This is a genomic window from Paracoccaceae bacterium, from assembly GCA_033344815.1.
Taxonomy (GTDB): Bacteria; Pseudomonadota; Alphaproteobacteria; order Rhodobacterales; family Rhodobacteraceae; genus Roseobacter.
Map to the genome: position 1 here is coordinate 1 of JAWPMR010000001.1, position 57,671 is coordinate 57,671.

The following is a 57,671-nucleotide window of genomic DNA, read 5'->3' on the forward strand; positions in this document are numbered from 1 at the left end:
ATTGGCTTTGCCCCGCACGAGGATGTGCACATGCGGATTGTCTGTGTTCCAATGATCGACGGCGACCCAGTCCAATCTGGTCCCGAGATCCCGTTCAGCACGGGTCATCAGGTCACGCGTGAAAGCGCGCAGGTCCTCAAGCTCGGTGGCATCTTCCGGCGAGGCGATGAACCGGAAGTGGTGCCGGTCATCTTCGCAGCGCGCCGCAAATCCGCCCCGGTCGAGGTCATCGCGTTCAGACCCGAACAAGTCTGCGTCGCGTCCGTCTTGACCGACGCCGTCGCGCTGCAGGTAGCCGAGATGCTTGGCCATGGGCGCGGAGCGAAAGCGCTTGCCTTGGTGGCGCACGACGCGGGCCTTCACGACGACGCGTCGGGAGGTGCGGGTCAGACCTTTGGCGGTTCGGGCAAACCGTCCGCGCCCGAAAGAGGTGTTGCCGGAACGCGTGCTGCCCGCGCCGATACGGTAGCCGGTATGTCCGGATTTCCGCACTGCTCGCATGACCTCGTTGACGAAACGGGTGGGTTGCTTCGAGGTCCTGCCGCCGTCGCGGATACGCCCGGGGCGGATGCGCAGGTCATTGTCGCGCCCGGTCATGGCCGCATTCGCTCGCAGAACATGCTGCCGCACAAAGAATATCGCAAAATCAGAATTTTAGATGAAGTCCTGCGGCATGCAGCTTGGATGTGCGGCGCAAATCCTCGCAGAGAAACAACAGCTTGAGGTCCGCTTGCGGCACCTCTTTTATCTCGCGCTCTTTCTGTTGAGACCCAGTGCGTCGACCAGCACCTGCACATTCCTGCGACCGGGCGTTCCAGACCTCGCCATGGTGCGATTGCGCGGATCATGGCGTTTGCCCCCGGCTGAGAGGCAGGAAGATGCCGTTTCGAGACGCGTCTGACGCAATCCGTTGGGTGTCATCACCTTGGGTTTGACCCTCCTCAGCCGTTGCCGCGAACAGCGGGGCGTCGCGCCAGTCTTGCGTCCTGTGCGGGCGGCTGACTGCCCGCGCAATGCTGGTCCCGTCGCCGATGAGGGGTGCGACGATGGCGAGGTAATTGCGAGTTTCACGCGGCAGGGCGCGCCCGGTATCAAGGTGCTCTTGGTAGCACGCAGGCCCGGCATTGTAGGCAGCGAGAAAGCCGGGGGACCCGAAGCGGTCGTACATTTGCCGCAGATAGGCGGTACCGGCGAGGATGTTGTCGCGTGGATCGAAAGGGTCATTGCCAAGCCGGTGGGCTGCGCGCAATTCGGCCCAGGTGTCGGGCATGATCTGCATAAGCCCCATGGCGCCTGCGTGGCTGACCGCGCGTTGATTGCCCGCACTCTCGACCTCCATGACGGCACGGATCCAGGGCTGCGGGATGCCGAACCTGCGCGCGGCTTCTGCGATATGCATGTCGATGGGTTGCTGTTCAGATGCAGGAACACTGCGGTCCTGAGCGATCACGGCGGACGGTGCCACGGGGATCGGAGTGCAGAGGAGCAGCACGAGCGCAGTAGTGATATTGGCACCGCGACGTCTGTGCTCGGGTTCAACTTTACGCATCTTCCGCCCCTCCATATGTCCAAAGAGGGATGGCGCGACCGAGAACTGTGGCGGCTGACAGGGGGCCGAAATAGCGTCCATCGAGGCTGTCGGCGACACCAGCAAGGAGCAGGAAGACCTCGTCCGAGGCGAGCGTTACACATCCCGTCCAACGGGGAAGCGGGCGGCCCTGTCGGTCAGCCGATGCTGCCTGGGCAACAACGGTGCCGGCGATGGCGATATCGAGACCATCGCGACAGACGGTCATGCCCGAGACGGCCGCGACGCGTTTCAACAGCAAGGTATCCGCACCAACATAGCCGCGTTCAACCACCCAGGATGACCGGTCTTCCGGCAGGCGCACGGCAACGATTTCGCCCAGCGATGGCCCTTGTGACGCTCGAACGACATAGAGGCCGATCGGCACGCTTGCCGAGGCATTCCAGATCAGGCGCGGTGCGCGGTCGATCTGTGCAGCTGCGAGCAGACCAAGGGACAAACCGGCCGCGAGGAGGGCAGGGGCCGCCGCGCTCATGTCGTCACCAAGCGTCGCTTGAGCCATGCCGCATGCCGGGCAGGGCTGTAGGGCCGGGGCTCCAATGCAGCGGTCAGGCGGTTGTGGACGTGCCGCCAATGGTCGGGGCAGACATCTTCCGGTGCGATGCCATAGCTTTCCACGATGTCGATGGACCGAAGCGTGGCCTCGACCTTGGGCCAGCCGGAGAGGCGTAGCAAAAGCTCGCCACCCGGCGTAACACAGGGCACTGTCGAGCAAGGCTCGCCTGCACCGACGGCGCGCAGAATGTCGATCCGGCTTTCAACGGTGCCATAGTCGTTCGACGACCAGCGCAGGAGCGCGAAGATTGCGCCGGGGGTGAAGGCTACGCGCTTTTCCGTGCGCGTCAGGATGGTTTCCTCGGCAATCCGACCGAAACGGATCCAGCGCTCGATGCGCCCTTCGATCCAGGTGAGGTGGACAAGTGTCTGCATTGGCTCAGCGCCCACGCCGCAGATAGGCCGGCGAAACGGCGGCATAGCGTTTGGCGGGTAGAACGCGGTCTTCGGTCTCATCCGAGGTCGAGGTCTTCTCGCCTCGTGTGACCCAGGCCTGCAGATCGTCGACCGCGTAGACGACGCGCCCGCCGATTTTCGAGTAGCGCGGGCCGGTTCCGTAGGTCCGGTGTTTTTCCAGCGTACGGCCGGACAGGCCGAGAAAGCGGGCGGCTTCCGGGGTTCTGAGGTAGCGGGGCGGGAGTCCTTCGTTTGGGTCGGGCATTTGAGCATCTCCGGTGGCTAGGCCGCGCGACGGCGCGTCGCGGGCTGTCGGAGGTCATCAAAACGCAGATGCGCCGTGGGGAGGGATGACGAAGATCGCGGCGCGAAAACGTCACCCCTCAAAGGCCAACTTGATCAGGCCTGATGAGGGTTCGAACTTCGGGGATTGCGCGGCGATCACTTGCGCGGCTTGGAGCGCCCCGTTGGACCGCGACCGAGAAGGAGAAAGCGATAGCCTTTGGTGGTTAGATGTGTCCCATGGGCCGACAGTCGGGTGATCTGGGCTTTCAGGGAGCTGGTTTTCCAATGTTCACGCGACACTGCCTCCACGCCGAACAAATGCCGCGCGATTGTCTGATAGCTCGCGCTGTTTCGGCGCGCATCGAGCGTGCGCAGTGCAAGCTGGATGCGTCGTCGCTGCTGCGGTGTCAGGGGCGGAGGGGATCGTTTCTGGCGCAGCAATTGCACACGGAGCGACTTGAGTGTGTCGACCCGTGCCGCCCAATGTTCGTCCAGCGGAACCAGAATCCCAACCGGGCGTTTGAGGCTATTGGGATCCAGCACGAGCAACGCACCCGTTGCGAGGCGCACATACATCAAGCCGTCCTGCGTTCCGATGACGGTCAGATCATCTGTATCGATACGTGTCGCCGTGGTGTCGCTGCCAGGGACCGGCACAGCATACCCGACCGCTGCCGGGGCGATTGATGGCTTCCAGAAGACGGGTGCTTTGGGTGCGTCGATGTCCGGATCAACCGGGAAATCGTAACCCCCATGCAGCCGGTGATTTCAATCCATCCCGCATTCGCGGGTAATTGGCGCGATAGTCGGAATTGCGGCGCAAGCATTCCCAGGCCAGCCCGGACAGGTCGAGACTGTCGAAATGCTTGTAAGCCGCTTCGTCTTGCCAATCTTTGGTCATGGCGAAGCTCCGCGTCAGCTGTTTCGATGGACAATGAGTATAGCTTGGTGACGCGTCAAAACGACGGCAGGAACGGTTGCCCTGCGCAACCTGCGCGGGTGTTCGCCGATGTCTTACGGATAAGGCGAAGTTCAGCCGTTACCGCCCTCAAGCAGCTTGCGATAGCCGTGCTCCGTCATCCAACGAGCGCGGGCGAGGTGGCTGTCGTACATCTTTTTGGCACGCTCTGGTTCTTTGGCGGCATCTATACCGAAAAGAATCTCACTGACTTCCTGCAGGCTGGCACCGCTTTCAGCGGCATCAAACAGGCGCAAGTACAGCGTCATATGCGCGTGGTCGTAATCGGTCAGCTCATCGCTTTGCGGTGCGAGATCAGCGATCGGCGTGGTGCCTGTGGCAGACATGATTCCCCCTCGCCGTTGGGCGTTAAGGCTCATAACAGCACATCAAATTGCGTGTGCAAGGTCGGATTGCAGTCAGTTGAACTGACGATGAGCATTATAATACGTCGCACCAAAATACGCGATAGGTTCTTTACTGGCGGATGGACATCCGCGTTGTTTTTGCAAGGAATCTCAAGCACTACCGCCAATTGCGCGGGCTGACACAGGCCGCGTTGGCGGCGGTAATGGATGTCGACCGCGCGCATGTCAGCTCGATGGAGCGAGGTCAGCAGAATGTCACCTTGCAGACCCTACAGCGGGTCGCCGCGCATCTGGATGTGGACCCAGCGAAGCTGATCGAAGAACACTCGGAACCCTAATTGAGTTACAGGATCACGGAATCCCTATCTGATTTGGGCGGCTGGATTGGACGATGGCGGTCGGTTGCTTGGTGGCACTGGTTTCGTTGGCTGCCCGAGGTGTGCACTTTCGCCCGCGTGCTTTTCTGCGCCTTATCCAGTCGGCCCCAGCATAGGTCACGGTGTGGATATGCACCTCGTGTGCATCATCGTCAATAGTGAAGGCGATCACGGCCTTGCGGCCTGCAGGAATGCCGCGCAGCCAGGGCGCAATCCCATCCCGACAGCTGCCCTTTTGGGGCAGTTCGGTAAGGCTAGCGAAAGCTGCTTCGATCTCGTCCAACCTGCGCGCTGCCTATTGAGGGCCGGCATAATCGTTCAGCCAGCGAATGATCGCGCCTAGATCCTCCGCAACCGCCGGATGGAACCGGATGCGATGGCTCACGCCTCGCGCGCGGTCTGAAGGCGGGCCCGGGCGGCGGCAAAGGCTTTCTCCGCCGAGACATAGTCGGCGCGCGGCCTGTCGAGCCGCGCCCGAATTTCTTCGGCCATCGCGCCGAGGGCCAGCTCGCGTTCCTCTTCATCGCGCATCATCTGCTCCAGAGCCGCTGCCACAGCCGCGCTTTGCGAGGCGAAGACGCCTTGGCCCACCTTGTCGGTCAGGAACCGATGGTGGCGGTCGGTGAAGCTGATGGTTGTCTTGACGGTCATGCTGGGCTCCGAGGTATGGCTTAGTCATATAGTCGAAGGCTTGAAGACCAACAAACTCTTCGAGGAGGGCGGAAAGCGTGAATTCGCCGCGTCGCGGCAGGAAACTTTGGAAGCTGCGAAAGCGGACCATTTGTCAATGGTGTTTTTGGTTCGTCCTGCTTTGGGACAGTTGTTCAGGGAAGCAGAAGTTCGCTGCGATTGCGAGGACATCAGTTTGTCGGACCCGATGCAGACCTTCAATGTAGTCCGTTTCGGTCTGTGTATTTTCTAGCTCTGATGGGTCGCTTAGCAACACATAAACTCCGATGTTCGGGTATTATCTTGTGTGACGAATTTCGTGCGATAAGAAATACGTATTTCCGAAATATGTGATGAAATTCAGATCATATTTGACTCTTTCTTGTGAATATTCTTTGGTGAAGAGCGTAAAATTCAACGAAGGATTGTTCAGCATTGTCCGAAGTAATTGATAAAAGGGAGAAATTTGTTCGACTCGCAGAGGGGCGGACGCAGTCCGCCTTGGATGCGATTCGCAAACTCGGCAATCTTTCGAACCGGCGAGCGTATGAGTACTCAGACAGCGATGTGAAGAAAATCGTGAAAGCTCTTCGAGACGCTACCAGCGACATTGAACGAAAATTTGGCTCAACGGCCAGCGATGGCGTCGACAAATTCAAGCTCTAGGGGCACATTGCATGAAGTCAGAACCACTCAATATCCGCGACAAGCGGTTCCTTATCAATCGACTGATTGAGCAAGCTCCTGTGAACACTTTAGTTCGCGAGTTTTTCAAGAACGCTGACGAAAGTGCAGCTGGCGCTGCTTACGGCAACCGTCGCATCGAGATCTACCCGACTATGATCGAGGGTGTTAGGAAGCTCACTTTCTGGAACACTGGAACGGGCATGGACGACCGCGAGCTAAAACAAGCGACCGAGTTGTCCTCTTCGATCAACAAAGAGATGGCACTCGATGGAAATTTTGGCATCGGAGCAAAGGTTTCAGGTCTGACAATGTCGAAAGAGGGCATTCGCTATCGTTCTTGCAAGGATGGCACTGTCAACGAAGTGGTGATCGGCTTCGATGCTGACGAACAGACCTATGTTCGGTTCTCAGTGGAAATGCCTGATGGCAGTTTCGATACGATATATGACGTCACTCAGGCTGCAATTAGTGACGGTCAGGACACATCGTTCGATTGGACGGAAGTTGTCCTCATGGGCGAGGGTGAAGACCACGACACTGTTGCCGAGCCACTAGGGAAAGGAAAGAGCCAAGATCGTAGTTTCATACCGTCGGCTATCTTCCGGCGCTTCGCACGCTTCTCTGATGGCGTCGATGTGCGCATCGACGTCGCTATGACCAAAGGTGGAGGCAAAGACGAAACCGGTCGCACGCGACGCTTGAAGACGCTCGAAGAAGTGGCGGAGGAGCTTCCAAACCACGAGTGGGTTGACGCGCCGGGTGGAGAAATAAGGGTACACTATATCCATGACCCGAAGCACGAACGCTACAGCCACTCTCTCAGCGCGCTGGCCAACCCGGCAACCAGCTCGACGACCTTTTGTGCGTTAGTTCACAAGGGAGAGCGTTATGACATTAAGTCCAGAAAAGCCTGGTCAGCCGCTGCTCCAAACTTCGGAATTCCATTTGGTTCGAAGGTTCTCACAGTTGAGATTGAGCTTTCAGATGAACTGGCGCTGCCAAATCAATATAGGGATGGGCTGACCTGGCCAGATGACCGTTCTCAAATGCTTGCAGAGGACTTTGACGATTACGTACGGGAACTGATGCCAAATTGGGTCAAGGATGTCATTCGCGCGGAGTCTCCGATGTCGGACGACAATTTGGATGATCTTCAGTCCGACCTCCAGAAATTGCTCGATGAGTTCCGTATACCGACAGTGACATTAAGCCCATCACGCCGTCAGTCCGCGATGCTGACTGAGGCGGCAGCGGAAGGCACCGATACATCTGATCCCACTAGTCTCGACACCAAGTTTCCCGAGCTAAGCGAAGCTGGTGACATCGACGGTGCTGAAGCCAGTCCAAACAAGAGCCAGCGTGCAAAACACAAGAAAGTCCGCAAGGCGCCGGATGGTTCGAAGCTCTCACGCTCAGCTCAATCATTGGAGCGCGTGCCAGAAATCAAGATCCTCACCGATCTAGAGGAGATAGCAGACAAGAACCTGAAGGGTCGCGCAGGCCGCTACTATAAGGATGCACAGACTCTGTTCGTGAACGGTCTTTACTCCGCTGCTGAGCGAATGGCCGTCGAACTTGATGCTGAACTGCGAACTGCGGGCGAGGCTGAAGTCGTGCGATCGGCGATTGTGAAAGCCTCGCGGAAGTTTATGGCTTTCCGTGTTGGCAAGGCGACTTGCTATGCAATCAGTAAGCGTCTTTCAGATGATTGGTCCAGCGACGATCTTGACCGTGCGACATCACCAGAATCTTTGTCGTTAGCCGCGGATGACTATAAGCAAAGCATTTCACAAGCTAAGCGGTACGCAAAGGAGCTGATAAAGACGGCGGACGTACCAGAAGAAAATGACAAAGCAATATCCCTCGTTTGACGCACGTAGCATCGAAGCAATAGCGCGCGCCTTGGGTGCTACGGAGTTTGGTTTAACCAACTCTGAGATAGATAACGTATGCTTGGCATGTCGATTCCCGATAGAAGAGGCTGGGACAAAGTGGAAGCGCGTCTACAATATTTTGGTGAATGATCAGAACAAGCGGGGCGATCGACGCGGGATCCTCGAGTTCATCCGTGTAGCTATGAGACCCGCCTTGTACGTACAAGCACCGGAAGCATTTGAAACACTTCGGCAAAACCTAAATCGCGCGCTCCTCTTTGAGGGGATGGAGCTTCAGAAGGATGGGAAGATCCGCAGAGTTGAACGAGCAAACACAATATCTGATGCTTTGAGGCGTGCCACCGAGCTGCGGGAAGAGCTCACCACTCGGGGTGTGCACCCGGATGTCCTAGACTACTGCAGGGAGGAACTGTTGGCCGACAACTATTTCCACGCTGTCCTTGAGGCAACCAAGAGCTTGGCACAGAAAATGCGAGACCGATCAGGTTGTACAGAAGACGGCGCGGCACTGGTTGATCGAGTGTTGCTCGGAAAGAAGCCACTTCTTTCGATCAATGCACTCGCAGATGAGAGCCAATGGTCGGAACAGAAAGGTTTCGCCACCCTTTGCAAAGGAATATTCGGTATGTTTCGCAACCCAACAGCTCACGCTCCAAAAGTTTCTTGGCCGATGAGAAAAGAAGACGCCGTAGACATCATGTCGATCTTGTCACTTGCACATCGTAGGTTGGATCAAGCCCGTTTTGGTACATGAGCGCCCACGCAAAGAGGCGGAGCTAGGCCGCAAATCAATAGTGTTTCAAATGGCGGGCTTAAATCATAGGCTGTGCATATCAGTATTGTTTCTGTGAATTTCGAGAAGGAGCCAATCGTTTGTGGCCGGATAACGAAACCTCAATTGATTTTGTAAATTTCTCGGGCGTGGCAGAGACAGTCGCGGAAATTGTGGTTCAAGCTGACGGCCGACCTATTTCGATCGGTGTTTCTGGAGCCTGGGGTATAGGCAAGTCTTCCATGATTAAGCTGACCCAGGCCGCTCTGCTTGAGCGATCTCAGGTGAGAGACGGTAGGGAGTTTGTCTTCGTAGAGTTCAACGCTTGGCTCTATCAAGGTTACGATGATGCACGGGCCGCCCTTATGGACGTAATTGCATCTAAATTACAGGATGAAGCTGTTTCTCGTGAGACAGCAATAGACAAAGTTAAAGACCTCGCATCAAGGGTGAAATGGTTGCGGGCGGCAAAACTCATCGCAGGACCCACAGCGGCATTGGCACTTGGCATGCCACTACCTGGTTTGTTCGGAGGACTAACAGATTTAGGAAAAGCAGCCCTTGAGGGCAATGTGTCGGGTGAAGACATCGACGAAGCTCAAACCCTTGCTGGTCAGGCTTCGGGTGCTTTGTCCGGACTGATCGGTGAGAAATCGCAAACATCTCCTCCCCAAGAGATCCAGGCGTTACGCGACAGCTTTGAAGACACTCTAAAGGAGCTTGGGATCACTCTTGTTGTGTTGATCGATGACTTGGACAGATGCCTACCTGAAACCACCATCTCGACTTTGGAGGCAATTAGGCTCTTTCTTTTCCTGCAGAACACAGCTTTCGTTGTCGCTGCCGACAACGACATGATAAAACATGCAGTAAAGCGCCACTTTCAAGGGGTGTCCGACGATCAACTAGTCACGAGCTATTTTGACAAGTTAATCCAAGTCCCCATTCAAGTGCCTACTCTTGGAACGCAAGAAGTTCGCGCTTACATGATGCTGCTTTACATAGAGAACAGTCGGCTTCCATCCGAAGTGAAAGAGCGAATCCGATTAGGCGTATGCGAACAACTAAAGAAATCATGGCAAGGAAACCGAGTGGATCGCGCTTTTGTGGCGTCGCTTCATCCTGGTATGCCGCAAGACCTGCTTGCTAGACTTGAAGCAGCTGACAGGTTGGCTCCTCTCATGGCAACGGCAAGCGGTATCCAAGGTAACCCTAGGCTCATCAAACGATTTCTGAACGCGCTTGCCATAAGGATGACGATTTCCAAGGCCCATGGTGTGGGGGTAGACGAAGCAGTCTTGGCGAAACTCCTGCTGTTCGAGCGTTTGGGCGATCCGAGTGCCTATGCGGACCTGATTTCCAAAGCATCAGCGCACGATCAAGGTCATCCGGAATTTCTGGCAAAGTGGGAATTTGATGTGGGTGCGGGCAAGTCGATTGAACTTGAGAAACCGTGGGATGCCCCATTCGTCGAAGAATGGCTTACTCTGCCGCCGCAAATTGGGAACGTTGATATCAGAGGTGCCCTTTACGTAAGTCGAGAACACACTCCGCTAATTCTCCCAGAAGATAGATTATCTTCCGAGGCAGCGGGATTGCTGGAGGCACTCCTGACTGAGCCCAAGATGGCGAGGTCGATTCTGAGTGAGATAAAGAGCTTAGGTCGCTCCGAAACCTCGATTATCATGGATCGATTGCTTGATCGTGCACGACGTGAACAGAGCTGGGGAGTTCCAGACATTCTGGAGGCATGTCTTGTGATCGCCGAAGCGGACCCTCTCCAAGGGCAGCGGTTAGCCACATTTCTTGCCGATCGTCCAGCTGCACAGATTGAACCTAACATCGTTCCGAAGATTGGCGATCAAGGCTGGGCGCCAACCGTTTTCAGTAGTTGGTCGAGCGCCGAAGTCTCTGGTCCGGTCAAGAAGGCTATAGAGGGTCAGAAATAGTAATGGGTACATCTCAATCTAACCCTGGCCCGGGCGGCGGCGTTCCGATGGTGCCTCCTTGGGCTGATGATCCACCGTCTGAGAATGAACCGACACCAGAGCCAGACACCGAGGAATCTCCTCCAGCCGACGGCTCGGAAGATGAAAATGGCAACAAGCCGAACCAACCAGACCCGAGGTTGCCGCCAATAGAACCTGCCCCGGCAAGAAGATTTGCCGGAAGCAGCAGAAATCTGGGTGACTATGCGAGGTCAGGCGACAGATCCGCACTAGAGAGGGGCGTTGGCCAATATGTAAGCAAAGGATATGGCGGAGCAGGGACCGCTACACGTCGATTGGGCAGCACTGCATCAACTGCTGGAGCTCTAGGAAGCGCTCTATCGCAGTTGTCCGGAGACACGCCGCCGCAAGAAGGGAGCTCCCTTGATCCCACCTTGCTTGCGGGTAAATCCGCAGACGAAGTGATGGATGCAGTAGTTGAGGCTGCACGACCAGTGGACGGCACGCAAGACGCCGAAGCTTCGCGCGCTTCCATCAGAGATGCTATGGCGGAAATGCTCACCAATCATCCTGACGCAGACCTGTTTGAGCTGACTGACTCACAGCGTGAAGAAATCATCGAAAACTACGCAGCTAACGATGTGTTTAGGCGCTTTGAGCTCGACATCGGAAAGACAATTCGTGACAAAGCGCCCTCTGTAGCAGCCGGATTGTCACGTCTTGGTCAAGCTCGAGAGTACATTAAACAAACCGTTGCGGCTGCTTTCCGTGGGTTGCGAGAGTCCAACAAATCCTTTTCGGAGAGATCGATAGCTTCCGTCGTCCGCACAGCAATTAGAGATGCGTTCCAGGTATTCGAGGAGTACGCTCAATGAAGTTAACCTGTGCTCCGACCGGATTCGATTTCAAAGAAGATGGCGGATTGAATTTTTGCCTCTATGGGCAACCTAAGTCGGCTACCAGCTCGAAGTCTGCTCGAGGTGGAGGAGGAGCTGCCGCGCTTAGAAAGATAAAGCAATCGGGCTTGGTCCCAAGTTCAAGAGCTTGGGATTTCCTTTCTATTGCATTGTCGATTATCGCCGCTGATACGGCTGGGCTTCGTAAAGAGAGTCCAGACGGCTGGACACGTACTTTTGAGGTTACAGTTGCAGTAATCGATCCCAAGTTTTGGAGTTCTCAAGCCACAGCACTTCAATCGGCGCTTCAGTTTTTGACAACGGACCGTTGGAGTTTGCGTTTTGTGCCAGGCGGGCTTCAACCAAAGCCACCGAAATACATCACTCGACCACCGCAAGACTGCGTCATGCTTCTGTCAGGCGGTTTGGATAGCTTGATAGGTGCCTTGGACTTATCCGCAAATGGCCGAATCCCACTGGCCGTTAGTCAAATCGTTCGCGGTGATGGCGAAAAGCAGACCGTATTTGCGGCAGAAGTGGGCGATGGATCAAAACACCTTGCCATGAACCACAACGTTACAACGCCTGGCGAGAGCGAGGACTCCCAACGCGCGAGATCTCTAATCTTTTTGGCTTTTGGCGTGATTGCCGCAACTTCTTTGAAGAAATACCATGAAGGCGAGGAAGTTAGTCTCTATGTCTGTGAAAACGGCTTCATAGCAATCAATTCTCCACTTACAGGTGCTCGTATCGGTAGTTTGAGCACTCGGACAGCCCATCCAGAGTTTTTAAATCGGCTACAAGATATTCTAAATGCGGCCAGTTTGAATGTTCAGATAACAAACCCTTATGGACTCATGACAAAAGGGGAGATGATGAGGCAATGTGCAGATCAAGACCGACTTCGGATTTATGCACCACAGTCAACAAGTTGTGGTCGATTTCAACGCTATAACTATAAACACTGCGGACGTTGCATTCCTTGCCAGATTCGGCGTGCTGCATTCCTTTATTGGGGAGAAACCGACGATACTAACTATCTTTTCGCAAATCTGGGAAAGGTCGATGATGATCACGCGAGGTTCGACGACGTTCGCTCAGCTTCAACTGCTGTCGCGGTCAAGAATGCGGACGGGTTGGACTCTTGGATTGGTGCCTCTTTGAGTTATCCGATGATGGGTGAACGCGGACCGCTGAGAGACATGATAGGCCGAGGACTAGATGAGCTGGGGGAGCTTCACAAAACCTTGGGCGTTAAGTGATAGATTTTCATTGTCATCTGGAACTCTATAGCGACCCACTTGCTGCAGCCAAGCGTTGCGCTGCAAAGCAAATGGACGTCCTATCAGTCGGTACAACTCCGTCAGCTTTCCTTGGAACCCGACGAATGGCGGAGGGTTACCCGACCATTCGCACGGCACTAGGCTTTCATCCCCACCTTGCCGCGCAAAGAATGTCCGAACTCGAAACGTTCGACATGCTGCTATCCGAGACTGCTTATGTGGGGGAGGTTGGACTAGATGGCACACCAGAACACCGAAAAACTTGGGATGCACAAATAAGGGTGTTACGTCATATCCTCCGGAGTTGCGAAGCCGCTGGCGGCCGAGCTATTTCGATTCACAGTAGACGAGCTGCGTCTGACGTCCTTTCCCTACTTGAAGAAGAACTAAGCAGTGGCATACCAATATTTCATTGGTTTACGGGGTCTCGGCGAGAGCTCGAAAGGGCTGTGGAACTGGGCGCTTGGTTCAGTGTTGGCCCGTCGATGCTTCGCAGTAATCGAGGCCGGGATCTTGCTGCTAGAATGCCCAATGCACGCGTACTAACGGAGACAGACGGACCGTTTGCGATGTCTCGGGATCGTGCTTTGTTGCCGGGCGAAGTAGGAGATGCACTTTTCGGGTTATCTGAGATCTGGAAATGTGAAACCAAAGAGGCGCTCAGCATAGTCCGTTCAAATCTAGCGACCCTAGAGAGTTCGATCTCACAGCCATAGGTGTGCTTACTGCTTTGCAAATGGTTCGCAGAGAGAGCGTTAGCAACTCTCTCGGCTACCAAGAATGCTAAATTCGCGGTGGGAGATCCTTCAACCTAGATGGTAGCGTGCGAAGCGAAGGCGTTGCTTTCGATTTCTTGGGGCGTGTATCCCGCAAAACTTTCTGTCCTGAATCTGTGATGCAATAGCGCTCATGAACGCCATCAACAAACTTCTCACTGACGAATGGCTCTATCCATCCATTCTCCAAAAGTGACCCAATCGTTTTTGCGCCAGCTCCACGGATCTGGGCTGCATACTCCCACTCTTGATGCGCAATACACTGGAGAGCTTTCCTTTGTCGTGTGGTGGGCGTCAGCATACAGCCTCCTTCTGCGTTGCAAGATTTAGATCACTTCTGTCATGTTGTTGCAACATATGGTGGCCAGTGGCTGATTGCCCAAGGTTGAATTTCACAAGAGCGCACTCCCGATGCCTCAAACATGAATGTCCAGATTATGGACTGCACTCGCAGCAATTGGATGCCAAGCTAAAGGCTGCTTTGGACAGCGCAGATCGAACTACCCGTGAATTGCCCTGCACGCATCGGCAGCTTTTCGGAAAAACTCTATCACATCAGCATATGCGATCCTCATCTTCCCCTCCCAATCGGATTCAAACTGAAGGCCTGCTTGCTTACTCTCTTCGCTGGTGTCGATAGTCTTTGAGTGGATGATCCGATGGACGAAGGTTATCCCTGTTTGCTGGTTGCCTGTCGCAATATCGAACAGCCCAGGCAGGGGCTGATCCAATTCGAAACCAACTTCTCGCAACAAAGTCGTGTAGTGCTCCCATAGCTTACGAACGATTACTGCGGAGTAGACTACCGAAATCTCAAGGCGAATGGGTGTGCCATCTTCCCAGTCTCGATGAAGCACCCGCATTTCAATTTCGTCAGCATGGATGCATAGCTGATCCGCATAGGGCATGGCTTCTATGTGCATTCGCTCTCCAGAAAAGCTAATTTTAAGCCCACCTTATGGCCCCGATGAGCAAATGTCGCCAAGGTCGGCTATGCGGGCTGCAAGTGCAGAAAACTGGCAGTTGACCGAGTGACCGCTCTGGGCCGGACCCGTTGCGGTCAAGTATAACCGCGTGTCGCTCGCGGTCAGCACAAGATGAGAAAAGGTCACCCCGCCCGGTGATCCCGGGCGGGGTCGTCTGCTGTCAGTCGCCGTTGCGGCGGGTGTTGGGGCGCGACCAGATGAGGCTGAAGGTCTCTTCGCCGCCTTCGATCACCGTGTCGTCGAAGAGGTTGGCGTAGATCGGCTGGGTGAAGCTCGGGTCGTCGAGCTTGAGGCTCAGGTAGTCGCGGCCCTCCGTCGAGCGCTTGGACCAGGCGGCCCCGATCTCGGCGCGGCCGACGAAGACGCGGTGGGAGGGGGCGTTGTCGTTCGGGGTGCTGTCCTCGGGGACGATGCGGACGGCTTTCGCCTGCACGCTCAGGGTGACGATTTCGCCGACGTACTCGTTGCCGGTCTTCTTGAAGGTTCCGATGGTGGCCATGTCATGTCTCCTTTTGGCTTTTCCGAGCCCGCGCCCTTCGCGGCCTCGATGGCGATCGTCAGGACAGGGGCGATCCGCCGACGCAGCCCCTGTGGCCCGCAGCGCCAGCGGAGGACGGCAAGGCCGGTCTTTCTTGTTCCGCGAGGAATGGCGAACCCGATACTGTTCGGGGCGCCAGGGGAAGAAAGTCCGGACCGGCCGTTGCGGCCAAGGCGGTCGAGGCGTTAGCCGATCCCGGTCAGATCAGCCGCTGAGAGGCCCGCAGGGGACGCGTGGCGTCATGCCATGGAAGAGGGGATGACAGGCTATCTTTGGACCGCGCAAGACCCCGGCAGCATGCGTCGTGCAAAGACAGGTTGCGGCGTACAGGCGGAAACAGTGCATGTCCCGGACGTTTCTCGCTACTTCGGGATTGCCCCCCTCTCGCCGTGTCTGTGTTTGTCTGCCGTGATGTTCGGTCTGCCGACGATCCAGGTGCATGCGCGACCGGGGCCATGCGCCATGACGTGGGTCTCAGTGATCTCGCTTTGCTCAGCCGGTCCTGCCTAGCCGCAACGCTGCGGTGACGGCGAGGATCGAGACCTGTTGCAGCAATCCGTTGCGGCGCACACTGACGACGTCGCGGACGGCACGTACCGGCGCAAGCTTTACAGGGCGTTCAGTGTTCGTCGAAATACCTGTGCGGATGCGGGTCGGACATGGCGTTGACCTCGGACCAGCCCGACACCCGCGCCCAAGCGGTCCCGCCCACAACCAGCGCGCCCAGCCAAGACAGGAGGGTGATGGTCGCAGCGCCCGCGCTGCCGAATTCGGCAAGACCCTTTGCCGCATGAAACCCGGCAATCCCGGCGGGGATCGCGTAGATCAGGCCGATTGCAAGTTTGATGGGGATGGAGCGGATGCGGTCGAAGGCGAATTCCCCAAGAGCGGCGATGAAACCGCCGATGAACAGGCCCGCAATGATCGACAGGAAGACGCCTTGGCCGGTCTCATACAGGTACATGCCGGATGTCAGCCCGATGGCGAAGGGCAGGGCGTATACAGCCAGATTGAACAGGATCCAGCAGAGGGCACCGAGGCCGAACAGCGTGAAGAGGGTGGATACAAGCATAAGGCACTCCTTTCGAGAACAAGGATCGCGCCGCCACCTCCTCCATTGGCACGGGCAGATCATAGCAGAAAACAGCCCGCCCGGGAGGGCCCGGGGCGGGCATCGGCGGAAATCCGGTCATGCCGCTGGTACGCATTTCGGACGGAAGTCGAAGAGTGGGATGCCCATGGTGCGAGCCTTGTCGGCGAGATTTTCGGTGATGCCGGAGCCCGGGAAGACGATGATTCCGATGGGCAGGGTGTCGAGTAACTGGTCGTTGCGCTTGAAGGGGGCCGACTTGCCGTGCCGCGTCCAGTCCGGCTTGAAGACGATCTGCGCCACGCTGCGATTGTCGGCCCATGCGGCGGCGATGCGTTCGGCCCCGCGCGGGGCGCCACCGTGCAACAGAACCATGTCCGCATGTTTCGCGTGTACGCGGTCGAGGGCTGTCCAGATGGCTGTGTGATCATCGCAATCCAGCCCGCCCGTGAAGGCGATTTTCGTGCCCTGCGGCAGGAGTGGCTCCAGATCGGCCCGGCGCTTTGCGGCGAGATGGTCGCGGCTGTCGATCAAGGACGCTGTCAGGGTACGGCGGTTCACATGGCTGCCTGCGCGCGGGTGCCAGGTTTGGCCAAGATGGGTCTCGAAAAGCTCGGCGGCGAGATCGCGCATGGCCTCAAAGGCATTGCGGCGTTCGATCAGCGTGATGCCTTCGGCAATAAGGGTCTCGAGTTCGACCGACCGGACTTCGGACCCGTCCTGCTCGCGTTGCGACCGCTTCTGCGCTTGTTCGTTGCTGTCGAGCTCACGGTTTGTCCGTGTCGATGTGCGGTGGAACAGGTTGGCCATGGACCAGAGCAGGTCTTCGAGGTCGGGTTCCAGCCGCGTGTCAGACAGGATCGAGACGAGCGCGTCGAAGATATCAGCAATGGCAGTGCGAATGGCGTCGGGCTCTGGCAAGGGGCGAGGATCAGGCTCGTCAGTGAAAGGGCGCCAGCCGTGAAGCTGCAGTTCCTCGAGCACGACGGCGGTGGAGGATCGGGTGTGAAGATGGGTCTCGGTCATGATGTCGTCTCCGGTTGTCGAAGACCGCGCCTCTCGCGGCCTTTCCGGGCAACGGAAAAGCCGGGACCGGGCGGGTCTGCACCGCCGCGCATGCGGCGGCCGAAGCGGAGCGGAGGACGGCCTGCCGTTGCGGGCCCGTTCGGGCTCTGCTCCGTTTTGCCCGCTCTCGGAAGGCCGGAAGGCGTTGCTCTGATCGCGGATGCGCTGACCCGGGCCGTCGCGCACGATCAGTCGGTTGCGAGGTCGAGGATCATTGCCGCGTCTTCCGGCGTCAGTTGCTGACGCAGATGCGCGCGCAGCTCGTCGCGGCCATTAGCGCGCAGGTCGTCGTTGAAATCGCCGAGATGTGGCGAGAGGTAAATCGCGTCGATCCCGGCCCCAATGGCCCGATGCGTCAGTTGGTCCGCGGAGGACAGGCCTGCCGGATCGGCATCGACGGCGATGTAGAGGCGGCGAAGATCGGCGGGCAGCTGCAGGGCTGCGAGATGGTTGGCGGACAGAGCCGCCACGACAGGAAGGTTCGGCAGGGCCAGATGCAGGGAGAGCATGGTTTCCAGCCCTTCGCCTGCGGCCAGCAAGCTGACCGGTTTGCCGATGCGAACACCATGGCCGAGAAGATTGCCCATGGCTTTGCGCGATGGGATGACCGGGGCCTTGTCCGCAGTTGCGGGGTCAAGCCAGGTGCGGTGCAGGCCGGTTAGCTGTCCATCAAGGTCCGTCACCTTGGCGAGCAGGGCGGGCCAGGCCTCTGGCGGGTCCGTCAGTGCGTGATCCTCGCGCCAGTAGAAGCAACTCGGGTGAAACCGGAGACTGTCGAGATGGCCCAGCCCAGTAAGGCCGCGCCCCGCGAGATAGCGTTCTACCAAGGTGCCCGACATCGGCTGGCCCATGGCCCAGAGCCGCCGCGCTGCCTCAGGTGAGCCACGACTGGCTGGCGGTTTGGCGGCGCGGTGCCTGTCTGTCCGCGGCAGGCTGAGAAACCTGCGCGCTTCGTCCAGCGTGTCCCTCAGGGTGGTGATACCCATGTTCAGGGCGATCAGGTCCAGAAGGTCGCCGTGCTGCCCGGTTGCGGAATCGGTCCATTTTCCGGCGGCACCGGGACCAGAGATCGGACCGGTCAGTCGGACATAGAGGCTGCGGCCTGGTGTGTTCTGCACATCGCCAACGATCCAGTAGCGGCCCTGTTTGCGCCCGTTCGTGAGGTAGTGACGGCAGACGGCCTCGGCATCCTCGGCAAGGCGGCGGGCGATGTCGGCGGCGGGGCTGTGCATGCTTTCTGCCTCCTGTCGTGGATAGAAAAAGGGGCCCGCCATTTCTGGCGGACCCCGGCTGCCGGAACTCGGGGGGAAGGAGCTCCGACCTGCTCGAAAGTCACTCGGCGGCTGTCTTGGCGAAGGCGTCCGTGGTGACGGGATCATCTTCGCCTGACACATCGGAATCTCCGATAGCCGGTTCGCCGCCGTCTTCCGCCGTTTGCCCTTCGCCTGCGCCAGTATCATCATCCGAAGTCGGCTCATCGAGGTTGTCGACCAATTCGAACTCCGCGACATCCTCTTCCGGAAGCGGTGGCGTGCGCAGCGGATCCGGCAGCCAGATGGTGCCGGAGAGCAGGTCCTCTGCTGCCGTCACCATCTCGGCCTTCTTCAGCCCGGCGATCCGGTCAGCGGCATCTTCGCCCTTCGCTTCGCGCACTGCTTCAAGGATGCGGGCCTTGGTCACGCGGCCGAGGAAACTGTCGCCTGTCGCCGTCCAGCCCGCCTTGGCCATGTCGAGCCCGACGGTCCCGGCCAGCACATCCGCATGCGCTATGGCGCGCGGACGGCGCTGGTAGGGGTCGTGGACGGCATTCACGCTCATCGCCACGCAATGGGCGAAAAGCGCCTCGCGGCTGCAGCTGTCGAACTCGGTCAGCGCCTCCCAGAGGTCCTCGGATGCCTTCGGCAGGTTCCGTGCCCAGGTCTCGTGGCGCTGGTCGATGGCCTGCGCGTAGGGCGTGTCGCCGAGGCTCGGCACCTGCGACCCGAAGGCGGCGTTGCGCGGTTCGATCTCGACGCAGCTGTCGACGGCGTAGCGGTAGAAGAGCCGCAGGACCATCGCGTGCAGGGCCGCGAGGAAGGCGATCTGCGGATCCTGGGCCAGCGCATTGCGCAGCGCGAGGGTGCGATGGGCCGTCAGTTCCATGACAAGGCGGTCGGAGAGCGGTTTGAGACCGTCATCCTCTTCCTCCTCGTCCGTGGGAGACACGACGGTGTCATCGATGTCCTCGTCCGGCGCCGCTTGCGGTGCGACGTCGCCGGTGTCCTCCACCTCCTCGACCGGCTCATCCTCGGGCCGCACGTAGCCGCGTTCGACCCGCAACCGCCCAGAACTGTCGATGCTGACGAAGGCGCCGGCCAGCGCGAGGTCTTCGGCCTCAAACTGGATCGGGCGCGCCTCAAGTGCCTCTATCGCCTCCTCGATTTCGCCCAACCGGGCATCGACATCGTCGGGCAGCTCGTCGGCTTCCGCATGCTCGGCCTCGAGCGCATCGTATTCGGCCTTCAGCGCCTGGTAGGTGGCAGCTTCCTCGTCGCTCATCGGCACGGCCTCGCCATGGACGCGGCGCATCCCGAAGGTGTGGCCGTAGGGGAACTCGTTGTCGACCTCGACCCATTTCCAGCCCTCGGCACGCACCGCCTCGGCCTCCTCGGCTAGCTTCTCGCGCACCATCACGTCGAGCAGGGCGGCATCCTGCAGCCAGCCGCCGTCGTCCTGCTGGAACAGGTCGCGCAGGATCTCGCCCCCGGCCTCGACGTAGTCGTCAAGCCCGACGAACTGCGCCCGCTTGTCCGAGGCCCGCACCGCACCCTCGGTCAGCATGCGGCGGATCTCGTAGGGCTGCCGGGAATAGTGCCGCTGCAACGCCTCCCAGACCTGCTCCTGCCGCGCGTGATCGGGATTGACCGTGAAGGCCATGAGCTGGTCGAGCGTCATCTCCTCCTCGGCATAGGCATCATGCAGCGAGGGCGCAACGGCGGCGAGCTTCAGCCGCTGCTTGACTACGCTGGCCGAGACGAAGAAGACCGCGGCGATCTCCTCCTCGGTGCGGCCCTTCTCCCGCATCGCCTGAAACGCCCGGAACTGGTCGAGCGGATGCAGCGGCGCGCGCTGGACGTTCTCGGCCAGGCTGTCTTCCTCGGCGAGCCCGTCGGTGCGCACGATGCAAGGCACCAGCGTGGTCTTGTTCATGCGCTTCTGCTTCACGAGCAGTTCCAGCGCCCGGAACCGCCGCCCGCCGGCAGGGATCGTGTACATGCCGGTCTCGGCAGCGCTCTCGTCCAGGACGGGCCGCACGGTGATGGAACTGAGCAGCGTCCGCCGGGCGATGTCCTCGGCCAGTTCCTCGATCGACACGCCCGCCTTGACGTGGCGCACGTTCGACTGGCTGAGCATCAGCTTGTTGAAGGGAATGTCGCGCGAGGCGCTGAGGGTGATCTTCTGTTGCTTTGTCATCGGGATATCTCCGCGACAGGCCAGCCGGGAGCCTCTCTCTCGACCTCCAAACCCGTCACGGAAAACCCGGCACCCCTCTGACTCTCAATCGCCCCCTCAAAATATGTAACATATTCTCTTGACCGCGCATCAGAATAAATGTTACATATTACCTATACTGGAACTAAAGGAGATGGCCATGATGCCCGTAGTTAGGATCAATGACGCAACGTTTGCCGATATCAGCACGCTCAAAGTCTGGTTCGGAACCAAGTCGCCAAGTGAAACAATCGATCGCATCGTCCAAGAGGCGATGGAACAGCTTGGTATGGAACGTGATTATGAAGTGCTGGAAACATCCGAGATTTCGGATGATGGCGTACTGACATTTGACACTGCACCAAGCCTTACATTCACGAAGCCGATGAAAGCATCTATCGACGGAGAGCTGATCCAGAATCCGAAATGGGCCTCAATCCTGAACTCGATGATTGCAGGATTGAAGTCCAAAGGGTTCGAAGGTGAGAAGCTGGTTCGGGAACTGGGTATTCCGGCAAAGGCTTCCAGCTATGAGGAAGAGGGCTATCGGTACTATCCGGAGCTTGGGATCTCGATTCAGGGTCAGTCAGCCGCGGATGCATGGAAAGAGGTCGATCGACTTGCCAATAAGCATCGCATTCCCGTTACTGTGGAGTTCGTCTGGCGCCAAAACCCGAAAGCACAGTATCCTGGAAAGGCCGGTGTCCTCCGAGCCGGCAACGCTTAAGCGCAGTCGAAAGCACTGAAAGCGCTCCAGTCAAAGCGCCGTGGGCCGGTCCCCTTTGCATTCTTCAATATATGGCGACGGCTTATCAGCAAGCCGTCGCCAAAGGCTTCTCAACCGACCTTCTCCAACAACGCCTTCGCCTTCCCCTCCATCACCAAGCGCGCATCCTGCTGCGGCTTTGAGCGCGCCACCGCCGTGATCCCCTGAACGAATTCGAAGACACTCTCGGGCGGGCGGCCTTCCTCGGCCAGCACCGTCTCGACGATCCGCCCCGTCTCCGCCTTCGAGAATCCGCGTTTGCGCAGGAAGTCCTGACGGTCCTCGTCCGACCGCGCGACGATCTTCTCCCGCGCCGCGCGGATGCCGTCGATGAAGGGCGCCGGCGAGGACTCGGCGAAGCGGCTGAGCGCCGGGGCGGCCTCATGCGTGAAGCGGGAGGCCGCGTATTTCGAGTGCCGGATCGTGATCTCCTGGAAATCCTCGACGCCCCAGAGGTTGCGGTTCTGGCAGACCGCGCGCAGGTAGAAGCTGGCGATGCCGAGAGTCTTGGCGCCGACCTCGGAGTTCCAGCAATAGAACCCCCGGAAATAAAGGTCGGGCGAGCCGTCGGGCAGCTGCCCCGCCTCGATCGGGTTGAGGTCGTCGACGAGGAACAGGAACACGTCGCGGTCGGAGGCGTATAGCGTCGTCGTCTCCTTCGTCACGTCCACGCGCGGGTTGTAGATGCCCGTCGACCAGTCGAGCACGCCCGGCACCTTCCAGCGCGTGTCGTCAATGCCGTTGCCCGCGATGCGCTGGACGGCGGAGACCAGTTCGTGGTCGTAGATGCGGCCATAATCCGGGCCGGTCACGGCGCGCAGTTCCGTGCGGCCATCCGCGACCTCCATGGTCTTGATTTGCTCGGCCCGGTTATTGGTCAGGCCGTATTGCAGGTTGATCCCCGCCAGCGGCGCGGGCAGCTGCCGCAGATAGGCCGCGGGCGCGCCGACGAGGCTCGAGAGCTGGCCGAAACTCCAATGCGTCGGTGCAATCGGCTCATCCGCACCTGGCAGGACCAGCCCGAGTTTCTCCGGATCGTCGCGATGCGCCTCGACCCGGATCGCCGCGCTTTCCACCGTGCGCGTCCGGCTGAGCTCCGCCCGTCCCTTGACCGAGGCGAAGAGATCGTCGAGCGACAGATACCGCTCGTCATCCGGCCGCGAGAACCACTCCGACGACACGCGGTCTACATTCGTGCCGCGCGACACATCCACCTTGTAGCCGCCGCTGATGTCACGCCCGGCATCGATAGTTTCGGTATTCATGGGTTTTCTCCCGCGACGGGCGGCCGAAAGCCTCTCTCTCGACCTCCAAACCCGTCACGGGCCGGGACGGCTCCCCTCTGACTCTCGGGTCGCTCCGCAGCGCGGGTCTCGAGCGGGGAAGGGGCGCGCGACGCGGCGAGCCGGTGCAGCGTTTCCGGGCGGATATGGGTGTAGCGGCGCAGCATTTTCCAATCTTTGTGGCCGGTGACCAGCGAGACTTGCTCAATGGCGAAGCCGGCCTCGAACAGGCGGCTTGTGCCCTCATGGCGTAGATCGTGGAAATGCAGGTCCTTCACGCTGACCTCGACGCAGGCGCGCCGGAAGGCCGTTCCGACCGATTTCGAGTTGTAGGGAAAGATCCGGCCCCTTGCGTGCCCGAGTTCCTTGGCTTGTTCGGTCACCAATGCCCAGGCATCGAACCCCGTGGCGGCGAAGAGTGGGATCCGCTGGTCGTTCCCGGTCTTGTTGCGCGGGTCCTTCCTGTCGCGGATCATGAGCATCCGGCGGTCGACGTCGAGATCGGTCCATTCGACGCGGCAGATTTCGTCGAGCCGCATGGCCGTGGCCACCGCGAACTTGACGATCCGCGTCATCGGCAGGGTCAGGCGTTCGTTGTCATCGAAGCAGCGGAAGAGGCGGTTCAACTCGTCCGTGGTAGGGCGACGATCCCGCTCTGTGCCCTTGCCGATCAGGCCGAGACGTTTGAGCGCCACGCGCGCCAGATCGACGGGTTCCGGAGAGATGTCGAGCCCGTGCACAGCCGCCGCATGGGTGATGATCATCTTGATCACGCCGATATCGATGCCGAGAGTGACCGGGCCCGCACCTTGCTCCGCACGCATCTTGCCGTAGTCGATCAGCTTCTGCCGGTCGAGGTGCCCGATCTTCTCCTTGCCCAGATCGCGCTTGAGCGTCGTGAGCGTGGCGGCCTTGCTGCGACGCGGCGGTTTCCCTACCTCGCACATATCGGTTATATGAAGATCGATGAGGTCGCCAAAGGTCTGGAGGCGGGAAACGGACGACTTGTTCGGCGCCAGCCCCTGATCGACCCGGGTCTCCGCCTGGCGGGCCCAACGATGGGCGTCGTCGCGGCGGAGGAACGTCTCGCTCGCGTAGCGGCCCTTTCGTCTGATCTGGACCCGGTAGGCTCCGGAGGGAAGCTTGGTGATGGAGGCCATTTTCGTGTGCGCTGTGTGTGCAATGAGTCGTCGTAGAGGGGCAAATTCGGGGATATTGGGGCGTATTCCAGCGTAGCAGCATCCGCCGCCAACAGTTTGAAGATACACAAAAAATGCAAATAAATCAACACGCTAGATTATCTATTGCGCCGATGATGGATTGGACAGATCGCCATTGTCGGTATCTCCACAGGCGGTTGAGCAAACACGTTCTGCTATACACTGAGATGGTGACTTCTGCGGCGCTGGTGCGTGGTAACGCATTGCACTTATTGGAATATTCCCAATGCGAGCATCCCGTTGCATTACAACTCGGGGGCTCAGACCCACGAGAACTCGCACAAGCGGCGATGCTTGGCGAGAAGGCGGGGTACTGCGAAATCAATCTAAACGTCGGTTGTCCGTCTGATCGGGTGCAATCGGGGTGTTTCGGAGCCATACTCATGGAACAACCTGCGTTAGTGGCGCGGTGTGTCGCTGCTATGCAATCTGTCGTGTCCGTGCCAGTCACGGTCAAATGCCGTATCGGCGTTGATGATCAGGACCCCGAAGTGGCTTTACCAGAGTTTCTCTCTCACGTGGTCGGGGCCGGATGTGAACGCGTCGCAATTCATGCGCGCAAAGCATGGCTGCAAGGCCTCAGCCCCAAAGAAAATCGCGATATTCCGCCTCTGGACTATGATCTGGTGATGCGCATGAAGGGTCTTTTCCCAAATCTTCATATTTCAATCAACGGTGGGATCACTTCGTTGCAGCAGGCTCAGGCTTTTTTGGATGCCGGGCTTGACGGGGTGATGATTGGGCGCGCTGCATATCATGATCCTGCTGCCATACTGTGTGATGCGGACCCGGTCATTTTCGGTAAAGGGCACCGGGTGGAACCTGAAGACGCCGTGTTGGAAATGCTGCCCTATATCGAGGCACACCTTAGCGCGGGTGGCAAATTGGGGCAGGTCACCCGTCATATGTTGGGGTTGTTCACCGGGCGCCCCGGTGCGCGGGCGTGGCGCCGTATCCTGTCGGAAGGCGCTCATAAAACGGACGCGGGGACGGAACTTGTGCGCACGGCGTTGGAGCAAATCACGCAAAACGACCCGCTACGTCATGTTGGCTGATGTGATGCGTAAAAAAACTAACTGCAGACATGTGTTGAGGTCGGCGTATGCGGGGTGATTTCTTTGAAAAAGGATGGGCGTGTTTTCCACCGGAACCCCCTTTAATGACATGGGCGGATCACGCCAAAGATCACGCTAAGATCGCAGTGCAAGCCGCTGAAAACGAACACCTTCACCAATGTGAAGGTACATGGTTTGTTGGCCTGGATGCCTTGCCCAATGACGAAATGGGCCGTGTCCGGGGCGGCGCACCCCTGCAAGGCGAAGCCGTAGAATTCGTGAAAAGGTATTACGGCGGGTGGCCCGCGCTGCACAAGGCACAGATTTCGGTGCTTTACCCGGGATATCCCAAACCGCGCACTGGTGAAAACGATGCTGGGTTTCGGTATCGCAAGAACCGGGATGCCGCTCATGTGGATGGCATTATCGGTCTGGGTGAACCCAAACGCCGGTTTGTTCAGGAGCCACATGCATTCATCATTGGGGTTCCGCTTACAACGGCGTCAGAGACTGCATCGCCGTTGGTCGTTTGGGAGGGCAGTCACCATATCATGCGCACGGCTTTGCAAAGTGCTTTTGCAGGTTTGTCTCCGGAGGACGCGAGCGCATTGGATGTGACCGAAATCTACCAAAATGCGCGTCGGCTAGTGTTCGAAAGTTGCCCGCGCGTGCCCGTGCATGGCGATGTTGGATCGGCAATGTTGGTGCACCGGTTGGCCTTGCATGGCGTCGCCCCTTGGGCAGATGATGCCACAGCCGACCCTGAGGGTCGCATGATCGCGTATTTCAGGCCAGAAATCGCAGGCGGCATAACGGCCTGGCTGTCCGATCTATGAGATAATTACGCCGCAGGCTGGCGCGAGGGTGCTTAACCCTTGGCAAGGGCGAATTCTGCACCTATACGGCCAGCCTTATCCCCCACCCGGAGACCGTCAAATGGTTGGCAGTGCAAATCTCAATATCATGATCAAAGCTGCGCGCCGCGCGGGTCGTTCGCTGGTCAAAGACTTTCGCGAAGTTGAAAACCTTCAGGTGTCCATGAAAGGTGCAGGCGACTTTGTCAGCCGTGCCGACATCAATGCCGAAAAAATCATCAAAGAAGATTTGATGGACGCGCGCCCGACCTATGGTTGGCTTGGCGAAGAGGGTGGCGGCGAGGAAGGCCAGGACCCGACGCGCCGCTGGATTGTGGATCCGCTGGATGGCACGACGAATTTCCTGCATGGGCTGCCACACTGGGCGGTTTCGATTGCGCTGGAGCACAAAGGCCAGATCGTGGCGGGCGTGGTGTTTGACCCGGCCAAAGACGAGATGTTCTTTGCCGAAAAAGGCGCGGGCGCTTGGATGAATGAAAGCCGTTTGCGCGTTTCTGGTCGTTCCAAGATGATTGAAAGCCTGTTTTCCACCGGGTTGCCCTTTGGCGGCCGAGCTGATTTGCCCGACACGCTCAAGGAAATGGCGCGGATCGCGCCGGTGTGTTCAGGCATTCGTCGTTGGGGTGCTGCAGCACTGGATATATCCTATGTGGCGGCGGGCCGTTTTGACGGGTTTTGGGAGCGGCGCTTGAATGCGTGGGATATTGCGGCGGGTTTGATAATCGTACGTGAAGCGGGCGGATTGGCGGAACCCATCCATCCCTCTGGCAACATCGTCGAGGACGGTACGATTATTTGCGCCAATGAGGCGCTGTTTTCGCCCCTGGCCAAAATGGTACGTGGCTGATTAACCCCAAGGTCCGCGTGACTTGCTGCGCCGGCCCGCCTTTGGGATGCTGCTTGTTACCAATCTATACTGCGCTTGCGGATGCGGTGGATGCCCCTGCGTGCGGTCCCAGAACGCAGGCCCCCCGCGTTTGAGCCAGAGTGGGACTGCCAGGACCAAGCCTGCGACAAATCCACCGGCATGCGCCCAATAGGCAACACCCCCCGCGTCCGGATCGGTGCCGATGCCCCCCACAAACTGCAGCGCAAACCAGACGGCCAGCATGATCCATGCGGGGATTGGGAAAATGCGGAAAAACACGATGAAGATGATCAAAATATCGACTTTGGCTTTTGGGAAAAGCAAAAGATAAGCCCCCATCACGCCCGCGATGGCGCCAGAGGCCCCGACCATCGGGACCATTGACGTGGGGGCTGTGATGTATTGGATCCAACCCGCTGCGGCGCCCGCGACCAGATAAAACACCAGATAACGGATATGCCCCATTTCATCTTCGATATTGTCACCAAAGATAAATAAAAACAGCATATTGCCGATCAGATGCATCCAGCCGCCGTGCAGGAACATGGACGTGAACAGGGTGTAAGTGCCTTGTCCCGCATCCAGACGTGCCGGGATCAACGCCCAGTTGGACCAGAACGCATTGATCAGCCGCGCATCCTGCATAATACTGAAGTAGCTTAGAAAAATGACGATGTTTACCGCCATCAGGATGTAGGTGACATAAGGCGTGCGCCCGGAGGGGTTATGGTCTCGGATCGGAAACATGGGCGCACGCTGGGCGATCGGTTGAGCGCCGTCAAGTGACCCCGGCAGGTGAATTGCCGGGGTCGGATGCGTCAGGTTGCTGCACCCAGAAGGGCCGCGTTGCCACCAGAAGCGGTTGTATCGACGCAGACATGGCGTTCTGAGAGCACCCGCGCTGTATCAGGCCGTCCTGGGATCAGCGGCGTGATCGGGCCTGTGCGTTTGCCAAGCGCCACTTCAATGGCGCGCCCGGTATCCGCGTCCCCCCACCACAAGACACCACCATAGGCGGGACCATTGGTCAGATCCGCAGGATCAATGGTGCCGGTCGCCATGACCGCGATGCCGCCGAGGGCTTCGACAGCGCGGGCTTGTGTGGCCGTTGTCTTCGCACCGGGCCCCATGCACAATAAGGACGGGCGCGGCAGGGCGCTCAGGCGGTTGGATTCGCCGGTAGGGCCGGGCAGGCTTTGCGTCATCTGCGGGGCGTGCGCGGCATATCGCAAAGCTGGGAGCGCCGTTTCGCCGCCCTCCCACATATCATCAGATGTTTCACGATCAGGTGCTGAAAAGCGGGGCAGGTAGTTTGGTCCACCTGCTTTGGGTCCTGTGCCTGAAAGGCCTTCCCCGCCGAAGGGTTGGCTGCCAACAATCGCGCCAATCTGGTTGCGGTTGATATAGATGTTACCCGCCTCAATCCGTTCTGAGATATGTTGCACGCGGTCATCGATCCGGGTGTGCAGGCCAAAGGTCAGCCCGTACCCGGTCGCGTTGATCGTATCAATCACACTGTCCAATTCATGTGATTTGAATGTCGCTATATGCAACACCGGTCCAAAAACTTCACGCTCAAGGTCGGCAATGCTTGCGACCCTTATCAGGGTCGGCGCGATGAATGTGCCCCCTTCGGGTGTTGCAAGCTCGGCAAGAATACGGCCCTCGGCACGTGCGATTGTAATGTGATCTGCAATGCCTTTGCGCGCGGTCTCGTCAATGACCGGACCCACATCCGTGGACAAATGCCACGGCGCACCAAGGCGCAATGCATCCATCGCCCCGGTCAACATTTTGGTGAAATCTTCGGCGATATCCTCTTGAACATAGAGGCACCGCAGCGCCGAGCATCGTTGACCAGCGGATTGAAAGGCGCTTTCAATCACCGACTGCACGGCTTGCTCGGGCAGGGCGGTGCTGTCCACGATCATGGCGTTGAGGCCACCAGTTTCAGCAATCAACGGGGTGCCGGGCGCGCAGTTTTCAGCCATTGAGGCGCGAATGCGCAAGGCAGTCGCGGTTGAGCCGGTAAAGGCCACACCGCCCACGCGGGGATCAGAAGTGAGCATCGCACCCACATCGCCAGCACCGGGCAAAAGCTGCAAAGCGCTGCGTGGAACGCCGGCTTCGTGCAGGATGGAAACGGCGAAATGCGCCGCGAGAGGGGTTTGCTCTGCCGGTTTGGCCAAAACAGCGTTCCCAGCGGCGAGTGCTGCCGTGATCTGACCGCAGAAAATCGCAAATGGGAAGTTCCAGGGCGAGATACAGACAAACACACCGGCGGGTGGTGTATTGGTGGCTTGCGCTGCGTAATAGCGCAGGAAATCAACGCCTTCACGCAATTCAGCAACACAATCCGGCAGACCCTTGCCGGCCTCGCGCGCCAAAAGTGCGAACAACTCGCCGTAACGCTCTTCCATCACATCGGCTGCTCGCAACAAGATAGCACGACGTTCAACAAGGGGTGCCGACCACTGTTCGGCTTGGGCGAATGCCTCGGAAACATCCGTGGCCGTGGCGTTTTGCACGGTGCCGGGAGAGTCGTCTGAATTGGCGGGATTGGTGACATGAACGTTTTGTCCCTTCGGATCGACCTGTCCGGCCAATAACGGTGCTGCTGCCCATGTATGCGCTGCAAACGCCCCACGTGCTGCTTCGATTCTATCGAGGGTTTGCGTATGCGCCAGATCGAACCCTTTGGCATTGGCGCGCAGGGGCAGGAAAAGGGCAGGGCCCTTTGGTATGTGCGGGGCAGGGCTTGTCGCGAGCATCTCAAACGGGTCTGCGGCCACGAACTCCGGGGGGACGTTCTCATCCACGATCTGGTTCACGAAACTGGAATTCGCGCCATTTTCCAACAGACGTCGCACAAGATAAGCCAGCAAATCCTTGTGCGCGCCCACGGGGGCATAGATCCGACAGCGTGTTTTGTTTTGCGCCATCACCAGTTTGTGCAGCGTTTCCCCCATGCCGTGGAGGCGTTGAAACTCATAAACCTCGGGATCATCCGCAACTTCCAAGATGGCCGCAACCGTATGCGCGTTATGGGTGGCAAATTGCGGATAAATCCTGTCGGTCATGCCCAGCAGTTTCTTTGCATTGCAAATATAGGACACATCCGTCGCTGCTTTTTGCGTATAGACGGGGAACCCGTCGATGCCTTCGACCTGAGCGCGTTTGATTTCGGTGTCCCAATAAGCGCCTTTCACCAGACGTACCATGATCTTGCGGTCATTGCGTTCGGCCATGTCATATAGCGCTTGGATGACAGTGCCCGCGCGCGGGCCATAGGCTTGCACGACAATGCCAAAGCCATCCCAACCCGAGAGGGCGGGCTCGGACATCACGCGGTCGATGACCTCCAGCGACAGGGCCAGCCGGTCGGCTTCTTCGGCATCGACATTCAATCCCATCCCGGCTGATTTCGCCAAAAGTGCCAGCGCACGTAGTCGCGGTACCAGATCGGTCATCACTGCGTCTTCTTGCGCAACCTCATAACGCGGGTGTAGCGCGGACAGTTTGACAGAAATGCCCGGGTTGCGGCGGATATCGGGTGATGTACAAGCCGTTGCAATGGCGGAAATCGCTCGGCTGTAGCTGAGGTGGTACCGTTTGGCATCCGCTTCCGTGCGCGCGGCTTCACCGAGCATGTCATAGGAATAGGTAAACCCTATTTTCTCCATGTTTGCAGCGCGCTCCATGGCGGAGTTGATGTTTTCTCCAAGAACGAACTGGCGCCCCATTTCTTTCATGGCACGGCTGACAGCAGTCCGGATGACGGGCTCTCCGAGACGCTTGATGGCCGCACGCAGATGGCGCACCGGGCCGGGTTGATCATCATCCAGCACACGACCCGTCAGCATTAATGCCCAGGTTGAGGCATTAACAAGACTAGAAGTGGAATGCCCAAGGTGACGCCCCCAATCGGATGGCGTGATCTTGTCCTCGATCAGGGCATCTATCGTATCCGCATCGGGCACCCGCAATAGGGCTTCGGCCAGACACATCAAAGCCACACCTTCATCCGTGGACAACCCGTATTCTGCCAGAAAGACCTCCATCAGACCGGGAGCGGTCGTGCCCCGAATATCGCGCACCAACTGCGCAGCGCTGGCGCTGATCGCTTGCCTCTTTTCCGGCGTGATCTGCGCCGAGGCAATCAAGTCCTCCAATACGGATTCTGGATCGGCATAGGTGCCGGAATCGATCTGATGACGCAAAGAGACAGGTATATCGCGAGCCATTTTAAGCCTCCAACAAAGATTTTTCCTAGTGTACAGTGAAATTTGAAGTCATAATGACTGAAGTTGACGGCTTGGGAGGTCGAAATGGTTAAAATCAGTGATGAAAATGAGCAAAGTGATAAAATCAGTCTGGATCGATTTGATCGCTCGATTCTTTCGGTGCTGGCAGAGGACGGGCGTATCAGTATTACCGATCTTGCCAAGCGCATTGGATTGTCCAAATCACCGACCCAGGCCCGGCTGCGGCGTCTCGAGCAAACGGGCATTGTGATTGGCTATCGTGCTTTGCTCGATCCAATTCAACTGGGTCTCGACCACGTGGCTTTTGTCGAGGTGCGACTAAGCGATACCCGCGAGAACGCGCTGAAAGCTTTCAACGCGGCCGTCGCAAAGGTCCCTGAAATCGAACAAGCTCATATGATTGCAGGCAATTTCGACTATTTGCTGAAAGTGCGCACCAGTGACATGTCGCGATACCGCCAGTTTCTGGGGCAGACCATCTCGATGTTGCCACATGTTGCCGGCACGTCCACTTACGTCGCCATGGAAGCTGTGAAGGAAACGATGTTGGCAGAGACCACTTGACCGCCGCGCGATGTGTGCCACCTTGCATCGCATGAAATGTATCGCAATTCTCTTGTCCATCTGCGCCACCCCCCTTTTCGCGGCCTGTCCCGCAGCCGTTGATTACTCCTCCGAAATGGAAGCGCTCTTTGATCAGGCGCGCGCGGCCCCAAACGACATGGCGGGGCAGGAGGTTTCAAACAAGATGTGGCAAGTCTGGTTGCGCGCGCCGGATGAAGCGGCCCAAGAGGTTTTGGACCGGGGCATGCGTCACCGTGAAATCTTTGATTTTGTTGGTGCCTTGGATCAATTTTCGCAATTGGTCGCTTATTGCCCGAATTACGCGGAGGGATTCAACCAGCGTGCCTACATCCACTTTTTGCGTGAAGATTATCAGAACGCACTCGTCGATCTAGACCAGGCTTTGAAGTTATCGCCCTCGCACGTGGCCGCGCAGTCTGGTCGCGCCTTAACGTTGATGAATCTCGGGCGCACCGATGAAGCGCGTGATCAATTACTCTCGGCGCTTGAAAACAATCCGTGGTTGTCAGAGCGGTTTTTGCTTCTGGAAGGCGGGCCATTGGCGCCCGCAGGAAAAGATATCTAACCCGTTTTAACCGCGCAGTGTCTCGTTCTGGTGCGCGTCGGGGTATTGTATATTTTGACCATCAGGGGGGAAATAAAACCCTTGCGTGTAGGTCATAAAATTCTTACCAAACCTGATGACGAGAAGCGCTGGATTTCCAGTCCTGGCGTCGGACTGGAGCTTGTAATTGTCGACGGCGTCTGATGCGGGCGTGATGGAATGGTAGACATACCAGACTTAAAATCTGTTGGGCGTATGCCCGTGTGGGTTCGACTCCCACCGCCCGCACCAAATTATACTGTAAATCAATGGCTTGCGCTATATGAAGTCTGCGGAGCGGGTTCGCAGTCTTAGAGCGCAAGTCTGAAATACCGTAGATGAAAAATGCCTAACATTTCCGATCTGGTTGCCTGCATTCAATTTGACGCCTCATACTAGCCGATGGCCGGGCGGTTTATAACATCAAAGCTACTTACCCAGAGCCGACATCAGCCGAAAGCCAAACAGGCAATTTCATCAAGCGAATTAGAACTGATGATGGAAAACTCTACATAGGGTCTTTGACCACAACACGCAGTATGCCAGCAACTAAACAGTTGAATTTGATTTGAAAATACATCCTGAAATCATCTGGGGTGCCTTTCGATTTGGTAGAGCAATACCGACGCGATTTACGGTGCGAACACTACGACGAAAGGTCCAACCCAAGGCTTCCATTGCCCGTTTGATCCTTTGGGCATGGATGCGGGTTTGCCGATCACCTTCTATGCCGCGATGGCCAAGAAGGTCTTGCGCGTGGATCGTGGTTGCCAAAGGAGGTTCAGGCACGGTGGACTGACGACACGCAGGCCACGGATGTCTGCATCTTAGACCTGTGCAACTGCTTCTTGGTCATGGCGGGTTTTGTCTACCACGATTTGCGTGAGTTTGGTTTCTATTAGGTTATTCTCATTTGTGAACCGGTTTCAGGACTGGACGAAGCCCTGGTTTTGATTGGGATGCCTTAGGCCGTCTTGAGGCAGCATAGGAGAATTATGTCGCGTTTATCTGGGCTTGCAGACCGCTATAAGACACATATGGTTTTTGCGGTTTGATTACTCTCATTCCGGGCATTTGTTAGTTTGGTTGCAAACACCAGTTTCAACACCACATGCTTAGCCTTGAGGTGGTCGGAACTCCAAAGCTTCCAAGTTTTTATGAGCACCCCCCCCCCAAAAAAAACGGAGGAAAAAAAGATGAGAGAGAGAGAAGACGGAAAGGTGTCGGTTGCCGAGCATCGAAAGACGCCCTTCTGAGCTTTTGGAAAGATGAGAACGGCTCTCTCCGGTTTTAAAGTGTCCAATATCCGATGGCGGTAGCTTTGTCCCGCAGACTGTGAGTTCGATCAGCCTTAAGTTTTGTAGTTGTAGCGAATGGCCGGTTGGACGTACCAGCTGCAAAGATGGAACTTTGTGGTGAATAAAAGAAAGGGGCTGTACTTACAGGGGGTTATGCCACCGGAGAGGCAACATTCAGGGCTTGAAACTGGCATTTGCTGCTTACTTTGTCTTTTTGATTTTCAGCCTAAGCTTCGCGCAGATGTACGGGAGTGATGCTGCCTTCCCGCGACGGTGTTTCAGCAGCATCTTTGCCATCGCGCAAGGCTCCTTATTGTAGTTTTGTAGATGTCGGCTTTGCGCATTAAGCGGGTTTTGTAATGCTGCAAATCAAGACTTGAAACCATTGCACTACAATTGGCACGGACGCTGGTGTAAGATTGGACAGTGCCTCTGTTGACAGCAATCCTCGCGCAAATCTTAAAGAACAAAGTCGTTGGCAGTGTAGTCAGCCGCATTCACCGACGCGCCATCATTTATACGAACGGAAAACACCAGATCATAAGTACCGCCCGAACCAAAACCCTCAATGTTTCCGAACACCCGGGTTTGATCGCCAAAGTCCATCAACCAGAGCGCGCCGGTGCCAGAGGCCATTCCATCCCCGTAGGTCTGCACACCAAGAAAAGTGAAGGATTGGTCGCCTGACACGCTGGCATCCGTATCGATCTTCCGCAGGTTGATCAGATCGCCCCCGGCCGCGCCAACACCGTCCATTCCGTCAATTACATCGGCAGCACCCGCGACAGACGAATTCCCGTCCACGAAAATAAACATATCATCTTCGGCGCCACCGTTCAGATAATCACTTCCGAGGCCGCCCCGCAGAAGGTCTTTATCGTCACCGCCAAACAACCTGTCGTCACCGTCACCGCCAAACAGCCAGTCGGCGCCAACTTCTCCGTAAAGACCGTCATCGCCGATACCGCCACGCAGTATGTCGAACCCGTCGCCGGCCTCAATCCTGTCGTCGCCCGCACCGCCGACTAAGATGTCTCTGCCCCCGCCACCATTTATATCATCATTACCGACACCGCCGTCGACGTAATCATCCTGATCACCCGCATAAATTACATCATTCCCGCTCCCGCCAAAAATGATCCCTTCACCTTGGCCGCTGTCCAGAAAGTCGTCCCCATCTTGCCCGCGAATGATGTCCTGGCCGAGACCGCCCGCAATGTCATCGTCGCCCGCGCCGCCGATAAGCTGGTCGTTGCCTTTACCACCGACAAGAACGTCATCACCCTCACCGCCGAAAAGTATGTCGTGACCATCGCCACCAAAGACCTGATCTTGTCCGGCACCGCCCGCAACGTGGTCGTTGCCGGCACCACCGCGCAGCTCGTCATTACCCAGACCACCGGAAATCCAGTCCGCGCCGCTTTGGCCCGACAGAAAATCATTGCCGCTGCCGCCAAAAAGCCGGTCATTGCCGGTGCCACCCCAAAAGCTGTCATCGCCCCAGCCCGCTAGGATCGTGTCATCACCTGCGCCGCCGTTGCCTTGATCGTCGCCGCCGAGCGCATTGATCTCGTCATCATCTCGACCACCGTTAATGATCTCGGACGCGTTGGTGCCCGCAGGAACCTCATAGGACGTAAATACAACCTCCGCGAGCTCACCCCGCAGCAGCGCGCCGACATTGATATCATTGCCCGGGTCATCCCCCTCAAGCGTCAGAACAAAGTCGTGGACGTGTGGATGCTCCTCGGTCCCGACTTGAAACAGCCCGCCATTATTGACAAGGATCCAATCGGCCGACAGTGACAAATCCTGCAAGTCTTCGACAATCAGTTCACCGCCATGGACGAGGATTGCTTTGACGGTCACATCCTGATCAAGGATCACCCGTTCACCTTCGCCAATAACAATGATGCTGTCGGAATCCGGAACGCTACCGCTCCAGGTGTTTTCATCTGACCAGCGTGGATCATTGGCGCGGATCTCGACGGTATCCGAGGTCGCAAGGGCTTTCCCCTCAAGATCATGGGCCGTGCGATCCTCCACATTGCTCAGCTCAGGCCGTGTTGTGTCTGGCAGGAAACTTTGCAACTCTGCGTCACTGTATTTCAACGGTGTATAAGGGACGTCGGGCACGCTCGTGATATCGTCGGGTATGTCACGCAATACATAGTTAAGTCGGTTCGGGGCATCGTCGGTGCCTGTGCCATCACCGACGTGAAGTTTGGTGAAAATACGCCCGTCTTCATAGTAGTACGCCTTGACCGGCGACACCTTCAGCTGATCGAAAGAGTCCACGCGGATCGCGCCCTGCACAGCGTGGTTTTCGTTTGCGTTGGGACTTTCGATAAAGACGTATTCGCCCGCAATCGCTGCATCGAAAGAAATGTGGTTCTGATCGTCCTCAAGCGCGCGGTCGCCGAAGTCATAGACATACACGTAGTCATTGCCATCACCCATCACCGTAAGCTGGTTAAAGGTGCCATTCCCGGCATCACCGTCGGTGCGTGGCCCATCAACCGCATCATAGCGCACGACACTGGAGGGACCGTCATTGCCCTCTGTCCCGGCCTCGGTCAGAAAAGCCAGCCGGGCATCCATGATGACATGCGCGTCAAAATCGGGATGGATATAGGAGTTGGCGCTCGAATTTGAGGCCAAGGCCCCATCGGTCAGCCAAGCGCCCTCAATCCCGGAAAGGCTCCCGTCCTCATCGTAGATCCCGCGTGAAAACCGAAACCCTCCGGTGAGCGGAAAGGAGATGTCTTCGGCCGCAACAAAGCCCGCGTCCGTCGTGACGCCGTTGACATAGTTTGTAATCCCGGTGCCGCGGCTGGAACTGAGCGCGATGTGTTCGTCGCCCTCGAAATTTGCAAAATGACTATCAGTCAGGTGGAAGATGCCTGAATAAAACGCCAGCCCCTTGAGCGCATCGCTTGGTCTTGCATCATCATCGGCAAAGGACCGGCCAGCGGCGATTTCAGCAGCACTGTTTGGGTTGCCAAGGTTACCACTGCTTGCATAAGACAGCGATCCATGGATCGACGTGTTTTCCTGAAAGTTCAGGCCCTCGATCGCGGCACCAAACGTCGAGTTGAAAAATTGAGTGTAGCCTTCTGCCTTACCCAAATCCACGGTCCAATTGAAATTGCGAAAAGCGTTGAAGCCATCAACCTCAAGCTCATACGTGCTATTGTGGAACCCATAGAATTCCTGATCCGGGTTCTTCGTTCGAAACAGGCCAGAGAAACTTGAGTGGGCGTTATTATCCACAAACAAACCGGCTTCAGAAACATTCGGCTTGGTGAGGTCGTCAAATAGCGCCATGCCTGTCGAGGCGCCTGTGAAATCACTGCCCACGGCATACCAAAATCCGCCGTCTGCACTGCCACCCGCAACGTTCCCGACGAAATCATTGTTCGGGTTGGTGATCCAAAAGCTGGACACATTCAGGATATCCGATGCAATAATCGCTTCGTCCTCGGAGGCCATATGCTGGCCAAACGCGATGTTGCCTTGGAACAGGTTGCCGGTTTCCGAACCGTCTTCCAGAAAATACCCGTGACCAATCGTGTCGAAAACGACGGTGTCAGATACCGAAGTGTGACTGGTGCCATGCACCGTGAGGCCCTTGTTGAAGGAATGATGGATCGAGCTGTTGGCGACATATTGCCCGGCGCCTGCGTCACCCAGCAGATGCCAGTGAAGTGGGTACTTGCCTAGAATCCCTTCCTGCCCCATCTTGGCGAATTCAGCGCCAGAGACATGCATCTCGGCACCGCGCATGACCATGGTGTGACCCCCATAGCCATCCTCATGCGCATCCTCGTCGCCTTGGATTTTGACATTGCGGCTGAGCAGTGCGACCTGAGCGCGTTCGTCGATCTCCCATTCCCGAAAATCCTCGCCATCCAAGCCGTTGCCTTCAGTCTCGGTCTCGCCGTAGTGCATGTAAACCAATGGCTTATCGAGTGTGAAGGTTAGCCCGTCAGCTGATACATCCGTAATGGTAAACGTCTCATCCTGCTCATATTCATAATCGGATGATGTGATCGCGATCTGGTCGCCAATTTCCCAACCGGTCTGCTCTTCCACCGTCAGGCGGTTTGATCCAGCCTCGGCGGTGCGCGCAAGGGTGGTCCAGCTGTCTTTTGCCGCATCGGCCGCATGGATTTCGATGCGGCTTCCTTCGCCCATCGCCATCAGAAAAGCGTTGTTATCCTTAATGATATCTTGGGTATGACCACCATGTCCGCCATCGTCGTGATGCCCATGCAAAGCCTCATGACGCAGCTCCTGCAAATGCGTGATCAGCTCACTTTGTGGACCCTCTTCGGGAACGTGCTCCGCCAAATCACCGACCACGGCAAATGTAATGACTTCGCGGCCAATAATTTCGTTGTCCGCCAGCCCTTCATATCGGATCCGGTAAAGCCCCTCATCTAGAACACCATCATCTTCGAAGAAGTCCTTACTCACTTCGTTGCGGAACCGAAATTGTTTAAACTCAGTCTCTGTAACAACTTCGTTTTTGTTGATCCGTTCAAAGACAAAGCGGTCAAACTCAACCTCGCTCGCCGCGCGACCGCCTGCCGCCACCTCAAGCGTAAATCGCCCGCTGTCAAACAAGCTGGCGTCGATGACGGAAAAATCGCTAACGGTCGTGACCAGCTCACCCGTAAGCGCGTCGCGCACATGGATTTCAATCGCGACTCCATCACCGTCAAGATCCAGCGTCTCGGGGCGGGCGTCGGCGGGACCGTAGTCCGCGATTTCCTCATCGCGCAAACTAGCCAGCTGTTCGACGACGTCGCTCTCAGGAGTATCAGACCCCCCTCCCAGATAAGGTTCAAGATCCTCAACAACACTAAAGTGTACTTCTTCCAACCACGCCTCTTTGCCACCGCGCGCCGCCCCTTCTGCGCTAATCCGGTAGACGCTCTCATCGAGACCACTTCCGTCCTGAAAAGTCGAAAACGGGATCGTGTCACCAATTTCAAATAGGCTCGTTTCGGCGGGTTCTCCATTCGGCATTAACTGCGCGACATGGACCTGAATGTTCTCGGCAAAGTCCGCGCGCGGACCCACCGCCTGAACTTGCAGTTCAAAGCCACGCTCCTCAAAAGCACCGCGACCTATCGTTCCGAAATCCGACAACTGTCCCAGAACATCGCCCGTGTTCACGTCGACAAGATTAATCTGAAGCGCAAACCCATCACCATCCGTATCGGCTGTCTCGCCAACCTCTGACGCTTGCTCCAAAGTCTTACAAAGACAAATGGGTGACCCGTTGGAAGGACATGGGCCAGCTTCGCCCGCAAGATACGCAACGACATCGTCAGTTTGACTCGACATAGGGCTTAACCTCTCAAAACATTGACTTTTTTCTTCACAATTTGCACGTGATCGTCACTGGTCGAAGGAATTGCCGCCAAAATATGGCAAGACGGTGCAAAAAGCGAGACACAAAACGTGTCCTCGAAACAAACATTTGAACCGGCATATCTCTCGAATTTAGGAAAAAGGGCTGTCATATTTGCGGTCTGCATACCGTGCATCCGCAAAGTTTGGCTTTTGAATTTCACCAATTGTCTATGACAGTTCAGATTTCCTCACTTATCTGGATCAAGAAGCATATATCTGATCGTTCAATACGTAGATGTATATCTGAGAAAATATTCAATGCATTTGGAATAGATCAAAGAAAATTGGACGGTGGCATCTTTTTTGATTGGCCAATATCCGTTTTCAACATTCGGCAGGGGCTCAGTCCATTGCATCTCTTACAACTGACATTGCTCTACCGTGAAGAATTCCAACCGGGCCAACGCCAAGACGAAACCAATTCAGAAATCGAGGCTATCTTGTCGAGTGGATAATGGTTTACTGCTCCTTTCAGAGGATCAAGGGCTTAGGCAGTGGGCGACGGCTGCGCTTGGTGTCAAAGCCAGTTGGCTTAAACCGGCTTTATGGTCACTCCGAATTAGGCCAGAGTCTTTGCAACCGGTAATAACAGCCGCTCCAACCGAGCAGGAAAGCAGCCATTCAGTTGGACATTGGCAACGTCAACTTCGTCCCGCGTGTCGGTCACTCGCCGAATGAAAATGCTGCGCCATGCACGAATGGCGGCAATGCGAAAGCTGCTTCGCGGCATCGGGTGCATCGGCCAGCGGCGGCTTTGAGCCGTTGTTATCGAGACTGCTATTTCCACCACACCCAGAAATTAGGTGGCCGAACTGTGCACGTCCGGCCACCCTTTGCTCCCAACTGGAAGCGACGTAAGAGGCTATCTATTGTTAAGCCGGGGCTGAAGCCATTCTAGTATTTCGTCTTCGACCCATCCCACTCTGTTAGGCCCAAATCGTATCCGCTTAGGGAACTTCCCGGCTTTTTCCAGACGTGCAATATGTTAAGGCGAGTACAAGACCAACTCCTTCACCCGCTTTTTCGATAGTATCCGCATCACGATCTCTCTATGCTTGAAGAGCATCGCGATGCCCTAGGGTTATGAAAGCCCAAGCACCGCTAGCGTAACCATTTTAAAGTTCACGATCAAATTTTATAGCGGCGGAACCCAACTGCCGAACATACGTTCGCATGCTAGAACTTGATTATTTCTGAGCCTAAAATGAGCCAAAAAATAAAAAAGGCCTCAGCAAGATAGTGCTAAGCCCTTGAAATATTTGGCTCCGTCGGCAGGCGTCCAGGATGATGTTTTCAATTCCCTATCCCTTTGAAAAATAACAAGAAAACGTTTGGGCATTCTCGCATGTATCCCCGAAGATGTCCCGAATGCATCCCTCGTTCAAGAGCCTGAGCAAGCCAAAAAGCAGCAACTGCGTGGTCAGTCCCACAGCCCCAACTTGCTTTCTACAGGAGAACGACCTTCAAGGGTTTTCCTGCGCAAGCCGACGTTTAATAGGAAAAGCTTTGAGCAGGTGATAGCGATGCTTGACGGGGGCGCGGGAACATTCAGCAATCGCAAAGGCCGCCGGCGTCAACGAAATGCCGTCATTGGGATAGCGCAAGACCCGGCAAAGGCAGAGGTTGCACTGGCAAAGTGGGGGTTGTGATACCGCAAACCACATACAAGACCCATTTAGGTTTATGATTGCAGACCGGCTTAAGCGGCATCCGACTTCACATGAATGTCCTGCTGAGGGAAAGGTATTGAGATTCCGGCCTCGTCAAAAGCTTCCTTCATCTGGTGTGTCAAATCCCAATAGACTGACCAGTAGTCCTCGGTCTTTGCCCAAGGCCTACAGATGAAATTGACAGAACTGTCGGCGAGTTGGTGGACGCGAATGGTTGGTTCAGGAGTATCCAACGTCGCAGGATGTTGCGCGACCACTCTCTCAATGACGGAAAGCGCTTCAGGTATCGAGTCTTCGTAAGATATCCCGAAGACCATATCTACCCGGCGAGTATCGCTCGCTGTTACGTTGGTGATCACGTTACCCCAGACATTCTTGTTTGGAATGACGATTACTTGGTTGTCTGGTGTAACTACCGTCGTCGCAACGACGCTGACAGATTTCACAGTTCCGCTCACACCGCCAACGTCAACGTAGTCCCCCTCGTCGAACGGCTGGTTGATCATGATCATCAGGCCACTTGCGAGATTGCCCAACGTATCTTGGAGGGCAAACGCCAAGATGAAGGAAGCACCACCGATCATGGCGAAGAGAGGCGTGATGTTGACCCCGAGGCCTGCGAGTACAATCAACAGCCCGATTGTAATCACGAGCCAAAACGCCACACCAACCAAGAAAGTTTCCAAAAGGCTCGACATGGCGGGCACCTGACCGACCCACTTCCGAGCCAGACCGCGTGCGGCGCGAGCGACGAATAGGAGTGCGAGGAAAGAGAGCAAGACTACGCCAATATCCTTTGCAATTGATAGGCCGCCATCGAGCCGTGTTGCCCAGTTCAAGAAAGCGAAGAAGATAGCACGAGGACTCGCCAATAGTGTTTCATTTAAAAACACAGAGTCGCGGTAGGTTCGTAAATCACTTACAAGTGCGGGGTCGCCTCCCTTGCTCTCAAATGCGTCCACCACCATCGTATAACGTTCGAACACCGATGCGCGTGCTTCCACCATGCGAGCGATCTCTTGGTAGGCGGCATCGGAGGCTGCCTCAGGGTTGCGAAGCAGCGCCACCTGTTGTTCCGCGATCTTCTGAGTCTCAGCCTGCACCAAGTCGAGCCATTGTCCGGCCAGAGGTTCGAGTTCTTCTTTCTTTAGTGGGATAAGTAGGTGAGCGAGTTCGTCCACCGGGATGGTTGCACTCACGACTTCATCCGCAAACTCCGAGGCCCCATTCTCATTTGTTTGTTCGTTCTGTGCCAGAGCTAGGACCGGCAGCAGAAAGCTACAAAGAACCCCGATGAATGTGTTTCTAAGGAAGCTCATCTCAGCCTCTGCTCATTAAATATTCGGCAACAGCTTGATACGCTGGCAACGATGTTGGATCGATAAACCCGTTCTGTGCGCGCGGGTAAGAAGCAAGCCGGACAAGAACCATGTTGGCGGTTGGGTCTACGTATATCGTTTGGCCATGCACCCCGCGGGCAGCAAAAGCTCCATGATCATTGTGAAAGACCCAGAATTGACTCGTGTAGCTGCCGTTTTCGATGGTTGGGAAGCCGCCAAACTTGGACTGATCGCCACCGTCTTTGATTTTCTTAACAACATCGGCAGGAAATAGCTGCGTGCCATCACTAGCCACCCCTTCGTTCAGCAAAAGCTGACCCAGCCTCCCCAGATCGCGAAGCCCCGCCGTCACGCCTCCACCCGCGAACGGCACGCCCTTGCCATCAACAGTTTGGTAGGCATCCATTTCGGCTCCCATACGACGCCAGAGGCGCTCTGACGCCAGATCGGTTACAGCCTTTCCGGTCACACGACTGATCATCCAGCCGAGCATATCGGAGTTGATTGTCTTGTAGTGAAATTCGGCTCCATGCTCGCCATCGGACTGCGCCTGCTGAAGATACTCCCAATAACCGTTTGGCCCCTCATACCCTTCAGGCTTTGGCAACGGACTCGCCGCCGCGGAATAGAGCCAGATGTCTGCGTTCGGGTCGGAGTAGTCCTCGGAGTATTTCACACCCGTGGTCATATCCATGACCTCGCGCACTGTTGCGGTGGCAAAGGCGCTGTCCCCAATCTCAGGTATCACATCGCGGACGAGGAGCGTGTCGTCGAGCACGCCTTCAGCAACGAGAATTTCACCCAACAACCCCGTGATGGATTTGGTCATCGACATGATGGCGTGCTTGCCGTCTTCCTCAAGGCAGCCAAAGTAGCGTTCGTAAACAACCTCACCCTCGTGGATTATCAGCATGCCGTCTGTGTAGTTCGCGTAAAGCGACTCTTCCCAAGTCATCTCTTCATCGTCGTTCATCGGTATGAAGGAAAGTGCGTCAATTTCCGACCTAAGATCGGCGAACTCGGCTGGTGCGGGGTAGGTGAGCGGCAAAGGTGCGCCCGTGCCTCGGCTGATCTCCTCCGTGGGCAGGAACTCTCTCAGATGACAGACCGACCAGCGAAGCTTTGGGAAACTGAAGTAGTTCGAGTCGGGCTGCGTTATCAGCTTGTCTTCCGGTGGAGGAAAGCCCTGCATCCACCCCATAACGTTCGGGTCTGAGGCCTCCGCCGACAAGAACGCCGTTTGCGCGTTGGTAGCTACCGGAGGCATTGCAAGCAGCAATGCCACTATGAATGGTTGCGTAATGTTCATGCGACGCACTGCTTCAACCCTTTTTAAACAAGACCAAATGGCGAGTTAGCTTTTTTTACTGGCCCTGCCAGCTTAGACTTCTTGGCTATCAACCACGCCGGTTTCAGCCGACTTTACGAGTTTTGACGCATTCGTTGATAAATTCGCAGATCGCCGAAGCTACGGGCGTCAACCGGAACGCCGTAATCAGGATTGCACAAGACCCAGCAAAGACAGAAGCGGCTCTGGTGCAATTGAGGTTGTGACACAGCAACCCACATACAAGCCCCATTTCGGATGCTGATGGCAGACCAAATTTGGGGTGACTGACTGCCCCCTCAGTTTCACAGCGGAAAACAAGAAACCCACATCTTAGCCCTAAACGATGCTTTCAGGGCGAATCGTAGGGTCGCGCCGTTCACACACATACTAGACCCAACGAACAGTTCGGAGCCTCGGCATTTGCCCCCACCATGTCCGTAGCAGTCGCTTCATGTCTGGTAACCAAATAGACCCCTTACTAGAGATACAGGCGAAGCTAGGTGTGATTTGCGATTAACCCACCCTCTAGCAGTAAACACACTTTCCGCGCACGCGCTGCCCATTCACCCCCAATTCTAGCCCAAGAAAGACCAGCTTCAGCAATTAACCCGCAACTAAGACCCAGCAGAGTGCAACTGTCAAAAACGGCCGTTCTAGGTTTCACGTGTTCATGCCTAGGGGTGTGAATCAATATTTGAAGAAGGTGCAAACTTCTAAATAATGATCAAATGAACATAGTATTCTGGATTTTGACCAGAACGCTCGAAGCGTTGATCGCTCTTTCATGGCACAGCCATCGAAACTGGGTCTTCAAGCGATAGCGCATCCTGAAAGTGATCGACTGGCGACCCGTTGAGGTGCAATCAGAGTATTTGGTTCACCCAGTCCAATTACCTTCAGGGTCAACTTCATTTTCTGTCGGCTGATGCCGCCATGATGACTTTCTCCCTTTAGGTGCAAACATTTCGATCCTTTATGACTGACTTCTGGGTTCCCTACCGTGGTTACCCCTTTAGGCGTCCATTTCACAAACAATAGGTTTACGGCAGCACCTAGCTGAGCCCAAAAATATCATTCTATTTCAGTGTCTTACGGAGATTCTCATTTTTGATTGAGACAGATGTGCCGTGCGTGCCGCTCTTTTGCATCCAATAACCCCGGCCCTCATGGCCCTCCACACGCCTCAACTAGAGGTCCCCACAACGAAAGCCCAAACATGCTCTATCCAAACCGCTCAACACACACCGTCATCATCGACCGCGCATGCGGCACTGGTAAGACAACCGAAATGCTCGCGTCACTCCAGCCCGCCAGAAAATACCTGCTCGTCACTCCCTTTCAACTACCGGTCGGCAGTCTTACTAAGAACGGGCGTCAATGTAGTTGAGAGCGCCGCGTCAGTTCAGTGAAAATACGCACGTGCAGCTTGAGAAACTGCTTGAGGAAGGCAGGTCCGTAGCGATTACCCACGAACTGTTCTTTATGACGTTTCGCCTTGCTGAGTTGATGGCTGATTATGAGATAATCGTAGATGAAGCCCCCAATCCAGTCACTTGTATCGACACCATCGACGCAGATGCATCCAATGAGGCCGTGGTTGGCTGCGGCTATGCCACCGTTTGTCCTGCTACCGGTCAAGTCCAGCCGACAATGGAGTGGATCAAATGGGAGCGGAAGATGTTCGATGGCGACGGTGAATCGAGTTACTCAAATGGTCTCCATCCAGAAATCTACAAACCCGCGATTCAAGGTCAGCTTCATGTCGATAAAAGCGGTATTTTCGCTGTGGCGACGCCAAATCAGGTGCTTCTCTCAGGTCGTTCGCTTGCCGTAATGACATTTCTCAGCGAGGGGACATACATCCGCGCCTACCTCAAGATGCTCGCTCAACCCCATGGCGCAAAACTTCCTAGGGGTCTCAGGTAAAGACTTTGCAGACAACTATACCTTGGCAGAGATGGCCCAGTGGATATGGAGAACGCGTGCCCGAGATGGCCTGCCGATCACCCTGGCAATTCCGGATGACCGCATGCGTGCGGTCTTCAACGACTGGCTGAACTCTGCAATAGAAGACATCGACCTGCTGGAAGCTGCGTAGGCTTAAAGCCCAAACGGGCTTTAGTTCACAAGTGCTTTGGTCTCTCAATCGAGTGTTACCTCGGAGCGGCTCGCACCGGTAAAGAACGCGTCTATCGACAAACCAAACAATCACACCTCACGAAAACCCGCAAGGAAACCCAACAATGACTAAAACAGAAATGACCATCCATACTGACGGCTGCTGCCTCGGCAACACCGGCAGAGGCGGCTTCGCCGCAGTGGTTCGTCGCTAAAAAAATGGCATCGAAATCAAGAAGCGGGTTGTTGGTCACAATACGCCGGATACCACAAACAACCAGATGGAGCTGATGGCAGCCAGAAAAGGCTTGTGCCAAATAAAGCGAAACGAACCAGCCAAGATCACAGTGTATTCGGATAGCCAATATGTCATTCTAGGTATGAATGAATGGCTAACCAAATGGCAGGCCAAAGGGTGGCGGGCAGCGAACGGACAGCCCGTCAAGAACCTAGAGCTATGGAAAGAACTTCTGAGGGTTTCAGATGGACTAGAAGTCCAATGGGAATGGGTCCGAGGCCACAATGGCGACCCACGAAACGAAGAAGCAGATCTTTTGGCCAATCAGGCTGCGTCCAAGCAGGCTCAATAGAAGGTAAGACTTTAGGGAACCTTACCCTATCTTTTGCTGGCCCCAGCACTTTGGGAAACTCGCACATCCCCAGAAACCGTCACCCGTCTTGCGGTTGGTCCGCTTAACCATCTCCCCACCGCATTTCGGGCAAGAGATCGAATTGGTGGCATTGGCAGGTTTCGGCGCTGGGACCAGAACTTTTGTTGCCGCTCTTTTTTCGAGGTTACGCACATGCTCTTTGCGCACTGCCCTCGTATTTTCCAAGGCCAGATTTTGAAGTTTGTGGACGTAAGCGTTCACTTGCACATCCGAGATTACATGCTGTTTGCGCACGCCGATCAACCGACCAAGCGAATGTAATCCCCACGCAAAGTTTTCTGGCATGGCCGTCTTACGTTCTGCAGTGCCAGTGAACACGACAAAGCTGTGCACCAACTTTTGGTCGATACCGAGGATTTCCTGCACAGCCTTAACATGCGCATAATTCTGTCTGAGCGGGTTTTGGAGGCCGCGTTTCTTGCCACCCTTTTGGACATGCGTCCACTTTTTCTGGTCGGCGTCGCCAAAAATCCAACCCGACATGTTTTTGGTCTCGATTACGAAAACTCCATAGCGGGATAAAACGAGATGATCCAACTGGGTAGTCCCGCCAGCACTAGGCAGTATCAAATCTGACAATACGCGATATTCTCTTGCATCGAGGACAGACGTTAGCGCGTTATGCACTTTGCGCTCACCCCGAGCCCCTTTTCTTTCAGGTGTATTGTAGCTGTGTTCGGCAGCACGAATTGCCGACCGGACAGCAGTTTTCAGCAGATACTTAAACATAGGCACTCTCTAAATTAACGTCAGCCGTCGGGTAGATTGCATGAATATCGTCTTTCTCCCATGGCTTAGATCAATGGTGGCGAGTAGCATCGCCCACGCCTTTGAAGTGCGGTTAAAATTTTAAGATACAACATGTCCGCCATGGATTGGCTGTAATTCACAAGGAATTGGCAGGATAGACCAAGTGACGCTCGTAAAAGGCCTCTCTAAGCTGCTGTTATAGCCCAGCCTTTTCAGCCCAGCCTGCGAACTCTCTTAGTCTTGCCTCACGACCCCCGTAGGTGTTCTCAGCGATCTCTTGCATGGCATGTCCGGTGTAGCCTCGACGCACACTTTCAGGGGCACCCACATCGCGCATTTTATCGCTGACCCAATGGCGCAGACCATATGCCACGAGATCGGTATTATCGCCTCTGAACTTCTTCACATGGTTCATGATGGCAGCAGAGAGATTGGTATTCCCTGTCTCATGGACGTAGCGAGGCAGAATGGCGTCATATCCTTCAGACAACCTCAATAGCTCCCGCATGGCAGCCTGAGCGCGGTTGGTAAGGGGCACCTGACGGACACTAGTCTTGGTCTTACGATTTTTCTTAGCAGCATTGGGGCGGATGAAGACGTGAGGGACCGGGTCATCTAGCTTCACGTTATCTCTGAGCATGGATGCGAACTCACTCACAAGGGCGCCTGTCGAGACACTTAGCGCCCACACGTGCCGAAGCACAGGGTTCTTGGCCTCTTCCTGTCGGCTCTTCGTCATAGCATCCACGATCTCATCGGGGAGGGAAGGTCGCTTGTCCATCTTCGCCTGGTCCGGTTCAGGCCACGGGAGACCTGAGAAGACATCGTTGCTGAACATTTCATCCGTATTCTTGCGAACTTGGTTTAGAACAGACACCACAATGTTGGTCTCACCCTGCATGCTCTCGCCATCCTTAGGTTCTCCATCACGTTTCCTGTAGTTGATGTAGGAGTCGCGATACTGTCTGCGATGGGAGGTCTTGCTGAGGCTCTGTAGGGGCAGCTTATCTATGTCCCCCAAGGCCTCACGCAAACGTCTTTTCACACGCTTCAGGTCGTTCTGCCTTTTATTGCTGGCCTTCACGATCTCCATGTCATGCCAATACATCTTGAAGGCGTCACCGAGGGTCATCTCAGGGAGCGGTGCGCTGGGGTAGGCCAGGGCCTTCTTGAGGAGGGGGTCTGGTTCTTCGGGGAGGGATTGAGCAGTTAACTCGCCGATCTCTGCCTCTGTTGCGTCTTCTAGACCAGAGACCCCTGCCTTGAGGCCTGCTGCTGTGAATAGCGCCTCATGCCACTTATCTTGACTGGTCCTATTATCGCTTCCAGCGCGACCCATGTCTCGACGTGCCTGACGGACTAGCCTGTCGAACTCTTTCATGATGGCTTCGTATTCACGAGCGAAAGGGACACCCTGTCTATTACGTATGTGCACCTGCATTGGAGGCCATCGGGTGAACTCTCGCACATCCTTAGGAAACCTCCGTCTGAACCGAAGCACGCCGTTGGCCAATCTATCTACGTGCTGGATTTTACCCTTTACTACCATCTCCGTGTCTCCAAAGTGTGCTGTGAGGTGCGCTTTGGAGAGCACCTAAACGCCTTTATATCAAGGAAATAAAGGGTTTACGTAGAGGAAATGGCTCCGGCGGTAGGGATCGAACCTACGACCAATTGATTAACAGTCAACTGCTCTACCGCTGAGCTACGCCGGAACGGTTGAGGCGATATAGCAGCGGTGATTTGTGTCGTCTAGAGGGATTAGCCGCAAAATGAAAAATTCCCGCCGCTTACGTCACTTCAACGAAAAAACTGAATTTTGCGCCAGTGGCCTGTCGAATTGCACTGCATTTTTCTTGTGCAGATCTATCAAATGCGCGAGCACGTTTCTTGCGGCCGCGTCGTGTAGCTCATGAGGGACTTCGGTGTAAATCTCACGCGCAAGATCACGTGCATTTGCCGGCTTGGCGCGCAGCGCGGAAAGGATCGCGGTTTCGCGGCTTTTTCGATGGTTGATCAGCCAGTTGAGACGGCCTTTAGGGTCTGAGATAACATCCCCATGACCTGGGAAAAAGCTATCCCACTGGCGTTCTCCAAGGCGCTCGCAAGACGTCATAAAATCGCTGAGGTCGCCGTCTGGCGGTGAGACTAATGAGCTGGCCCATCCCATGACGTGATCAGCCGTAAAACAGCACTCTCCCCACGCCAGACAGATGTGATTGCCGATGTGACCCGGCGTATGCAGCACTTCTAACTGCCAATCCTTGGTGCGGATCATATCGCCGTCAGCCACTGTTCGGTCGGGCGCAAAATCAATATCCACCCCTTCACCGCCCCCAGTCACACCGCTTGCGGCAAGCGCTTTCATGATCTTAGAACGGCCTGCTTCGGCGCTGCCAAATGCGTAGATCTCGGCGCCACAGGCGTCTTGCAACGGGCGCGCCAAAGGGGCGTGATCCAGATGTGAATGCGTGACAACGATATGCGTAATACGCTGGTTTGGTGTCACGGCATTCAGGATCGCCGCAAGATGGGACGCGTTATCAGGTCCGGGGTCTATGACGGCGATCTCCGTATCGCCCAGCAAATAAGTATTGGTGCCCCGGTACGTCATCGCAGAGGGATTTGGCGCGACGATCCGGCGTAATCCCGGTCGGAGCGTTTCCGCTCTGCCAATGGGTGGGTCAAAGTCGTCTGGCATTGTCATTGACCCTTTCTAATGGTCCGAGGCCTCGATAAGTTTAGCCCATGTTTTTCGCATGGCTCAAACAATATATGCCGCGTAGCCTTTACGCCCGGGCTGTTTTGATTTTGTTGCTGCCGGTTGTGTTTTTACAACTTGTGGTGACGGTTCTGTTTCTGACGCGTCACTTTGAAGACGTCACACAACAGATGACGGACACGGTGGCGCGCGAACTGCGTCTGGTGCTGTCAATCGTCGATCAGGCGTCAGACGGTGGTTCCGTGAGCAGCACAGTCATACAGGAAGCGTCACAACTAGCCATGACCGTCGTTCTCGTGCCGCAAGCCGATGTCCCCGCACAAGACATGCGGTCCTGGTATGATTTTTCCGGACGGGTCATCGTCAAGCGGTTGCCGCGTGACATTCCACAACTCATGCGTATTGATCTGACGGATGATCGCAGAGTTCACACTTATGCGAACACCCGGTTTGGAGTTGTCAAAATCAGTTTTGATCGTCGCCGGATCTCTGCGTCGAACCCGCACCAACTGTTCGTAAACATGTTGTTTTTTGGGGGGTTGATCACAGTTATCGCGATCCTGTACCTGCGCAATCAACTGCGCCCGATTAAACGGTTGGCGCATGCCGCCGAAGCCTTTGGGCGTGGTCGCCACGAATCCTATTCACCTGCTGGTGCCATGGAGGTTCGCGCAGCAGGCAACGCGTTTCTGGACATGCGCAATCGGATTGAGCGCCAGATTGAGCAACGCACATTGATGTTGTCGGGCGTCAGCCATGATTTGCGTACACCGCTGACGCGAATGCGTTTGAGCCTTTCGATGCTGGAAGATGAAGAGCGGCTCTTGCTGGAACAGGACGTTGACGACATGCAGGCAATGCTGGATGCGTTCCTGAACTTTGTCAAAACGGCCGGGGAGGGCGAGGCGGAGGCGATTGACCCGCACGAACTTGTTTCCAGCATTGTTGACGATGCCTGCCGGGCCGGACGAGATGTAACGCTGATGGCGTCTGAGGGGGATGGCACGGGCACGATCAAGCTGAATAAATTGGCGATCCGGCGCGCGTTGGACAATTTGATATCCAACGCTGTGCGCTATGGCGCAATGGCTGAAGTATCGGTTCTCTTCACGGATAAGACACTGCGTATTCGCGTTGAAGACGATGGCCCGGGCATTCCCGAAAATCGCAGATCAGAGGCCACGCGTCCTTTCACCCGCCTTGATCCATCTCGCAATCAGGACAAGGGCGGCGGTGTTGGGCTAGGACTTGCCATTGCAACCGACATTGCCCGCGCGCATGGGGGTGTCCTGCGCCTCAGCAGTTCGGATCGATTGGGTGGCTTGCGGGCGGACATTGTGATTGCACGGTAGGTTATTGCACGGTAGGTGCGGTTGCACCTTTTGAACGACGCATGTTATTCTGAATGGAATAGCCTTGGGAATACTACCAAAGGGTGCACGGAGGCCAACAAGCCATCCGATTTACTGCATGACCGGTATGTGGCGTATTACCTGGATCTAATGTAGATAGTCAGCTGAGATCGGGACACAGGCATTCACTTCTATTGAAAGGGTACGATCCGGCCACTTCGGCGAATGAACACCATCGAATTTCGACCATTCTTTTCAACAATTTCTTGTACTGTCCCTGCAAAAAATTCTGCTATGTCTTTTCTACTCGGGAAACTGTCATACGAATCAAGAAAAAAACCTTCGGACCGGTGGGGAAACGGAACGTTTCTCAAATCAAGATTTTTTTCTGTCCAGCGACGAACCCACCAAGTCCATAAGTCAGCAGCTTGAAGTGGAAGGAAAAGGCGATCATTTTCAAACCGTGGATCAGCAGCAATCAAACCATCATCACCCAATTGGGTTTCTTTTCTCATGAAATCCCAAGCGTCTAAAACAATTTTTTTGTCCGTTCGTTCATCAAAAATAAAACTGATTGGCTGATTTGGGGGAAACACTAAGGGCATGTTTTTGGCGTGGATGTAGGCGCCGTTCAAAAGGTTTCGACACGCAAAAAAATATGGGTTTCCCCAATCGGACTCGGCAAAATTTGGGCGCTCCCATCCTCCTACAAGGACATCATCCATCGCGTTATGTAGGTCGGATATCCTAAAGCGAAATGACACTGCAGCATCGATGTGCTCTTCAATTGCCCGCCAAAAAGGTTGCATTCTCTCAATTCCACCAGGGCTGGTCATTTCCGACATCTTGAAATGACGTTCCCCGTTGGCGTCAATCGCGCCCCAAGGAAGAAGCTCCTCCCAATCCTCTGAAAACTTTTCCCAATTTCCTGCTGTAGCAACCAAGCCAGAGAGCGAAAAAAACCCCCATCTTTCCAGCTTTCGTCAACATAAATTTCTATTGTCAAAATGCGTCTCCGGAAGACTATGCTCGACCTGCTGCCATCTGTCTCAAACTATCTGATGACGGACAGGTAGACTCTTTCTCGGATAGCAGGTCGTTGACAAGCACCTCAAATTCTTTGTCATTCAAATTGTCGAAACTATACTCTGGCACAACAATACCTTTAAGTGTTCTTTATCTACAGTTTTGCAATTTATAACTTAATCATAGTTTCAGGAAGCTTTACCGCGGGATGATCTTATAGTCCTGCCCCACTGAAGTGTTCGGCCCCTATGGTTAGGAATCGGAGGGTCAAAGATGGGAATCGAGCGACACAAGCCGGAAGAGATTGTCAGTAAGTTGCGGCAGGTTGAGGTGCTGTGCGGCCAAGGGATGGCGCGCGTAGACGCCATCCGACGTGCAGATCACAGAACAGACCTTCTATCGCTAGCCTAAGCAGTATGGTGGGATGGGAACCGACCAACTGAAAGAGCTAAAGCGGCTTCAGAAGGAGAATGATCGGCTGCGGCGAGCGGTATCGGACCTGACGCTGGACAAGCTGGTCCTGTCGTAGGCCGCACGGGGAAACGACTGAGCTCTTCACGTCGCCGTGCCTGCATTGACCATGTGCGGAGTCAGCTCCACATCTCGGAGCGTCGTGCTTGTCGTGTCCTGGGGCAGCCTCGCTCCACACAGAGGCGGGTGCCCGTTGGCCGCGCCGATGAAGATCGTCTGGTGTCTGACATGATCGAGCTGACGCGCCAATATGGTCGATACGGGTACCGCCGGATCGCGGTTCTGTTGAGAGATGCTGGCTGGCAGATCAACGACAAGCGGGTCGAACGCCTGTGGCGATGTGAAGGGCTCAAAGTGCCCCTGAAACAGCCAAAGAAAGCAGGGCTCTGGCTGAAGGATGGTTCCTGTGTTCGGCTGAGGCCTGAATACCGCAACCATGTCTGGAGCTATGACTTCGTTCATCATCGGACCGATGATGGGAAAGCGTTCCGGACGCTCAACATCCTGGATGAACACAGACGGGAGTGCCTCGCGATCCGAGTGAAGAGGAGGCTGAACTCGACCGAGGGTATCGACGCGCTGACCGACTTGTTCATTCTGCGCGGTGTCCCTGCCTACATCCGGTCAGACAACGGCCCAGAGTTCATCGCTCAGGCCGTTCGAGAATGAATCTCAGCAGTCCGTGCCAAGACCGCCTACATCGGGTCCGGCTCGCCCTGGGAGAACCGGTATTGTGAAAGCTTCAATGCAAGGCTTCGGGATGAACTGCTGAACGGAGAGGTCTTCTACTCGCTAAGGGAGGCGCAAATCCTGATCGAACAATGGAGGAAACACTACAACACCAAACGACAACATAGGGCCCCAGGCTACCGCCCACCGGCTCCGGAAACCATCATCCCGATGAAACCCAGGCCAATCATGCACTAACATTAAAGTGCACCACTCAAGTGGCGCTGATCAATCCAATCTCGCGCTGTTGGTGCCTGACACTTCGGGCAATGCCGGTTCTTGCAGCCGTTGTAGGCGATGTGCTGATGGTTGCACTTGATGCAAGCCGCCACATGCCCGCCGAGTGCTGCCGTGCGGCAGGCCTCAATCGCCGACATGACGCGGAGTTGGCTCAGGTTCAAATGTCCAGCATTGGCCTGCCGATAGGCAGATCCGCGAGCCATGAATATCTCAGTAACCTCCAGCTTCGGGCGCAACAACGCCCGTGCCTGTTATTCCGACCTTCGGTCTCGAAGTTGGGCCAGCAGTTAGTAAGGACTGTCGGTGTTGCGGATCAGTTTAGTGGCGACATGTGTATATTGCGCTGTAGTGCTCAGCTTCGCATGCCCCAGCAGAACCTGAATGGCGCGGACATCTGTTCCGGCTTCCAACAGATGCGTCGCAAAGCTGTGGCGCAAGGAGTTCAGCGTGCTCCTCGGTTTCTTGATCCCGGCAAGATGTTTGGCCGCGCTAGAGGCGCGATGCAATTGCCGCGGTGACAACGAGTTGATCCTCGGTTTGCCGGGGAACAACCACCCGTCGGGACGAGCCTCCCGCCAATAGTCGCGCAGAAATTCCAGAAGACCTGGCGACAACATCACCTTGCGGTCCTTGCTACCCTTGCCGCGTTCGACATGAATGAGTATCCGGTCGCTGTCGATATCGGTGACCTTCAGGTTGCAGACTTCAGATGCGCGGCGCCCAGTGCCATAAGAAATACTGAGTGCCGCTCGATACTTCAGCCCGGGTCCCGGTGCGACCCGGAGTATCTCGAACACCTCATCAGCACTTAAGACCACGGGCAGCTTGCGCGGCTCAGTCCGAAAGTGCAGGCATTCCTTCAACTCAGGCCGTTTGCACGTCGTCTCGAAAAAGAACCGCAGCCCAACAAGCCGCACGTTGTAGGTCGACGGGGTAGCGTTCGCGTTGACCATCTGCAGCTGATGGGCGCGCTGGTCTTCCTGTATCGCGCTGTCCGGTGATCTCCCAAGGAACTTGGTAAAGCATCGAACAGCACTTACGTGCGCTTTCCCCAAGCCCCTTGATCCGCATATCTTCGATCATCCGCGCACGCAGCGGGCTTGTCTTCTCCTGTGTCATAGGAGCCTCCGGTCCGATTAAGAAAGCTCAATCGTCGGGCAGGTCTGCCAAACCTCGAAACGGTTGGATCAATGCTCAACACCCGTCAAGTGCGTCAATGCCGCGCGAGCGGCTTCGTCCTCGTTCCGCTGGCCCGCCACACACCCCTCTGATCGAATGTTGGCTCAGGGCTGAGTTCGTGCTTTCGAGTTCAATAAATGGGAGGGTAGATCCATGCATGAACTACCTCGGTCAATCCCTGAATCCGTCCGCCGCGAGTGGGAAGAGCTTGAAAGACGACGTGATGGTGCTTGGCATGCCGATTAGTGGACTGCTGTGGTCAATTGGGCAGAGAAGCATGGAGCGTCGCTCACAGCCGTCCCGGGGGACGTTAAATCGTTTGGAAACGGCGACGGAATAGAAAAGGCTTAAATTGCCCGAGAATTAGGTTGGCGTCGCGATCAAGTTAAACACCAAACGGCAGCACAGAATAAGATCAAAGCTACCGCGAAAATAACTGCTAGTGAGAGAGAATTAAATCCATTTGAATTTTGGATTTTGGGATCTGGTCGTACTTGGCCGGTCCATCCCTCGTAGTCACAGTGGCGGCAAGATGGCTCACCTTCCATCGGCGTGCCGCACAATTTGCAATTTGGGCTAGGGTGGAATGGTTTGCCCAATTGGGCAATTTCGGACAAAAATTTTAGTGCCGTAACCTACTAACCCTTCAATGGTTGCGTGATGGGGCGAGTGTTGAAAATCTGCAGCGCACATGGGGATTCGAAGCCGGAAGTGTGAAATTTGTGTGACACAATTCCCGTAAGCTATTGAAATCGCATGCGCCGCTCTTACGGAGCGTGTGACACAGGTTCGCTGATTTCATTGACAAATAGCGGTTTTGGTAGGCCCGGCAGGACTTGAACCCGCAACCAAAGCGTTATGAGCGCTCTGCTCTAACCAGTTGAGCTACAGGCCCGCCACAAATGCGTGCCTAAGCCGCGCAGATGCCCGCGTCAAGAGGCGGATGGCGCAATGGCGGGCGTTGCATGCGCGGCACGAATGCTCTAACCCGCCAGCAGGAAATCTGTTGCGCGGGGACCGGAGTATGACGCTGCCGAAAAATGGGATCACTTACGCGGATGCCGGGGTGGATATTGATGCGGGCAACGCGCTTGTCGACCGGATAAAACCGGCGGCAAAACGGACCAATCGCAGTGGTGTGATGGCGGGGCTAGGCGGATTCGGGGCTCTCTTTGATCTTAAAGATGCCGGATACATTGACCCCGTTCTTGTGGCAGCGACAGACGGTGTGGGAACAAAGCTGCGTATCGCAATTGATACCGGGAATGTCGACGAGGTCGGCATTGATCTTGTCGCCATGTGCGTCAACGATCTGGTTTGCCAAGGCGCGGAGCCTTTGTTTTTTCTCGACTATTTCGCAACTGGCGCGCTGGAAACCGATCAGGCGGCGCGCATCATTGAAGGCATCGCTTTGGGATGTGAACGGGCAGGGTGCGCGTTGATTGGGGGCGAGACGGCGGAGATGCCGGGCATGTACCCGGCTGGCGACTTTGATCTGGCCGGTTTTTCTGTGGGTGCAATGGAACGCGGTCAGGATCTTCCGGCGGGTGTGGCAGTGGGCGATGTTCTTTTGGGACTGGCCTCAGATGGCATCCACTCAAATGGTTACAGTCTGGTGCGCAAGCTGGTGGAATTATCCGGGCTGCAGTGGGGCGATGACTGCCCATGGTCAGACCAGTCGCTGGGTGCGGAATTGCTGACGCCGACTCGTCTTTATGTCAAACCGGCGCTGGCCGCGGTCCGTGCAGGCGGTGTACACGCGCTGGCCCATATTACCGGGGGAGGTCTGACCGAAAACCTGCCGCGTGTTTTGCCGGACGATTTGGGGGTAGAAATCGACTTGGAAACCTGGGTATTGCCCGAAGTCTTTTCATGGATGGTGCGCACAGGCGGCATGGTTGAGGCAGAATTGCTGAAGACGTTCAACTGTGGACTGGGCATGATCCTCGTGGTCGCGCCAGAACAGGCGGATGCGGTTACCGCTTTGTTGGCAGATCACGGCGAAGATGTAACCCGCATCGGTGCCGTCACAGAAACCCCCGGCGTGCGGTACAAGGGTGCTCTTTTGTGAGCAAACGCGTCGCAATCTTCATTTCCGGCGGCGGTTCCAACATGCTCAAGCTGCTGGAGAGCATGACAGATGATCACCCTGCGCGGGCCTGCGTGGTTTTGTCCAACGACCCCAGGGCCAAAGGGTTGGAGAGCGCAGAGGCGCGCGGCGTGCCTACAGAGGTCGTGCGGCATCAACCTTTTGGCGGCGACCGGGTCGCATTTGAGCATGCGATCACCGGTGCGATTGCGCATCATGCGCCGGATTTCATTTGCCTGGCTGGATTTATGCGCAAGCTGACGGCCAGCTTTGTAGATCCATGGCGGGGGAAGATGCTCAACATTCATCCCTCGCTTCTGCCAAAATACAGAGGCCTGAATACCCACGCGCGCGCACTTGAGGCAGGTGACACAGTTCATGGCTGCACCGTTCATGAGGTCACGCCGCAGCTGGATGACGGTCCGATTTTGGGTCAATCCGAGGTGCCGGTTCTGCCCGACGACACGCCCGAGGTTCTGGCCGCACGAGTCCTGACACAGGAACATCTGCTCTATCCTGCGGTTCTGCGCCGTTTTGCGGCCGGTGATCGCCGCCCAATCCTTTTGCGTTAAGGCTTTGTTGAGGGTTCTGGTCAAAGGTCTGGGGCTCGTGTAACACTTTTGTGGCTGGGTATAATTACCAACTGAAAAAAGAAACGCCCCGATGAAAACACTCACCACGACCGAGGAACTGGCTGCTTTTTGTACAGAAGCGGCGGGTCACGACTATGTGACGCTCGATACTGAGTTTCTGCGTGAACGGACCTATTATTCCAAGCTTTGCCTGATCCAGATGGCCATGCCGGGATCCGATGACAGCACCGCAGTTCTGGTTGATCCGCTGTCGGGCAATATGTCTCTTGAACCGCTCTATGAGCTGTTCCGAGACACATCGGTCGTGAAAGTGTTTCATGCAGCGCGTCAGGATCTGGAAATCTTTTACGTGGACGCGCAAGTCTTTCCCGAACCGCTGTTTGACACCCAGGTCGCGGCAATGGTCTGCGGTTTTGGCGAACAGGTCGGGTATGAAACGCTGGTGCGCCGGATTACAAAGCAACCGCTGGATAAAACCTCGCGGTTCACCGATTGGTCCCGGCGTCCTTTGACAGACGCGCAAAAGACTTATGCCTTGGCAGATGTGACACATCTGCGCGATATT

General features: G+C 56.1%; 49 protein-coding genes, 3 tRNA genes and 3 pseudogenes (1 of these 55 running past the window's edge). 23 read left to right on the top strand and 32 right to left on the bottom strand.

Annotated features, from left to right (window positions below; all coding sequences use genetic code 11):
* The 8 genes from R8G34_00005 to R8G34_00040 form a co-directional block, all read right to left on the bottom strand.
* Positions 1-597: type VI secretion protein (locus R8G34_00005; protein ID MDW3221269.1), on the bottom strand; the 597-nt coding region annotated here is incomplete at its 3' end.
* A 247-nt stretch (positions 598-844) separates the two neighbouring features.
* A complete protein-coding gene (locus R8G34_00010) occupies positions 845-1,549 on the bottom strand; it encodes a lytic transglycosylase domain-containing protein (GenBank protein ID MDW3221270.1) in 705 nt (234 codons plus the stop codon).
* Positions 1,542-2,090: a S26 family signal peptidase gene (locus R8G34_00015; GenBank protein MDW3221271.1), complete on the bottom strand. Its 549-nt coding sequence runs from the start codon at positions 2,088-2,090 to the stop codon at positions 1,542-1,544. The genes R8G34_00010 and R8G34_00015 overlap by 8 nt, the downstream gene beginning before the upstream one ends.
* The gene (locus tag R8G34_00020) at positions 2,060-2,518 is read right to left on the bottom strand and encodes a DUF2840 domain-containing protein (GenBank protein MDW3221272.1); all 459 of its coding nucleotides are present in this window, start codon (positions 2,516-2,518) and stop codon (positions 2,060-2,062) included. Before R8G34_00020 ends, R8G34_00015 begins: the two co-directional genes overlap by 31 nt.
* Positions 2,519-2,522: 4 nt before the next feature.
* Positions 2,523-2,804, bottom strand: coding sequence for a helix-turn-helix domain-containing protein (locus R8G34_00025; GenBank protein MDW3221273.1), 282 nt, complete (start codon positions 2,802-2,804; stop codon positions 2,523-2,525).
* Positions 2,805-2,980: 176 nt separating this feature from the next.
* Positions 2,981-3,481 carry a DUF2285 domain-containing protein gene (locus tag R8G34_00030; protein MDW3221274.1) on the bottom strand — a complete coding sequence of 167 codons (501 nt, stop codon included), beginning with the start codon at positions 3,479-3,481 and terminating at the stop codon, positions 2,981-2,983.
* A 73-nt stretch (positions 3,482-3,554) separates the two neighbouring features.
* Positions 3,555-3,725 carry a DUF6499 domain-containing protein gene (locus R8G34_00035; protein MDW3221275.1) on the bottom strand — a complete coding sequence of 57 codons (171 nt, stop codon included), beginning with the start codon at positions 3,723-3,725 and terminating at the stop codon, positions 3,555-3,557.
* Positions 3,726-3,856: 131 nt separating this feature from the next.
* Complete coding sequence (locus R8G34_00040) at positions 3,857-4,129, bottom strand: DUF2285 domain-containing protein (protein MDW3221276.1); 273 nt, start codon at positions 4,127-4,129, stop codon at positions 3,857-3,859.
* A 140-nt stretch (positions 4,130-4,269) separates the two neighbouring features.
* Between R8G34_00040 and R8G34_00045 the strand changes: the two genes are divergently transcribed.
* On the top strand, positions 4,270-4,488 hold the full coding sequence (locus R8G34_00045; GenBank protein MDW3221277.1) for a helix-turn-helix transcriptional regulator: 219 nt from the start codon (positions 4,270-4,272) through the stop codon (positions 4,486-4,488).
* 13 nt (positions 4,489-4,501) lie between these two features.
* Here the strand turns inward: R8G34_00045 and R8G34_00050 are convergent, their stop codons facing one another.
* Positions 4,502-4,810 (bottom strand): hypothetical protein, encoded by a 309-nt coding sequence (locus tag R8G34_00050; GenBank protein ID MDW3221278.1) that lies wholly within the window; start codon positions 4,808-4,810, stop codon positions 4,502-4,504.
* Positions 4,811-4,908: 98 nt separating this feature from the next.
* Entirely contained in the window at positions 4,909-5,178 is a 270-nt protein-coding gene (locus R8G34_00055) for a hypothetical protein (protein ID MDW3221279.1), read from the bottom strand.
* Between R8G34_00055 and R8G34_00060 the strand changes: the two genes are divergently transcribed.
* From R8G34_00060 to qatC, 7 genes are all read left to right on the top strand, one after another.
* A complete protein-coding gene (locus R8G34_00060) occupies positions 5,177-5,449 on the top strand; it encodes a hypothetical protein (GenBank protein MDW3221280.1) in 273 nt (90 codons plus the stop codon). The two genes, R8G34_00055 and R8G34_00060, sit on opposite strands and share 2 nt — an antisense overlap.
* Positions 5,450-5,631: 182 nt before the next feature.
* A complete protein-coding gene (locus R8G34_00065; GenBank protein MDW3221281.1) occupies positions 5,632-5,862 on the top strand; it encodes a hypothetical protein in 231 nt (76 codons plus the stop codon).
* A gap of 11 nt (positions 5,863-5,873) precedes the next feature.
* Positions 5,874-7,754 (top strand): hypothetical protein, encoded by a 1,881-nt coding sequence (locus R8G34_00070; protein ID MDW3221282.1) that lies wholly within the window; start codon positions 5,874-5,876, stop codon positions 7,752-7,754.
* Positions 7,729-8,532 (top strand): TIGR02391 family protein, encoded by an 804-nt coding sequence (locus R8G34_00075; protein MDW3221283.1) that lies wholly within the window; start codon positions 7,729-7,731, stop codon positions 8,530-8,532. Before R8G34_00070 ends, R8G34_00075 begins: the two co-directional genes overlap by 26 nt.
* A 119-nt stretch (positions 8,533-8,651) precedes the next feature.
* Positions 8,652-10,499 carry a P-loop NTPase fold protein gene (locus R8G34_00080; GenBank protein ID MDW3221284.1) on the top strand — a complete coding sequence of 616 codons (1,848 nt, stop codon included), beginning with the start codon at positions 8,652-8,654 and terminating at the stop codon, positions 10,497-10,499.
* 47 nt (positions 10,500-10,546) lie between these two features.
* A complete protein-coding gene (gene qatB, locus R8G34_00085; protein MDW3221285.1) occupies positions 10,547-11,374 on the top strand; it encodes a Qat anti-phage system associated protein QatB in 828 nt (275 codons plus the stop codon).
* Entirely contained in the window at positions 11,371-12,657 is a 1,287-nt protein-coding gene (gene qatC, locus R8G34_00090; protein MDW3221286.1) for a Qat anti-phage system QueC-like protein QatC, read from the top strand. Before qatB ends, qatC begins: the two co-directional genes overlap by 4 nt.
* A 1,297-nt stretch (positions 12,658-13,954) precedes the next feature.
* Here qatC and R8G34_00095 read toward each other — a convergent pair.
* The 6 genes from R8G34_00095 to R8G34_00120 all read right to left on the bottom strand — a co-directional run bounded on the left by R8G34_00095 (position 13,955) and on the right by R8G34_00120 (position 20,586).
* Positions 13,955-14,377, bottom strand: coding sequence for a hypothetical protein (locus tag R8G34_00095; protein ID MDW3221287.1), 423 nt, complete (start codon positions 14,375-14,377; stop codon positions 13,955-13,957).
* 223 nt (positions 14,378-14,600) lie between these two features.
* Positions 14,601-14,939, bottom strand: a complete 339-nt coding sequence (locus R8G34_00100) for a DUF736 domain-containing protein (GenBank protein ID MDW3221288.1) — start codon at positions 14,937-14,939, stop codon at positions 14,601-14,603.
* 658 nt (positions 14,940-15,597) lie between these two features.
* Entirely contained in the window at positions 15,598-16,050 is a 453-nt protein-coding gene (locus tag R8G34_00105; protein ID MDW3221289.1) for a hypothetical protein, read from the bottom strand.
* Positions 16,051-16,167: 117 nt separating this feature from the next.
* A complete protein-coding gene (locus R8G34_00110; protein ID MDW3221290.1) occupies positions 16,168-17,094 on the bottom strand; it encodes a DUF2493 domain-containing protein in 927 nt (308 codons plus the stop codon).
* Positions 17,095-17,321: 227 nt separating this feature from the next.
* Positions 17,322-18,365, bottom strand: a complete 1,044-nt coding sequence (locus R8G34_00115; GenBank protein MDW3221291.1) for a toprim domain-containing protein — start codon at positions 18,363-18,365, stop codon at positions 17,322-17,324.
* A 100-nt stretch (positions 18,366-18,465) separates the two neighbouring features.
* Positions 18,466-20,586, bottom strand: a complete 2,121-nt coding sequence (locus tag R8G34_00120; protein ID MDW3221292.1) for a ParB N-terminal domain-containing protein — start codon at positions 20,584-20,586, stop codon at positions 18,466-18,468.
* Positions 20,587-20,764: 178 nt separating this feature from the next.
* Here R8G34_00120 and R8G34_00125 point away from each other — a divergent pair, with 178 nt between their 5' ends.
* On the top strand, positions 20,765-21,331 hold the full coding sequence (locus R8G34_00125; protein ID MDW3221293.1) for a hypothetical protein: 567 nt from the start codon (positions 20,765-20,767) through the stop codon (positions 21,329-21,331).
* Positions 21,332-21,441: 110 nt separating this feature from the next.
* Here the strand turns inward: R8G34_00125 and R8G34_00130 are convergent, their stop codons facing one another.
* Both R8G34_00130 and R8G34_00135 read right to left on the bottom strand, forming a co-directional pair.
* Entirely contained in the window at positions 21,442-22,635 is a 1,194-nt protein-coding gene (locus R8G34_00130) for a DUF932 domain-containing protein (protein MDW3221294.1), read from the bottom strand.
* Positions 22,632-23,813 (bottom strand): site-specific integrase, encoded by a 1,182-nt coding sequence (locus R8G34_00135; protein MDW3221295.1) that lies wholly within the window; start codon positions 23,811-23,813, stop codon positions 22,632-22,634. The genes R8G34_00130 and R8G34_00135 overlap by 4 nt, the downstream gene beginning before the upstream one ends.
* A 113-nt stretch (positions 23,814-23,926) precedes the next feature.
* Here R8G34_00135 and dusA point away from each other — a divergent pair, with 113 nt between their 5' ends.
* From dusA to R8G34_00150, 3 genes are all read left to right on the top strand, one after another.
* A complete protein-coding gene (gene dusA / locus R8G34_00140; protein ID MDW3221296.1) occupies positions 23,927-24,928 on the top strand; it encodes a tRNA dihydrouridine(20/20a) synthase DusA in 1,002 nt (333 codons plus the stop codon).
* A gap of 104 nt (positions 24,929-25,032) precedes the next feature.
* A complete protein-coding gene (locus tag R8G34_00145) occupies positions 25,033-25,764 on the top strand; it encodes a hypothetical protein (GenBank protein MDW3221297.1) in 732 nt (243 codons plus the stop codon).
* A 100-nt stretch (positions 25,765-25,864) separates the two neighbouring features.
* Positions 25,865-26,650 (top strand): inositol monophosphatase family protein, encoded by a 786-nt coding sequence (locus R8G34_00150; GenBank protein ID MDW3221298.1) that lies wholly within the window; start codon positions 25,865-25,867, stop codon positions 26,648-26,650.
* On the opposite strand, the gene R8G34_00155 is transcribed toward R8G34_00150, so the two are convergent.
* Together R8G34_00155 and putA are read right to left on the bottom strand one after the other, a co-directional pair.
* Complete coding sequence (locus R8G34_00155) at positions 26,651-27,418, bottom strand: rhomboid family intramembrane serine protease (protein MDW3221299.1); 768 nt, start codon at positions 27,416-27,418, stop codon at positions 26,651-26,653.
* A 71-nt stretch (positions 27,419-27,489) separates the two neighbouring features.
* Positions 27,490-30,915 carry a bifunctional proline dehydrogenase/L-glutamate gamma-semialdehyde dehydrogenase PutA gene (gene putA / locus R8G34_00160; protein MDW3221300.1) on the bottom strand — a complete coding sequence of 1,142 codons (3,426 nt, stop codon included), beginning with the start codon at positions 30,913-30,915 and terminating at the stop codon, positions 27,490-27,492.
* Positions 30,916-30,999: 84 nt separating this feature from the next.
* Here putA and R8G34_00165 point away from each other — a divergent pair, with 84 nt between their 5' ends.
* The 3 genes from R8G34_00165 (at position 31,000) to R8G34_00175 (ending at position 32,356) form a co-directional block, all read left to right on the top strand.
* Positions 31,000-31,500, top strand: coding sequence for an Lrp/AsnC ligand binding domain-containing protein (locus R8G34_00165; GenBank protein ID MDW3221301.1), 501 nt, complete (start codon positions 31,000-31,002; stop codon positions 31,498-31,500).
* A 31-nt stretch (positions 31,501-31,531) separates the two neighbouring features.
* Complete coding sequence (locus R8G34_00170; GenBank protein ID MDW3221302.1) at positions 31,532-32,086, top strand: tetratricopeptide repeat protein; 555 nt, start codon at positions 31,532-31,534, stop codon at positions 32,084-32,086.
* Positions 32,087-32,270: 184 nt separating this feature from the next.
* Positions 32,271-32,356: transfer RNA gene (locus R8G34_00175), tRNA-Leu, on the top strand.
* Between the two features lie 1,505 nt (positions 32,357-33,861).
* Here the strand turns inward: R8G34_00175 and R8G34_00180 are convergent.
* The 4 genes from R8G34_00180 to R8G34_00195 all read right to left on the bottom strand — a co-directional run bounded on the left by R8G34_00180 (position 33,862) and on the right by R8G34_00195 (position 43,145).
* Positions 33,862-38,757 (bottom strand): G8 domain-containing protein, encoded by a 4,896-nt coding sequence (locus R8G34_00180; GenBank protein ID MDW3221303.1) that lies wholly within the window; start codon positions 38,755-38,757, stop codon positions 33,862-33,864.
* Between the two features lie 931 nt (positions 38,758-39,688).
* On the bottom strand, positions 39,689-39,808 hold the full coding sequence (locus tag R8G34_00185; protein MDW3221304.1) for an AlpA family phage regulatory protein: 120 nt from the start codon (positions 39,806-39,808) through the stop codon (positions 39,689-39,691).
* 717 nt (positions 39,809-40,525) lie between these two features.
* Entirely contained in the window at positions 40,526-41,815 is a 1,290-nt protein-coding gene (locus R8G34_00190; GenBank protein ID MDW3221305.1) for a mechanosensitive ion channel family protein, read from the bottom strand.
* Between the two features lies 1 nt (position 41,816).
* A complete protein-coding gene (locus tag R8G34_00195; GenBank protein ID MDW3221306.1) occupies positions 41,817-43,145 on the bottom strand; it encodes a serine hydrolase in 1,329 nt (442 codons plus the stop codon).
* A 1,440-nt stretch (positions 43,146-44,585) separates the two neighbouring features.
* Between R8G34_00195 and R8G34_00200 the strand changes: the two genes are divergently transcribed.
* The 3 genes from R8G34_00200 to R8G34_00210 all read left to right on the top strand — a co-directional run bounded on the left by R8G34_00200 (position 44,586) and on the right by R8G34_00210 (position 45,874).
* Positions 44,586-45,092 carry a hypothetical protein gene (locus tag R8G34_00200; GenBank protein ID MDW3221307.1) on the top strand — a complete coding sequence of 169 codons (507 nt, stop codon included), beginning with the start codon at positions 44,586-44,588 and terminating at the stop codon, positions 45,090-45,092.
* A 31-nt stretch (positions 45,093-45,123) separates the two neighbouring features.
* Entirely contained in the window at positions 45,124-45,264 is a 141-nt protein-coding gene (locus R8G34_00205; protein ID MDW3221308.1) for a hypothetical protein, read from the top strand.
* A gap of 250 nt (positions 45,265-45,514) precedes the next feature.
* A complete protein-coding gene (locus R8G34_00210) occupies positions 45,515-45,874 on the top strand; it encodes a ribonuclease H (GenBank protein MDW3221309.1) in 360 nt (119 codons plus the stop codon).
* 21 nt (positions 45,875-45,895) lie between these two features.
* On the opposite strand, the gene R8G34_00215 is transcribed toward R8G34_00210, so the two are convergent.
* The 4 genes from R8G34_00215 to R8G34_00230 form a co-directional block, all read right to left on the bottom strand.
* Entirely contained in the window at positions 45,896-46,684 is a 789-nt protein-coding gene (locus tag R8G34_00215) for an NERD domain-containing protein (protein ID MDW3221310.1), read from the bottom strand.
* A 217-nt stretch (positions 46,685-46,901) separates the two neighbouring features.
* A complete protein-coding gene (locus R8G34_00220) occupies positions 46,902-48,086 on the bottom strand; it encodes a tyrosine-type recombinase/integrase (protein MDW3221311.1) in 1,185 nt (394 codons plus the stop codon).
* Between the two features lie 259 nt (positions 48,087-48,345).
* A tRNA-Asn gene (locus R8G34_00225) sits at positions 48,346-48,420 on the bottom strand.
* An 80-nt stretch (positions 48,421-48,500) separates the two neighbouring features.
* Positions 48,501-49,412 (bottom strand): MBL fold metallo-hydrolase, encoded by a 912-nt coding sequence (locus R8G34_00230; protein MDW3221312.1) that lies wholly within the window; start codon positions 49,410-49,412, stop codon positions 48,501-48,503.
* A gap of 41 nt (positions 49,413-49,453) precedes the next feature.
* Between R8G34_00230 and R8G34_00235 the strand changes: the two genes are divergently transcribed.
* A complete protein-coding gene (locus tag R8G34_00235; GenBank protein MDW3221313.1) occupies positions 49,454-50,779 on the top strand; it encodes an ATP-binding protein in 1,326 nt (441 codons plus the stop codon).
* A gap of 191 nt (positions 50,780-50,970) precedes the next feature.
* Here the strand turns inward: R8G34_00235 and R8G34_00240 are convergent, their stop codons facing one another.
* Positions 50,971-51,723, bottom strand: coding sequence for a hypothetical protein (locus tag R8G34_00240; protein MDW3221314.1), 753 nt, complete (start codon positions 51,721-51,723; stop codon positions 50,971-50,973).
* A 355-nt stretch (positions 51,724-52,078) separates the two neighbouring features.
* On the opposite strand from R8G34_00240, the pseudogene R8G34_00245 reads away from it, so the two are divergent.
* A pseudogene (locus R8G34_00245) lies at positions 52,079-53,203 on the top strand (IS3 family transposase).
* 23 nt (positions 53,204-53,226) lie between these two features.
* On the opposite strand, the pseudogene R8G34_00250 reads toward R8G34_00245, so the two are convergent.
* The 3 genes and pseudogenes from R8G34_00250 to R8G34_00260 all read right to left on the bottom strand — a co-directional run bounded on the left by R8G34_00250 (position 53,227) and on the right by R8G34_00260 (position 55,319).
* Positions 53,227-53,448: pseudogene (locus R8G34_00250) on the bottom strand (transposase zinc-binding domain-containing protein).
* Positions 53,449-53,532: 84 nt separating this feature from the next.
* Positions 53,533-54,364, bottom strand: a pseudogene (locus tag R8G34_00255) (tyrosine-type recombinase/integrase).
* A gap of 878 nt (positions 54,365-55,242) precedes the next feature.
* A tRNA-Ile gene (locus tag R8G34_00260) sits at positions 55,243-55,319 on the bottom strand.
* A gap of 129 nt (positions 55,320-55,448) precedes the next feature.
* On the opposite strand from R8G34_00260, the gene purM reads away from it, so the two are divergent.
* The 3 genes from purM to rnd form a co-directional block, all read left to right on the top strand.
* Positions 55,449-56,495 (top strand): phosphoribosylformylglycinamidine cyclo-ligase, encoded by a 1,047-nt coding sequence (gene purM, locus R8G34_00265; protein ID MDW3221315.1) that lies wholly within the window; start codon positions 55,449-55,451, stop codon positions 56,493-56,495.
* A complete protein-coding gene (gene purN / locus R8G34_00270; protein ID MDW3221316.1) occupies positions 56,492-57,085 on the top strand; it encodes a phosphoribosylglycinamide formyltransferase in 594 nt (197 codons plus the stop codon). The genes purM and purN overlap by 4 nt, the downstream gene beginning before the upstream one ends.
* Before the next feature lie 91 nt (positions 57,086-57,176).
* A protein-coding gene (rnd, locus tag R8G34_00275) for a ribonuclease D (protein ID MDW3221317.1) crosses the window boundary here: on the top strand, positions 57,177-57,671 show its 5' portion. Its footprint extends 666 nt past the window's final position; 495 of the gene's 1,161 nt are visible here — the first part of the coding sequence; the start codon lies at positions 57,177-57,179; its stop codon lies off the right edge, out of view.

Excerpts from the sequence above, each read along its gene's own strand:
- R8G34_00105 (MDW3221289.1), bottom strand. The coding sequence starts at position 16,050 with ATGCTTGTATCCACCCTCTTCACGCTGTTCGGCCTCGGTGCCCTCTGC.
- R8G34_00075 (MDW3221283.1), top strand. The coding sequence starts at position 7,729 with ATGACAAAGCAATATCCCTCGTTTGACGCACGTAGCATCGAAGCAATA.
- R8G34_00230 (MDW3221312.1), bottom strand. The coding sequence starts at position 49,412 with ATGACAATGCCAGACGACTTTGACCCACCCATTGGCAGAGCGGAAACG.
- R8G34_00195 (MDW3221306.1), bottom strand. The coding sequence starts at position 43,145 with ATGAACATTACGCAACCATTCATAGTGGCATTGCTGCTTGCAATGCCT.
- purM (MDW3221315.1), top strand. The coding sequence starts at position 55,449 with ATGACGCTGCCGAAAAATGGGATCACTTACGCGGATGCCGGGGTGGAT.
- R8G34_00145 (MDW3221297.1), top strand. The coding sequence starts at position 25,033 with ATGACATGGGCGGATCACGCCAAAGATCACGCTAAGATCGCAGTGCAA.
- R8G34_00010 (MDW3221270.1), bottom strand. The coding sequence starts at position 1,549 with ATGCGTAAAGTTGAACCCGAGCACAGACGTCGCGGTGCCAATATCACT.
- R8G34_00190 (MDW3221305.1), bottom strand. The coding sequence starts at position 41,815 with ATGAGCTTCCTTAGAAACACATTCATCGGGGTTCTTTGTAGCTTTCTG.
- R8G34_00180 (MDW3221303.1), bottom strand. The coding sequence starts at position 38,757 with ATGTCGAGTCAAACTGACGATGTCGTTGCGTATCTTGCGGGCGAAGCT.
- R8G34_00215 (MDW3221310.1), bottom strand. The coding sequence starts at position 46,684 with ATGTTTAAGTATCTGCTGAAAACTGCTGTCCGGTCGGCAATTCGTGCT.
- putA (MDW3221300.1), bottom strand. The coding sequence starts at position 30,915 with ATGGCTCGCGATATACCTGTCTCTTTGCGTCATCAGATCGATTCCGGC.
- R8G34_00040 (MDW3221276.1), bottom strand. The coding sequence starts at position 4,129 with ATGTCTGCCACAGGCACCACGCCGATCGCTGATCTCGCACCGCAAAGC.
- R8G34_00025 (MDW3221273.1), bottom strand. The coding sequence starts at position 2,804 with ATGCCCGACCCAAACGAAGGACTCCCGCCCCGCTACCTCAGAACCCCG.
- R8G34_00070 (MDW3221282.1), top strand. The coding sequence starts at position 5,874 with ATGAAGTCAGAACCACTCAATATCCGCGACAAGCGGTTCCTTATCAAT.
- qatB (MDW3221285.1), top strand. The coding sequence starts at position 10,547 with ATGGTGCCTCCTTGGGCTGATGATCCACCGTCTGAGAATGAACCGACA.
- R8G34_00020 (MDW3221272.1), bottom strand. The coding sequence starts at position 2,518 with ATGCAGACACTTGTCCACCTCACCTGGATCGAAGGGCGCATCGAGCGC.
- R8G34_00220 (MDW3221311.1), bottom strand. The coding sequence starts at position 48,086 with ATGAAAGAGTTCGACAGGCTAGTCCGTCAGGCACGTCGAGACATGGGT.
- R8G34_00235 (MDW3221313.1), top strand. The coding sequence starts at position 49,454 with ATGTTTTTCGCATGGCTCAAACAATATATGCCGCGTAGCCTTTACGCC.
- dusA (MDW3221296.1), top strand. The coding sequence starts at position 23,927 with ATGCAAATAAATCAACACGCTAGATTATCTATTGCGCCGATGATGGAT.
- R8G34_00045 (MDW3221277.1), top strand. The coding sequence starts at position 4,270 with ATGGACATCCGCGTTGTTTTTGCAAGGAATCTCAAGCACTACCGCCAA.
- R8G34_00015 (MDW3221271.1), bottom strand. The coding sequence starts at position 2,090 with ATGGCTCAAGCGACGCTTGGTGACGACATGAGCGCGGCGGCCCCTGCC.
- R8G34_00130 (MDW3221294.1), bottom strand. The coding sequence starts at position 22,635 with ATGAATACCGAAACTATCGATGCCGGGCGTGACATCAGCGGCGGCTAC.
- R8G34_00205 (MDW3221308.1), top strand. The coding sequence starts at position 45,124 with ATGGCCCAGTGGATATGGAGAACGCGTGCCCGAGATGGCCTGCCGATC.
- R8G34_00095 (MDW3221287.1), bottom strand. The coding sequence starts at position 14,377 with ATGCACATAGAAGCCATGCCCTATGCGGATCAGCTATGCATCCATGCT.
- R8G34_00135 (MDW3221295.1), bottom strand. The coding sequence starts at position 23,813 with ATGGCCTCCATCACCAAGCTTCCCTCCGGAGCCTACCGGGTCCAGATC.
- R8G34_00125 (MDW3221293.1), top strand. The coding sequence starts at position 20,765 with ATGATGCCCGTAGTTAGGATCAATGACGCAACGTTTGCCGATATCAGC.
- qatC (MDW3221286.1), top strand. The coding sequence starts at position 11,371 with ATGAAGTTAACCTGTGCTCCGACCGGATTCGATTTCAAAGAAGATGGC.
- R8G34_00150 (MDW3221298.1), top strand. The coding sequence starts at position 25,865 with ATGGTTGGCAGTGCAAATCTCAATATCATGATCAAAGCTGCGCGCCGC.
- R8G34_00155 (MDW3221299.1), bottom strand. The coding sequence starts at position 27,418 with ATGTTTCCGATCCGAGACCATAACCCCTCCGGGCGCACGCCTTATGTC.
- R8G34_00100 (MDW3221288.1), bottom strand. The coding sequence starts at position 14,939 with ATGGCCACCATCGGAACCTTCAAGAAGACCGGCAACGAGTACGTCGGC.
- R8G34_00055 (MDW3221279.1), bottom strand. The coding sequence starts at position 5,178 with ATGACCGTCAAGACAACCATCAGCTTCACCGACCGCCACCATCGGTTC.
- R8G34_00060 (MDW3221280.1), top strand. The coding sequence starts at position 5,177 with ATGCTGGGCTCCGAGGTATGGCTTAGTCATATAGTCGAAGGCTTGAAG.
- R8G34_00115 (MDW3221291.1), bottom strand. The coding sequence starts at position 18,365 with ATGCACAGCCCCGCCGCCGACATCGCCCGCCGCCTTGCCGAGGATGCC.
- R8G34_00165 (MDW3221301.1), top strand. The coding sequence starts at position 31,000 with ATGGTTAAAATCAGTGATGAAAATGAGCAAAGTGATAAAATCAGTCTG.
- R8G34_00120 (MDW3221292.1), bottom strand. The coding sequence starts at position 20,586 with ATGACAAAGCAACAGAAGATCACCCTCAGCGCCTCGCGCGACATTCCC.
- R8G34_00035 (MDW3221275.1), bottom strand. The coding sequence starts at position 3,725 with ATGACCAAAGATTGGCAAGACGAAGCGGCTTACAAGCATTTCGACAGT.
- R8G34_00170 (MDW3221302.1), top strand. The coding sequence starts at position 31,532 with ATGAAATGTATCGCAATTCTCTTGTCCATCTGCGCCACCCCCCTTTTC.
- R8G34_00110 (MDW3221290.1), bottom strand. The coding sequence starts at position 17,094 with ATGACCGAGACCCATCTTCACACCCGATCCTCCACCGCCGTCGTGCTC.